The 57,671-nt window shown below is 63.9% G+C and carries 45 protein-coding genes and 1 riboswitch (1 of these 46 only partly in view); of the genes, 33 read left to right on the top strand and 12 right to left on the bottom strand.

The genetic code is table 11. The features are described 5' to 3' along the window. Nucleotides 1–396, top strand: part of the annotated coding region (locus LGH70_RS16600; protein WP_226187817.1) for a hypothetical protein (this coding region is incomplete at its 5' end). Its footprint begins 482 nt before the window's first position; 396 of its 878 annotated nt are in view. A 67-nt stretch (nt 397–463) separates the two neighbouring features. On the opposite strand, the gene LGH70_RS16595 is transcribed toward LGH70_RS16600, so the two are convergent. The 5 genes from LGH70_RS16595 to LGH70_RS16575 all read right to left on the bottom strand — a co-directional run bounded on the left by LGH70_RS16595 (nt 464) and on the right by LGH70_RS16575 (nt 5,750). Continuing rightward, the gene (locus LGH70_RS16595; RefSeq protein WP_226187814.1) at nt 464–1,063 is read right to left on the bottom strand and encodes a TlpA family protein disulfide reductase; all 600 of its coding nucleotides are present in this window, start codon (nt 1,061–1,063) and stop codon (nt 464–466) included. A 122-nt stretch (nt 1,064–1,185) separates the two neighbouring features. Further along, complete coding sequence (locus LGH70_RS16590) at nt 1,186–1,893, bottom strand: 2'-5' RNA ligase family protein (protein WP_226187811.1); 708 nt, start codon at nt 1,891–1,893, stop codon at nt 1,186–1,188. An 8-nt stretch (nt 1,894–1,901) separates the two neighbouring features. Then, on the bottom strand, nt 1,902–3,551 hold the full coding sequence (locus LGH70_RS16585) for a carboxylesterase/lipase family protein (RefSeq protein ID WP_226187809.1): 1,650 nt from the start codon (nt 3,549–3,551) through the stop codon (nt 1,902–1,904). Nucleotides 3,552–3,848: 297 nt separating this feature from the next. Then, entirely contained in the window at nt 3,849–4,880 is a 1,032-nt protein-coding gene (gene adhP / locus LGH70_RS16580; protein WP_226187806.1) for an alcohol dehydrogenase AdhP, read from the bottom strand. Between the two features lie 45 nt (nt 4,881–4,925). Then, nucleotides 4,926–5,750 (bottom strand): universal stress protein, encoded by an 825-nt coding sequence (locus LGH70_RS16575; protein ID WP_226187804.1) that lies wholly within the window; start codon nt 5,748–5,750, stop codon nt 4,926–4,928. Between the two features lie 239 nt (nt 5,751–5,989). Here LGH70_RS16575 and LGH70_RS16570 point away from each other — a divergent pair, with 239 nt between their 5' ends. From LGH70_RS16570 to LGH70_RS16495, 16 genes are all read left to right on the top strand, one after another. Continuing rightward, the gene (locus LGH70_RS16570; RefSeq protein WP_226187801.1) at nt 5,990–7,474 is read left to right on the top strand and encodes an amidohydrolase family protein; all 1,485 of its coding nucleotides are present in this window, start codon (nt 5,990–5,992) and stop codon (nt 7,472–7,474) included. 83 nt (nt 7,475–7,557) lie between these two features. Then, complete coding sequence (locus LGH70_RS16565; RefSeq protein WP_226187799.1) at nt 7,558–9,060, top strand: L,D-transpeptidase scaffold domain-containing protein; 1,503 nt, start codon at nt 7,558–7,560, stop codon at nt 9,058–9,060. A 163-nt stretch (nt 9,061–9,223) separates the two neighbouring features. Then, entirely contained in the window at nt 9,224–9,424 is a 201-nt protein-coding gene (locus tag LGH70_RS16560) for a YgaP family membrane protein (protein ID WP_226187796.1), read from the top strand. 487 nt (nt 9,425–9,911) lie between these two features. After that, nucleotides 9,912–10,394 carry a hypothetical protein gene (locus LGH70_RS16555; protein WP_226187795.1) on the top strand — a complete coding sequence of 161 codons (483 nt, stop codon included), beginning with the start codon at nt 9,912–9,914 and terminating at the stop codon, nt 10,392–10,394. A 280-nt stretch (nt 10,395–10,674) separates the two neighbouring features. After that, on the top strand, nt 10,675–11,622 hold the full coding sequence (locus tag LGH70_RS16550) for a DUF8832 domain-containing protein (RefSeq protein ID WP_226187794.1): 948 nt from the start codon (nt 10,675–10,677) through the stop codon (nt 11,620–11,622). A 49-nt stretch (nt 11,623–11,671) separates the two neighbouring features. Next, nucleotides 11,672–12,400 (top strand): DUF305 domain-containing protein, encoded by a 729-nt coding sequence (locus LGH70_RS16545; RefSeq protein ID WP_226187793.1) that lies wholly within the window; start codon nt 11,672–11,674, stop codon nt 12,398–12,400. Nucleotides 12,401–12,455: 55 nt separating this feature from the next. After that, entirely contained in the window at nt 12,456–13,007 is a 552-nt protein-coding gene (locus tag LGH70_RS16540; protein ID WP_226187792.1) for a heavy metal-binding domain-containing protein, read from the top strand. Between the two features lie 88 nt (nt 13,008–13,095). After that, nucleotides 13,096–14,343, top strand: a complete 1,248-nt coding sequence (locus LGH70_RS16535; protein WP_226187791.1) for a TolC family protein — start codon at nt 13,096–13,098, stop codon at nt 14,341–14,343. Between the two features lies 1 nt (nt 14,344). After that, nucleotides 14,345–14,956 carry a hypothetical protein gene (locus tag LGH70_RS16530; RefSeq protein ID WP_226187790.1) on the top strand — a complete coding sequence of 204 codons (612 nt, stop codon included), beginning with the start codon at nt 14,345–14,347 and terminating at the stop codon, nt 14,954–14,956. After that, nucleotides 14,940–16,085 carry an efflux RND transporter periplasmic adaptor subunit gene (locus LGH70_RS16525; protein ID WP_226187789.1) on the top strand — a complete coding sequence of 382 codons (1,146 nt, stop codon included), beginning with the start codon at nt 14,940–14,942 and terminating at the stop codon, nt 16,083–16,085. Before LGH70_RS16530 ends, LGH70_RS16525 begins: the two co-directional genes overlap by 17 nt. Nucleotides 16,086–16,088: 3 nt before the next feature. After that, nucleotides 16,089–19,310: an efflux RND transporter permease subunit gene (locus tag LGH70_RS16520; RefSeq protein ID WP_226187788.1), complete on the top strand. Its 3,222-nt coding sequence runs from the start codon at nt 16,089–16,091 to the stop codon at nt 19,308–19,310. A gap of 447 nt (nt 19,311–19,757) precedes the next feature. Further along, a complete protein-coding gene (locus tag LGH70_RS16515; RefSeq protein ID WP_226187785.1) occupies nt 19,758–19,970 on the top strand; it encodes a hypothetical protein in 213 nt (70 codons plus the stop codon). Nucleotides 19,971–20,075: 105 nt separating this feature from the next. Further along, nucleotides 20,076–20,942, top strand: a complete 867-nt coding sequence (locus tag LGH70_RS16510) for a universal stress protein (RefSeq protein WP_226187783.1) — start codon at nt 20,076–20,078, stop codon at nt 20,940–20,942. A gap of 212 nt (nt 20,943–21,154) precedes the next feature. Further along, nucleotides 21,155–22,027 carry a universal stress protein gene (locus tag LGH70_RS16505; RefSeq protein WP_226187780.1) on the top strand — a complete coding sequence of 291 codons (873 nt, stop codon included), beginning with the start codon at nt 21,155–21,157 and terminating at the stop codon, nt 22,025–22,027. 182 nt (nt 22,028–22,209) lie between these two features. Continuing rightward, on the top strand, nt 22,210–22,626 hold the full coding sequence (locus tag LGH70_RS16500) for a globin family protein (RefSeq protein ID WP_226187775.1): 417 nt from the start codon (nt 22,210–22,212) through the stop codon (nt 22,624–22,626). A gap of 81 nt (nt 22,627–22,707) precedes the next feature. Continuing rightward, nucleotides 22,708–25,359 carry a cation-translocating P-type ATPase gene (locus tag LGH70_RS16495; protein ID WP_226187773.1) on the top strand — a complete coding sequence of 884 codons (2,652 nt, stop codon included), beginning with the start codon at nt 22,708–22,710 and terminating at the stop codon, nt 25,357–25,359. 370 nt (nt 25,360–25,729) lie between these two features. Here LGH70_RS16495 and LGH70_RS16490 read toward each other — a convergent pair whose 3' ends face one another. After that, on the bottom strand, nt 25,730–27,604 hold the full coding sequence (locus tag LGH70_RS16490; protein WP_226187771.1) for a CHRD domain-containing protein: 1,875 nt from the start codon (nt 27,602–27,604) through the stop codon (nt 25,730–25,732). A gap of 208 nt (nt 27,605–27,812) precedes the next feature. Here LGH70_RS16490 and LGH70_RS16485 point away from each other — a divergent pair, with 208 nt between their 5' ends. The 3 genes from LGH70_RS16485 to LGH70_RS16475 all read left to right on the top strand — a co-directional run bounded on the left by LGH70_RS16485 (nt 27,813) and on the right by LGH70_RS16475 (nt 31,807). Continuing rightward, nucleotides 27,813–28,289: a nucleoside deaminase gene (locus tag LGH70_RS16485; RefSeq protein WP_226187769.1), complete on the top strand. Its 477-nt coding sequence runs from the start codon at nt 27,813–27,815 to the stop codon at nt 28,287–28,289. Nucleotides 28,290–28,367: 78 nt separating this feature from the next. Further along, nucleotides 28,368–28,673 carry a hypothetical protein gene (locus tag LGH70_RS16480; RefSeq protein ID WP_226187766.1) on the top strand — a complete coding sequence of 102 codons (306 nt, stop codon included), beginning with the start codon at nt 28,368–28,370 and terminating at the stop codon, nt 28,671–28,673. Between the two features lie 164 nt (nt 28,674–28,837). Further along, nucleotides 28,838–31,807, top strand: a complete 2,970-nt coding sequence (locus tag LGH70_RS16475; protein WP_226187764.1) for a heparinase II/III domain-containing protein — start codon at nt 28,838–28,840, stop codon at nt 31,805–31,807. A gap of 87 nt (nt 31,808–31,894) precedes the next feature. On the opposite strand, the gene ffh is transcribed toward LGH70_RS16475, so the two are convergent. Continuing rightward, a complete protein-coding gene (gene ffh / locus LGH70_RS16470; protein ID WP_226187762.1) occupies nt 31,895–33,238 on the bottom strand; it encodes a signal recognition particle protein in 1,344 nt (447 codons plus the stop codon). A gap of 285 nt (nt 33,239–33,523) precedes the next feature. Here ffh and LGH70_RS16465 point away from each other — a divergent pair, with 285 nt between their 5' ends. Further along, nucleotides 33,524–34,822 (top strand): glycosyltransferase family 4 protein, encoded by a 1,299-nt coding sequence (locus tag LGH70_RS16465; protein ID WP_226187760.1) that lies wholly within the window; start codon nt 33,524–33,526, stop codon nt 34,820–34,822. A gap of 168 nt (nt 34,823–34,990) precedes the next feature. Here LGH70_RS16465 and LGH70_RS16460 read toward each other — a convergent pair whose 3' ends face one another. Then, nucleotides 34,991–36,820 carry a hypothetical protein gene (locus LGH70_RS16460; RefSeq protein WP_226187758.1) on the bottom strand — a complete coding sequence of 610 codons (1,830 nt, stop codon included), beginning with the start codon at nt 36,818–36,820 and terminating at the stop codon, nt 34,991–34,993. 200 nt (nt 36,821–37,020) lie between these two features. Here LGH70_RS16460 and pseB point away from each other — a divergent pair, with 200 nt between their 5' ends. Next, entirely contained in the window at nt 37,021–38,040 is a 1,020-nt protein-coding gene (pseB, locus tag LGH70_RS16455) for a UDP-N-acetylglucosamine 4,6-dehydratase (inverting) (RefSeq protein ID WP_226187756.1), read from the top strand. A gap of 87 nt (nt 38,041–38,127) precedes the next feature. Here the strand turns inward: pseB and LGH70_RS16450 are convergent, their stop codons facing one another. Then, the gene (locus LGH70_RS16450; RefSeq protein ID WP_226187755.1) at nt 38,128–40,998 is read right to left on the bottom strand and encodes a DUF8693 domain-containing protein; all 2,871 of its coding nucleotides are present in this window, start codon (nt 40,996–40,998) and stop codon (nt 38,128–38,130) included. Nucleotides 40,999–41,322: 324 nt separating this feature from the next. On the opposite strand from LGH70_RS16450, the gene pseC reads away from it, so the two are divergent. The 9 genes from pseC (at nt 41,323) to LGH70_RS16405 (ending at nt 51,760) form a co-directional block, all read left to right on the top strand. Beyond that, nucleotides 41,323–42,474: a UDP-4-amino-4,6-dideoxy-N-acetyl-beta-L-altrosamine transaminase gene (gene pseC, locus LGH70_RS16445; protein ID WP_226187752.1), complete on the top strand. Its 1,152-nt coding sequence runs from the start codon at nt 41,323–41,325 to the stop codon at nt 42,472–42,474. 4 nt (nt 42,475–42,478) lie between these two features. Then, entirely contained in the window at nt 42,479–43,222 is a 744-nt protein-coding gene (locus LGH70_RS16440; RefSeq protein WP_226187749.1) for a cytidylyltransferase domain-containing protein, read from the top strand. Further along, on the top strand, nt 43,222–44,715 hold the full coding sequence (gene pseG / locus LGH70_RS16435) for a UDP-2,4-diacetamido-2,4,6-trideoxy-beta-L-altropyranose hydrolase (protein WP_226187746.1): 1,494 nt from the start codon (nt 43,222–43,224) through the stop codon (nt 44,713–44,715). Before LGH70_RS16440 ends, pseG begins: the two co-directional genes overlap by 1 nt. 8 nt (nt 44,716–44,723) lie before the next feature. Further along, the gene (pseI, locus tag LGH70_RS16430; protein WP_226187743.1) at nt 44,724–45,776 is read left to right on the top strand and encodes a pseudaminic acid synthase; all 1,053 of its coding nucleotides are present in this window, start codon (nt 44,724–44,726) and stop codon (nt 45,774–45,776) included. A 46-nt stretch (nt 45,777–45,822) separates the two neighbouring features. After that, nucleotides 45,823–46,770 (top strand): acyltransferase, encoded by a 948-nt coding sequence (locus tag LGH70_RS16425; protein ID WP_226187739.1) that lies wholly within the window; start codon nt 45,823–45,825, stop codon nt 46,768–46,770. Beyond that, the gene (locus tag LGH70_RS16420; RefSeq protein WP_226187736.1) at nt 46,757–47,461 is read left to right on the top strand and encodes a PIG-L deacetylase family protein; all 705 of its coding nucleotides are present in this window, start codon (nt 46,757–46,759) and stop codon (nt 47,459–47,461) included. The genes LGH70_RS16425 and LGH70_RS16420 overlap by 14 nt, the downstream gene beginning before the upstream one ends. A 100-nt stretch (nt 47,462–47,561) precedes the next feature. Beyond that, nucleotides 47,562–48,779 (top strand): glycosyltransferase family protein, encoded by a 1,218-nt coding sequence (locus tag LGH70_RS16415; protein ID WP_226187731.1) that lies wholly within the window; start codon nt 47,562–47,564, stop codon nt 48,777–48,779. A 51-nt stretch (nt 48,780–48,830) separates the two neighbouring features. Continuing rightward, entirely contained in the window at nt 48,831–50,192 is a 1,362-nt protein-coding gene (locus LGH70_RS16410) for a DUF7033 domain-containing protein (protein ID WP_226187730.1), read from the top strand. 89 nt (nt 50,193–50,281) lie between these two features. Continuing rightward, the gene (locus LGH70_RS16405; protein WP_226187729.1) at nt 50,282–51,760 is read left to right on the top strand and encodes an oligosaccharide flippase family protein; all 1,479 of its coding nucleotides are present in this window, start codon (nt 50,282–50,284) and stop codon (nt 51,758–51,760) included. Between the two features lie 231 nt (nt 51,761–51,991). Here the strand turns inward: LGH70_RS16405 and LGH70_RS16400 are convergent, their stop codons facing one another. Continuing rightward, a complete protein-coding gene (locus tag LGH70_RS16400; RefSeq protein ID WP_226187728.1) occupies nt 51,992–53,440 on the bottom strand; it encodes an amino acid permease in 1,449 nt (482 codons plus the stop codon). 295 nt (nt 53,441–53,735) lie between these two features. Next, a riboswitch (SAM riboswitch) is annotated at nt 53,736–53,828 on the bottom strand. Nucleotides 53,829–53,998: 170 nt separating this feature from the next. Between LGH70_RS16400 and LGH70_RS16395 the strand changes: the two genes are divergently transcribed. After that, nucleotides 53,999–54,766, top strand: a complete 768-nt coding sequence (locus LGH70_RS16395; protein ID WP_226187727.1) for a TIGR02117 family protein — start codon at nt 53,999–54,001, stop codon at nt 54,764–54,766. On the opposite strand, the gene LGH70_RS16390 is transcribed toward LGH70_RS16395, so the two are convergent. Then, entirely contained in the window at nt 54,730–55,458 is a 729-nt protein-coding gene (locus tag LGH70_RS16390; protein WP_226187726.1) for an EcsC family protein, read from the bottom strand. The two genes, LGH70_RS16395 and LGH70_RS16390, sit on opposite strands and share 37 nt — an antisense overlap. Nucleotides 55,459–55,526: 68 nt before the next feature. Then, complete coding sequence (locus tag LGH70_RS16385) at nt 55,527–56,399, bottom strand: hypothetical protein (RefSeq protein ID WP_226187725.1); 873 nt, start codon at nt 56,397–56,399, stop codon at nt 55,527–55,529. Nucleotides 56,400–56,645: 246 nt separating this feature from the next. Here LGH70_RS16385 and LGH70_RS16380 point away from each other — a divergent pair, with 246 nt between their 5' ends. Then, a complete protein-coding gene (locus LGH70_RS16380; RefSeq protein ID WP_226187722.1) occupies nt 56,646–57,650 on the top strand; it encodes a fasciclin domain-containing protein in 1,005 nt (334 codons plus the stop codon). Nucleotides 57,651–57,671 lie beyond the last annotated feature (21 nt).

Raw genomic sequence — 57,671 nt, 5'->3', positions numbered from 1 at the left:
ACGTCGGGGGGCTACGCCAACCTGTCGGGCTTTGAGGTATGGCGCCAGAACCCCGCCGCCCGCACGGCCCTGACGCTGCCCGAGGGCACCGAACCGGACGGACCCCAAACCATCGCTGCCCGTCCAAGCCGCACTGCTCTACCCGTGCAGGCCTACCCGAATCCATCCGCCGACGGCCGCTACGAAGTGCTGCTCCCCACCGAGTTTGGGGGCACCCTGACCTACACGCTGCTGTCGGCGACGGGCGCGCGCTTGGCCCAGGGCACCCGCCAGTGCGCTCCGGCCACGTCCCGCCTCGCATTTGATTTCACTCCGCAGCAAACGCCGGCCGGGCTCTATTACCTGCTGCTCGAAGGCCCCGGCCTGCGCGCCCGCGTGAAGCTGATGCGCGAATAACTCTTGCAGGCTCGTCCGGCCGAAAATCCGGGCGGGCCGCGGGGTGGCTGCTGGCCAGTGCCGGAGGCTAGCGGCGCGGCGCGGCCAGCTTTTCCAGCGCCGCCTTGAACTCGGGCGTGTCGTAGTCGGCCATGCCGTTGTGGCGGGCGGCTACCTGCCCATCGGGACTCAGGATAACGGTGGAAGGAATGGAGTTGGAGTTGAAGGGCGCGGGCAGCGCGGCGGTGGGAAAGTACACCGGAAAGGTGTAGCTGCGCCGCCTGAGCAGGGCCTGGGCTCTGGCCGGATTCTCGTCCAGGGAAATCATGACAAACGCGACTTTGGCCGGGTCCATTTTCTGGTACAGCGCATGAATACCGGGCATTTCGGCCACGCAGGGCGGGCACCAGCTGGCCCACAGGTTCACGAACACCACCTTGCCCTTCAGCTCGCTCAGGCTGAGTGCCTTGCCATCCAGGGTGCGCAGCGCCACGTTGTGCGGATAGGGAAGTCCGCCCGTCGGCACGCTGGGCGCGGGCGCGGGCACCACCGGCGCCTCAGCCCGCCACAGGCCGGTAGCCAGCAGTCCGCGCTGCAGCGTGCCCAGCACTACGGGGCGTAAATCGGTGAGCAGCACGACCGCCAGCAACACCAGCGGCAGCCAGGAAAGAAGGTTCTTACGGTTCACAGTTGACAGCTAAAAGCGGATATCACTAAAAGAGAGACGAGGGATATTGCAAGGCTTCACCCCTGTTTACGAACCACAAATATCGGCAAAAGAAGCACCAACGCCCCCCGAAGCTGGCCCGGCTACCCGGAGGCGGCGCGGTTCAGGACAACCCGTTCGAGCAGCACCGTGTTGGCAGCCCGCTGGTACCAGTCGTTGAATACCAGCTCCACGGTATCCACTTCAAAATCGCCGATAAACTGGTGCTCAGCCCGCCGGATTCGCTCGGCCATACGCACTGGCTGCTGCAGCGTACTCCGGAAGCGCACGACGGTGGAATGCGCCGTTTGCAGCCGGTAGCGCTGGTCGATGGAGTGCCGCAGGCCGGAGCGGCGAAAGTACTCCCGCACCTTGCCGCGCAGCTCTTCCAGGCCCTCATCCAGCGGAAAGCCCTGCACGATGAGGGCGCCCGGCGAGGCCGTGAGGCCCGCGTAGCGAATAGTAAACGGGTGCGCTGACTGCAGAATTTCCCGCACGGCGGCCTGGTAGGCGGCGGGGTCAATCAGGTCTAGGGAAAAGCCGCTGGCACAGGAAATCAGGGACAGAATCGTCAGGTGAATATCCGTTGCGGGGTAGTAATACTGGGCGGGCTCCAGGCCGCGAAAATCGGCCAGTAGCGCCTCAATAGCCGCCGTAACCGACGCGGGCGGGCGGGCCAGCAGCGTCAGGCCGCGCCGGGTATCAGGGGCCGCGCCCGGCCTGAGCCAGGGGTCCAGCGCAGGCGTGCCGCTTGCAAAGTGCCGGAGCGCTTCCGCCCGGAGCGCGTCGTAGTGGGCCAGCAGCGTCATCATTTAGGAGCTTACCGGGCGGGCAGCTGATCCAGGAAAAGGTAGCGGGGGCGGTGGGCTTCGGGCTCGGCTTTGGTGGTCACGCCTACGCGCAGCACCTGCCCGTTGCCGGAGCCGTCGAAAGCGGGCCACGCGGGCAGCTCCGGGCTGTTGGGGTTGCCGGTTTTCACGAAGTTGGCGAAGTAGCTCTGCAGCGTTTCCGACACTTTGTAGTCGGCCGGCATCCAGGCAAACACCTTGTTGGTTGCCAGATTGCCCAGGGCGTATTCAATTTCGGCGGAATGCACCGCGCCCTGAGGTGGCACTTGCGCGGCCGCCGCGCCTTTGATAACGCCGCCCGCCAGGCCCGCCGTGGCATTGCCCATGGCGGCCGTCATGGGTGGGCGCGGGTGGGCGTAGAGGTAGCGGTACACGGGCTGGCCGCCGGTTTGCCGGTGAGCATCGGCACATTTCCAGGTGCTGTAGGCAATAAACCGGTCACCGGCCAGGTCAGTGGCCGACTGCTGGGCCTGGGCATCGGTGGCGGCCGGGTAGAGCTGCAGGGTTTCCTCGGCGCGGCTGCCGTAGAGCGTGTGCACCACCGCCCGGAAGTTTTCTGCCGTGGCGGGCTGCGGGCCCAGCAGAAAGCCGGCGTTCATTTCCTGGGAGTTCCAGCCCACGAGCAGCGGCACCTTGTTTTGCTGGCCGGCGGCAAAGGTTTTGGCCGGTTCCAGCAGAAAGAAATAGCCGTCGATGGTGGGTTGAAACCGCGCCGCGCCGGGCTTGCCGGCTGCTTCCAGCAGCTGCTGGGCCGGCATGGCCCGTAGCGCGGCCAGGGAAGTAGCGCCCACGCTGGCCCCAAAGGCCAGGCCGGCCTGCTCCCCCTGGGCCAGTACCACGGGGCCAAAGCCGGTGTTCAGCATCGAGCCGCTTTCGCCGATGGCGCGGGCAAACAGGTTGCGGGATAAGGGCGACACCATCTGGGCACTCACCGACATGGAGCCGGCCGACTCGCCGGCAATGGTGACCTGCTGCGGGTCGCCGCCGAAAGCGGCAATATTCTGCTGCACCCAGCGCAAAGCCGCCTGCTGGTCCAGGAAGCCGTAGTTGCCGGACGAGCGGTGCCCGGTTTCGTGGGTCAGCTCGGGGTGGGCCAGAAAGCCGAACACGCCCAGCCGGTAGTTGACCGTGACGGCCACAATCCCGCGCCGGGCCATGCTTTCGCCGTCGTAGCGCGGCTCAGAGCCGTCGCCGGCCTGGAACCCGCCGCCGTAGAAATACACCAGCACCGGCAGGCCCGCCGTAGCCGATTGGGCTGGCGTCCAGATGTTGAGGTAGAGGCAATCTTCGCTCACCCCATTCGAGCGAAAATTCATGTCGCCGTAGAGGGGCAGCTGCATGGCCCGGGGCCCGAACTGCTTGGCGGCCCGCACCCCCGCCCATTTTTTCACTGGCTGGGGCTCTTTCCAGCGCAGCGGCCCCACCGGCGGCGCCCCAAACGGCACGCCCTTAAACGTGCGGATGCCGGCCGCCGTGGTGCTACCCTCCAGCACGCCGTCGGCAATGCGTACCTGGCTGGCAGCCGGGCCGGCCGCAGCGCGTGGGCGAGTCTGGGCGGAAGCAGGCGTTGCGGCCTGGGCCAGCAGCCACAGGCTGGTCAGCAGTTTCAGGCTGGCGGCCACCCATGGCCCGGGGCCTTGGGCAGCACTACGATGCGGGGCAAAAGGGGGCCCGGGGAGACAAGAGCAGGATGGCGGCTTCATACAAAACGGTTGGTAGCAGTAAGCAACACAGGGCGTAAGTAACAACTGGTTTTTGGCATGTCCACTATTCCGCGCAATGGCCGGCCCCGAACAAGCGCTTCTCGGGCCGGAAAAAATCAGGCGTAAAAAAAGGGCGCCGAATCGACGCCCTCTTTTCCACAACCGAATCAAATACGTTTTCAACTCTCGTTTCTGCGCCGCAGGCGGCTACTTTTTTTATTGCTCCATATCCAGTATCACCCGGCCCTCGATGCGGCCCGCGGCCAAGTCGGCCAGTACCTGGTTGATGTTTTCCAGCTTTTCGCAGTGGGCATGAACCTTCACTCTGCCGTCGGCGGCGAAGGCCAGGCTTTCCACCAGATCCTGGCGGGTGCCCACAATGGAGCCGCGTACGGTTTTGCGGGTCAGCACCACGTCGAAGATGTTCAGGTCGAAGTCGCCCGGGGGCAGGCCCACCAGGGCCAGAGTGCCGCGGCGGCGCAGCATGCCAACTCCCTGGGCAAAGGCGGCGCGCGAAACGGCCGTCACCAGCACCCCGTGAGCCCCGCCAATCCGCTGCTGAATCTCCTCCACCGGGTTCTGGGTAGCGGCATTCACAACCAGGTCGGCGCCTACTTCCTGAGCCAGGCGCAGCTTATCGTCCTGAATATCAACGGCCGCGACGCGCATCCCCATGGCCTTGGCGTATTGCACGGCCAGGTGGCCCAGGCCCCCAATTCCGGAAATAACCACCCACTGGCCGGGCTTCACCTCGGTTTCCTTCAGGCCCTTGTACACCGTCACGCCGGCGCATAGAATAGGCGCCGCCTGCTGAAACGACAGCGCGTCGGGAATGAGGCCCACGTAGTTGGGGTCGGCCAGCACATACTCGGCGTAGCTGCCTTGCACCGAGTAGCCCGTGTTCTGCTGGCTGGGGCAGAGCGTTTCCCAGCCCGAAAAGCACTGCTCACAGTGCCCGCAGGCGGTATAGAGCCACGGTACGCCCACCCGGTCGCCCACCCTCACCTGCGTGACGCCCTCGCCCACCGCTACCACCGCGCCCACGCCTTCGTGGCCCGGAATCAGGGGCAGGGTGGCCTTCACAGGCCAGTCGCCGTTGAGGGCGTGCAGATCGGTGTGGCACACGCCGCAGGCGGCTACTTTTACCAGAATACGGCCGGGCGTAACGGCCGGCACCGGCACCTGCTCAATCTGCAGGGGCTGACCATAGAACCGCGCGACGGCGGCTTTCATCGTGAGAGGCAACATGGCGAATCGGGGCTAGAGGAGATGAAAAAAAGGCGGGGGCACGTACTACTCGGCGGCGGGCAGCACCAGCACCGGGATACGGCTTTGCAGCAGCACTTGGGCCGTGACGCTGTGGTGAAACAGCTGGCCCCAGAAGCTGCGCGGCCGGGCAATGAGCACCACCAAATCGAAATTCTCGGGCCGGGCGGCCTGCAGAATGCTCTCTACCGGGTCGGGGCTTACCACCGTGCGGGTGTGCACTTCCGTGGGCAGGTCGACGGCCAAGCCGGTTTGCAGCACCGAATCCCAGATGGCCGGGTCAGGCTCCGTGGCCGAGGGCGAGGCGGCCACGTGCAGCACCGTCAGCTCGGCTCCCAGCGCGGCCAGCAGGTGGCGGGCGGCGCCAGCATGCGCACCGAGCGAGAATTCCTCGCCGTCGACGGCCAGCAGCAGGCGGCGGGGCGGCGTGGTGGAGGCCAGCGTGTGGGGCACCACCAGCATGGGATAGGGCGAGGTGCGCAGAATGTCCAACGACGTGGTTTGTACCAGCTCATCGGGCAGGTCGGAGTAGTCGGGGCGGCCCAGCACAATCAGGGCCGGGTGGTGGCGGCCCACGGCATCGGCCACGGCGTACTCGACCCGGCCGTGGCCGACTTCGGCCGCCACGGGCACCGCCAGGTTGCCGGCTACCCGGCTCAGGGCCAGATCAATGGCCTCCTGACTCAGGTTGGAGAGCTGCCCGGTAAACATCTCCGGGTCCAGGGCCGAGTCGCGGCGCACGTGCAGCAGCACTAGGCGAGCCCCGATGGCGCCGGCCAGGTTGCTGGCGTAATCGAGGGCCCGGTTGGCGGCCTGAAAAAAGTCGGTCAGAATAAGCAGCGAAGGAGCCATAGTCGAGCTGATGCAACGGAAAAAGTACAAGGCAAAGCACCGGGTTTTCCGGCCGCCTACCCATGCGAAAGGTTTGCTTTCCGCCTGATTTTAATCATGTGGCCGCCGCCCGGCGCCCAGTAAACTTGCCCTGGTATTCTCCTGGCGCTTCCGTGGGGTGAATGACCCATCGTCAGCGGCAAGCTTCCGGGCTGTTTTCCGCCGCATTTCCGCCCACCCACCTTTGATCTGACAGCTTTATGAAACAGCTTTTTATTTCTCTGCTCCTGACGGGCCTATACCTGTCTGCGCAGCCGGCCGCCTGTCAGCGCACCGACAAGCCGACGACCCCGCTGCCGGCCGCCGGCTCCCTGGTCATTACCAACGTGAACATCGTGGACGTGGTGAGCGAGCGGGTGCTGGAAGGCCGCACGGTGGTGATTCTGGATGGCTGCATCGTGTCGGTGGGCACCCGGGCCCCGGCGGGCCGGGCCGTGCAGCGCGTCGATGGCCGGGGCAAATATCTGATTCCGGGCCTGTGGGACGGGCACACGCACGCCCTGGCCACGGCCGCCGAAGAGCAGGTGGCCTTGCCCCTGTACGTGGCCCACGGCATTACCAGCATCCGGGTGCTGAACACGGGCCGCACCCGCGCCGATCTGCAGGCCACCGTGCGGGCCGTGGAAGCCGGGCAGCGGGTGGGGCCGCGCATTGAGCTAGCCGGCGCATCCTTCGAAGCCCCCGTAGGCGAGGAAGCCGGGCAGTTCCCGACTACGTATGCCCAGGGCCAGGAGTGGGCCGCGGCCCGGCTGCAGCAAGGCTGGCGGGCCCTGCAGTCGTCGCCCCTGCTCTCCCGCGACGCCTACCTGGGCATTGCCGAAGCAGCCCAGACGTGGAACGTGCCCCTGGTCGGCGCCATTCCCGAGTCGGTAACTGCTCTGCAGGCCGTAGCCGCCGGGCAGCGCATCATCGAGCCGGCCGACAAGCTGCTGCTTGGGTGCTCCAGCCGCGAAGAGGAATGGGTGGCCGCGCAAGTTTACTACCAAGCCAAAGCCAAGCCTGATGCCGCCCTGACCGAGCTGGGGCGCACCCGCCAGGCGGCCCTAGGCTCCACCTTCAGGCCCAGCCGCGCCACGCACCTGGCGGAGGCGCTGGCTCAGGAAAAGACGTTTGTCGTGCCCCTGCTCCAGACCAGTCTGCTGGCTGCAGCGGCCGTCCCCTCCCCCGATTCGCCCCTTTGGCGCTACGTGCCGGCCGGTGTGCGGCAGAAATGGCAGCAGGCCCGACCAGCCGTGGCGCGCCCGGCGCAGGCCCAGCGCCTTACGCTGGATTCCCTGCAGAAAGCCCTGGTGGCCGCGCTGCAGCGGCAGGGCGTACCCATCCTGGCCGGCTCGGACGCCGGGTGGTCCTCCTCTTCCCGGTTTCATGGCAGCAGCCTGCTCACGGAGCTTGAGCAGCTGGTAGCCGCCGGCCTCACCCCCGCGCAGGCGCTACGGGCCGCTACCGTCGCGCCGGCCGCAGCCACGGGGCACCGCTTCGAGCAGGGCCAGGTGGAAGTCGACTTCCACGGCGACTTAGTGCTGCTCGACAACAACCCGCTCGACGACATCCGCAACCTGCGCCACGTGCGGGCCGTGGTGCTGCGGGGCCGTTTGTACGACCGCGCCGCCCTGGCCGCCCTGGCTGCCGAAGCCGAGCGGGTGGCGCAGCAAAGCCCGGCCGTCTCGAAGGCCGCGGCGCACTAGTTTCTTGTTTCCTGGGCCGGTTTTCCAAGCATGACCCCAAGGGGCAGCACTTCACTTTTCACTTTTCCCACCTTTCTGCCCCTGTGGTGCCGCTGTCAGCCCTTGTCCGTTTCCTGTGGTATTTTCCCCTGCTGGCCCTGCCACGCTGTACTCCCGATGCGGTAAGCCAAGTGGTAGAGGCCCTGCCGACGCTGCTCAACGCCCCGGCCCCGCCACCCGTCACCGTCGCCCCCCTGATTCGGGCTTTGCTGGACACCAGCGGCAGCGGCTCCGCGCCCACCGCCACGCAGCCCTTGGGCCTGCAGGCCGGGGCTCAGGTGCTAGCCTTCTACGGGCCGGACTATGAGCCGGCCTGGACTTCCCCCGCCGATAGCCTCAATGCCAATGCCCGGGCGGCCCTGCGCCTGCTGGCCCGGGCCGCCGACTACGGCCTGCGCCCTGCGGACTACCACGAACTGCCGCTACGGGCCCTGCGCGACTCGCTGCGCCACCCGCACGAGCCAGCGTGGCACGCCCGGCAGCAGGCCCGGCTGGAGGTGTACCTCACCGATGCCGTGCTGCGCCTGATGAGTGACCTGCGCCGGGGCCGCCTGCGGCCCTACACCGTGTCGGTGGGGGAAAAAGCGGCGGGCCGGGTGTGGCAGCCGGCCGCCGAGCTGCGGGCCGCTCTGGCCGTCGGTACCGTGTCGGCAACCGTGCTGGCCGGACAGCCCGCGCACCGTGAATACCGGCAGCTGCAGCAGGCCCTGGCCCGCTGGCTGACCCGCCCCATAGCCCCCGATTCGGCGCATTTCCACCAGGTGCAGTTCGAGCACGCAGCCCTGAACCTGGAGCGCTGGCGCTGGAACGCCCTGCCGGCCGACTCGGAATACGTGCTCATCAACGTGCCGGCCTACGAGCTGCTGGTCGTCGGGCGCGACTCGGTACTGCGCCGCCACCGCGTAATCGTGGGCAAGCCCGAAACGCCAACGCCTACGCTCAGTAGCCACCTGAGCCATTTCACCCTGGCTCCCGACTGGTACGTGCCCCGCTCCATTGCCACCCGGGAAATGCTACCCCACCTGCAAGCCGACGCGGGCTACCTGCAGCGCAACAACCTGGCCGTGTATACCACCCGGGGCCAGCTGCTGGACCCCGCTACCATTGCATGGCGCACCGTCACGGCCCGCAACTTTGCCTACGTCATCCGGCAGTCGGCGGGCTGCGAGAATGCGCTGGGCAACATCGTATTTCGCTTTGCCAACCCCCACGCCGTGTACCTGCACGATACGCCCATGCGCCAGTTTTTCGCCCGGCCCGACCGCGCCCTGAGCCACGGCTGCATCCGGCTGCAGCACCCGATGCAGCTAGCGGCCTACCTGTTGCGCCGCGAGGGCCGCGCCGTGAATTTGCCCAGCGAAGAAGAGTGTGCCCGCCAGCCCCGCCCCCGCGACGTGCGCCTGCGCCGCGCCCTGCCCCTGCACGTGCGCTACGCCACCTGCGTGGCCGACAACGGCCACCTGCGCTTTCTGCCCGACATCTACCACCAGGACGAAGCCGTGCGGCGCGCCTTGTTTGGACCCGCCCGCCGCCCGCTGCTGCCATGACAAAGGTCAGCTAACAAGCCACTGTTCATCAGGGCTTTGATGAGCGTTATTGCCGTCCTTTGGGCTGGTTCTCTTCTGGTTGCCACTGGCCATGCTGCCACCCTCCTGACTCTTCGCTGAGCTGCCTCATGCTCCCTGCCATCATTTATGTTGCCCCTCACTTATGGAACCGAACCTGTGCTTCACCGACCGGCTGCTGCGCGCAGTACTGGCATTTTACTTGGTTAGCGTGCTCATCGGGCCTGGCCTGACGGGAGCGTGGCTTCTTGGCGGCCTGCCGATTTTGGTGCTGGTCTGGACCAGTGCCGTGGGCTTCTGCCCACTCTACGCCTGGTTGGGCATCAGCTCCCGCCGCCCCGGCTGATATGTGAAGGAGGCGCAGTTGGCTTTGCGGTTGCCGGGGCCTTGATGGGCTTCCGAGGGGGCCGCACCGGCAGCTCTGCGCCGCGGGAGGGCATTGCTCAAATGCTACCGAACCTAGTGGATATGGCTTGCACTAAGGACTGCCACCGTGCGCCATACCAACGCAGGTGGCCACCCAAACGGCTTTAAGTTTTTGCGCAGGCCCTCCGCTGTCTGCTTATCAATTTCCGGGCGCTGAGCCTGTATAGACCGGTACCACTGCCACTATAATTGCGCTTCACACTTGTATAATTTTGCGGCCAGCCGGCTCGTACGCACCGGAGCGTTGGCCCAGAACGCCGCCTATAAGACTAATTAACAAGTCTTTACCCCTGATTAACTTCGTAGCAACAACCTCGCCTCGGAACTCTTCGGCGGGAATAGCAGTAAAGAACCCATCCTGCACTTTCTGCGCAGAAGCGTAGTTTTGCAGTTGCTAAGCGCCTGTCATGTTCCGTAGCCTGTTTCCCTTCCGCCGTTTGCTGGCGACGAGCTTCCTGCTCGTCTTCGTCAACGTGTTCGTGGGCCAGTGCTGGTGCGCAACCCTAAATTCGGCGCTGGCAGCGCCGGTAACCCAAGCGGTGGCAGCGAAGAAACCCAGCCATCCGGGGTGCCACGGCCACGGCAAGACCACAGCCCGGCAGAAGCCAGCCAACGCCAGCCACGACCACGGCCTGGGCGGGTCGCAGCCCGCGGGCAAGCAGGAATGCTGCCAGGATAATTCCGCGGCCATTCTGAAGTCGCTCGTGGTGCCCGCCGAGAAGCAGCTGCTCTCGCACGCCCCCGCTTTGCTGCCCGCCAGCAACGACTTCTTTTTCCGGCCGGCCGCCGGCCAGTGGGACCGTACCCACGCGGTAGTTTTGGTGCTCCGGGAGCACCTGCCGCCCAAAATACCCGACATCCGCATTTTTATTCAGTCCCTGACGGTCTGATTTTTTGACGTGCCCGAGGCTCGCCCCGGCATAGCTGTGCTATGCTCGGGGCGGGCCTTTGCTTTTGCGCGGCGGCCCGGCACTTATGTGCCCCTCCCCTTTTTCTTCCTGGTTTGCTTGCTCCGCACCTCAGCGTGGTGGCTCCGCCGCAGGCCGGGTCCTGGCTTAGCGCCTGTTTTTCGGCTGGCTGACGTGCGACAATGACCACCTCATTCTTCCTGGCCGAAGCCGTGGGCTGTTCGCCCCATGCCGGCCCATGTTCACTCTCCACTTCCCTTCTATGTATCGTTTACCGCTTGCCCTGCTGGCTTTAGCCGGCGTGCTCACCCTGCCCGGCTGCTCATCCGAACCAGAGTCCAGCAGCGCCACCAACACCGTTACCACGCCCACCAACGGCCCGGCCGCAGGCACCGCCGGCCACGGCGGTGGGCACACCTACGCCTGCCCCATGCACCCCGAAGTGACCAGCACCAAGGAAGGCGAAAAGTGCCCCAAGTGCGGCATGAACCTGGAGCACAACGACCAGGTAGCCAACGGCAAAAGCTACGAAATGAAGCTCGTACCCACGCCCACGGAGGTTACCGCCGGGCAGCCCACTACCCTGGCTTTCACGCCCCGCGAAACGGGCAACGAGGCGGCGCCCGTGCCGCTGGCCGTAGTGCACGAGAAGAAGATTCACCTCATCATCGTGTCCAGGGACCTGGGCCAGTTCTACCACGAGCACCCCGAGTACACCGCCGCCGGCGACTACAAGGTGCAGTACACTTTCCCCAAGGGTGGCGAGTACGTGCTGTTTCAGGACTACACCCCCACCGGCGCCGGCCACCAATTGGGCCGCCAGCCCCTCACGGTAAAGGGCCCGGCCTACACGCCGGTCAGGTTTACGAACGACGACATGCAGTGGAGCCAGGACGGCTACCAGGCCACGCTTTCCTTCGATAAGGAGCTGAAAGTCGGGCAGCTGCTGGGCATGCGTATCAACATCACCCAGGGTGGACAGCCCGTGACGGACCTGGCCAACTACCTCGGCGCGCTGGGCCACGTGGTAGTCATCAGCGAGGATACGGAGCAGTACCTGCACGTGCATCCCAACGAGCAAGCCGACAAGGGGCCCAACATCGGCTTCAACACCAACTTCGAAAAGCCCGGCCTCTACCGCGTTTTCCTGCAGTTCAACCACGGCGGCAAGATTCACACCGGCGACTTTACCATCAACGTGAAAGCTTAGCCGAGGGCTTTTGCGCCATTCCAATCCTCACACCTTTCCTCCCAAACCCATGAAAAAGCCTGCTTTCTTCCTCGCCGCCCTTTGCTCGGGCTCCCTGCTCGTGGCCAGCTGCAACAGCGACCAGACGGCCGAATCGACGGCTACTGCTACCGAAACGGCCCCGGCCGGCGCCCCGGCTGCCGATGACATGGCCGGCATGGACCACTCGGCCATGGGCCACGGCGACGCGGCCGCGGCCGGCAGCTCGCCCCAGCTGGTAGCCATGAACGAGATGATGACCCGGATGCACGCCACCAAGCCCAAGGGCAATACCGACCACGACTTTGCCCACCACATGCTGGAACACCACAAGGGCGCGGTGGTCATGGCCGACATTCAGCTGCGCGACGGCAAGGACGCCACCATGCGCCGCATGGCCGAGCAAATCAAGGCCGACCAGCAACGGGAAATAGCGGAGCTGGAAGCCGCGACCACCCGCCTGGATACTGCTCCCACCAACTACAACCCCAACGACCCCGCGGACCCTTTCACCAGCAAGATGAACGCGTCGATGGAGGTGATGATGAAAAACACGCCCCAGCCCGTGGCTAACCCCGACATGAACTTCAACATGCTCATGACAGTGCACCACCAGAGCGCCGTGGATATGGCCCGGGCCGAGCTGGCCCACGGCAAGGATACCAAGCTTAAGGAAATGGCCCAGCAAATGATAACCGCCCAGCAAAAGGAAATCCAGCAGTTCCAGGACTGGCACCGGAAGAATGCCGATAAAATGTAGCCCGGGGCACCGCTCCTGGCTCACCTTACTTTTCACTCTCTCTTCTCCCTTCCCCATGAAGTTGTTGCCCATTCTCGCCGCTGCCCTAGTGCTGGCGGCCCCGGTTTCCCTGCTGGCCCAGCACAGCCACAAGCCCGGCACGGCCGCCCACCCCCACCAAGCCGCCGGCGAAACCCACGCCCATAAGTCGCCCCACGGCGGCATCGTGCGCACGGCCGGCAAGTACCACGTGGAGCTGGTGCCGCAGGCCGGCCAGGTGCTCGTGTACCTGCTCGATGCCAACGAAAACGTGCTGCCCCCGAACCGGGCTACCGGCACGGCCATGCTGCTGAGCACGGCGGGCAAAACCACCACCGTGAAGCTGACTCCCACCGGCGACCATTTCGTGGCTACCGTGCCCGCCGGCACCACCCTGCGCACGGCCATCGTGAGCCTGAAGGCCAACGGCAGCTCGCTCAGCGCCCGGTTTGAAAAGCTTGACGCTGCCCCGAAAGCCAGCAAAACAACGGCCGCCGCTTACGCCTGCCCCATGAACTGCGAAGGCAGCGCCAGCACTAAGCCCGGCAGCTGCCCCAAGTGCGGCATGGACCTCGTGAAAAAGTCGTAGGCGGAACCAACGGCCCGGCCGCTGAATGGCCGGACCGCTGGCTGCGGCCGGCGCGGGCAGTGGCCCGGACTGGTTTTAATCGGATAGTATGAAGTCTTTGACAATGAAAAACGGGACCTGCTGGTTGCTGACGCTGCTGGGGCTACTGCTCGGGTTGGGGCGAGCCGACGCGTGGGCCCAAACCGTGGTGAGCCTGGACAGCGCCGAAGCCCAAACCCTGCGCCGGCACCCGCGGCTGCGGCAGTCGGCCCAGGAGATTGAGGAGCAGCGCGCCCTCAAGCGCGGGGCCTTCGCGCCGGCCAACCCGGACTTTCTGTTTGCGGCGCCCACGGGTGAAATGTGGGCGCCGGGCGTAGTGCAAACCATCGACCTGCCCCACGTCTACCGCCAGCAGGCCCGGGTGGCGCAAGCGGGCATTACCCTGGCCGAGCGCAACCGCGACGTAAGCCGGGCCACCGTGCTGCGCGACACCCGGCTGGCCTACCTGGGCCTGCAGTTTGCCGAGGCCCAGGTGCGGCAACTCACCTACCAGGACAGCCTGTTCCGGGTGCTGCGCCTGGCCACCGAGCGGCTGTTTGCGGCCGGCGAAGTCACCTCACTGCAGCGCATCAGCACCGACGCCGAAGCCCGGCAGATAACCGTGCTGCTGCAGCAGGCAACTGCCGACCGGCAGGCCGCCCAGCGCCGCCTGGGCCTGCTACTGGGCCGCCCCGCCGAGGCCCTGGCCACCAGCACCGACCTGAGCCGCACCGGCACCGAGCTGGCCCAAACGGGCGTGGCCCTGCTGGGTAGCCTGCCGGCCGAGGACAGTACGGCCCTGGTGGCCAGCCCCACGCTGGCGGCCGCCACCCAGAACGTAGCCCTGAGCCAGTCGGGCATCAGTCTGGTGCGGGCCCGGCGCACCCCGGCCTTGACGATAGGCTATCAGAATCAGGCGCTTGAGAACTCCGCTCTAAAGTACCGCTTTCAGTTTGGCGTGTCGGTGCCCATCTGGTTCTGGACCTACCGCTCGCAACTGCAGGCGGCTACGGCCCGCTCCCGGGCGGCCAGCTACCAGCTGCAAACTCAGCGCCTGGAGCTCAGCACCCAGTACCAGCAGGCCCTGGCCGACACCCGCAAGTTCTCGGCCTCCCTGGGCTACTACGAGCAAACCGGCCTGCCCCAGTCGCGGGCTATTATCAGCCAGTCGCAGCGCCTGTTCCGGGCCGGGGAAGCCAGCTACCTGCAACTCATCATGAGCCTGAACCAGGCCTTTGCCATTCAGAACACTTACCTGACGACCATCCGGGACTTCCGCCAGGCACTTATCGAACTCAACTACCTCCGGGGTCAGTAATATGCAACAGCTACTCATTTTGCTCCTGGGCCTGCTCCTGACGGGAGCAGCCCACGCCCACGGCGGCGAAGACCACGGCGACGAAGCCAAAGCGTCGACGCCGGCCGGGGCCACCTCCTTTTCCGTGGCGGCGCTGTCCGAACAGTTCGAAGTGCTGCTGCGCTACGAGCCCCTGGAAGGCGGCCAGCCCGCCGACCTGCGCCTGTTCCTCTCCGACTACGCCACCAACGCGCCCATCAAAGGCGCCAAGCTCACGCTGACCAACCCGGAAGATACCTCCCTGCAATGGGCCGTGACCGAGCAGGAGCCCGGCATCTACCTGGTGGAAGGCGAGTTTCCGGCCAACAAGGCTTACAGTTTTGCCCTCAACATCGTGGCCGGGGAGCGGGCCGATTTGCTACTGCTCGAAGGCATTAAAGTCGGGGAGAAGCTGCCCGTAGCCGCGGCGGCGCCAGCCGACGCGCCCGGGCCGTTTTCGTCCTGGAAAACCATTCTGGCCCTGGTCGGCGCCTTTGGGCTGGGTATCGGCCTGACGGTGCTGCTGTTGCGCCGGCGCCGCCCCGCGCCTCCTGTTTCCACCCCTACTCCCGCAGTTTATGAAAACCACGCATAAGTTTCTGACCGCTACGGCCGCGGCTGGCCTGGTAATGAGCGTACTGCTGCCTCCACCGGCCCGGGTGCAGGCCCATGGAGGCGAAGACCACGGCGACGAGGCCACAGCCAGCACCGGCGTAGCCCTGACCGACGAGGTGCTGCTGCCCAAGGAAAGCCAGTTTCTGTTCGAGGTGCGCACCCAGCTGGCCGCTTATTCCACCACCTACAGCCGGGCCACGCTCTTCGGTACCGTATCGGCGGCGGCCGGGGGCGAGGGCCGCATCGTGGTGCCCCAGACCGGACGCATCGTGAGTCTGGCCGCGCAGGTAGGCCAGGCGGTGCGGGCCGGGCAACCCCTGGCTGTTATTGAGCAAACCCTGGATGCCACCCAGCAAATCGGCCTCAGCACCGAGCGGGCCAATGCTCAGGCCGAGCTGCGCGCCGCCCAGCAGGACTACGCCCGCCTGCAGAGCATTGCCGACATTGCCGCCCGCAAGGACGTGGTGGCCGCCGAGCTGCGTCTGCGTCAGGCCCGCCAGAACGCCGCCATCTACAACGGGCAGGCCCGGCAGCGGCGCGTGAGCATTACTTCGCCGGTCAGCGGCACGGTGGATGTATTCAACCTGGCCGTGGGCCAGCAGGTGAATCAGGGCGACGAGCTGTTTCGGGTCATCAACCCTGGCAAGCTGCGCGTGGAAGCCCAGGTGTTTGCCCAGGATCTGGCCAAGGTCACGCCTGGGGCGGTGTTTCGGGTGGAGGGCCTGCAGGGCCAGCCGGGCATACCGGCCCGGCTGGTGGTATTCAGCAACGTGGTGAACCCCGTGAACCAGGCCCGGCAGCTGGTGCTGGAGCTGGCCGCGCAGCCGGGCAGCGCCTACCGCGCCGGTCAGGCCGTGAACGTGCAGGTGGTAGGCCAATCGGGCGGCGGCAAGCCCCAGCTCGTGGTGCCCACCGCGGCCATCACCGACCTCAACGGCAAGCCCGTGGTGTTTGTGCACACCGAGCCCGAGCGGTTCAAGATCCGCTTTGTGCAGCCTGGCGCCGTGAGCGGGGAGCAGACCGTGCTGGTGCAGGGGCAGGTCAATGAAAACGACCGGGTGGTGACGGCCGGCACCTACCAGCTCAAGTCAATCTACCTCAACCAATAGAGGATGCTCGATACCATCATTCGCTTCGCCCTGCAAAACCGCCTGCTGATGCTGGCCTTCGCCGTGGGCCTGCTCATTGCGGGCTCCTACACGGCCCGGCAGCTGCCCGTCGACGTGCTGCCCGACCTGGACCGGCCCCGCGTCACGGTGTTTCTGGAGGCTCCGGGCATGGCCCCCGAGGAGGTGGAAGCCCTGGTGACGCTGCCCGTGGAAACCGCCCTGAACGGGGCCACCGGCGTGTCGGCGGTGCGCTCCAACTCGGCCATCGGGCTGGGCATGGTGTTCGTGGAGTTCGACTACGGCACCGACATCTTCACGGCCCGCCAGATTGTGAGCGAAAAGCTGCAAACGACCGGCGAGCAGCTGCCCGAGGGCATTACGCCGGTGCTGGGCCCTATTTCCTCGGTGATGGGCCAGATTATGCTGGTGGGCCTCTCGGGCGGCCAGCAGACCAACGCGGCTGACTTGCGCACCCTGGCCAACTACACCGTGCGGCAGCGCCTGCTTAGCATTCCGGGCGTGGCCCAGGTTATTCCCATCGGCGGCGACAACCTGCAGTACCAGGTGCTGCTCGACATGCCCCGCCTGAATGCTACCGGCCTCACGGTGAACCAGGTGGAGGAATCCCTGCGCCGCTCCAACCTGAACACCACCGGCAACTTCTTCGACCGCAACGGCTCGGAGGTGCTCATTCGCAACCTGGGCCGGCTGCGCTCGGTGCAGGACATTGAGAACATCATCGTGGGCTACCGCGAGCAGTCGCCCATTCGGGTGGCCGACGTGGCCAAGGTGGAATTCGGGGCCCGCTTCAAGCGCGGCGACGGCAGCGTGAACGGGCAGCCGGCCGTGATTCTGAGCATCGAAAAGCAGCCGGGCGCCGCTACCGTGGGCTTAACCGAAGCCGTGGAAAAAGCCCTGGTCGAGCTCACGCCTTCCCTGCCCAAAGACGTGCGCGTCAATACGCGCCTGTTCAAGCAGTCTGAGTTTATCGAGTCCTCAATTACCAACGTGGAGGAAGCCCTGCGCGACGGGGCCATCCTGGTGGTTATCGTGCTGTTTGCCTTTCTGCTGAACGTGCGCACCACGTTTATTTCCCTGGTAGCCATTCCGTTGTCGTTGCTGGTAACGGCCCTGGTGTTCCGCCTGGCGGGCATCAGCATCAACACCATGACCCTGGGCGGGCTGGCCATTGCCATCGGCGAGCTGGTCGACGATGCCATTGTGGACGTGGAAAACGTGTACCGGCGCCTGCGCGAAAACAAGCAGAAGCCCCACCCGCAGCCGGTGCTCCGGGTCATCTACGCGGCTTCCTCGGAGGTGCGCAACTCTATCGTGTACGCCACCATCATCGTGGTGCTGGTGTTTCTGCCCCTGTTTGCCCTGGAAGGCATGGAAGGCCGCATTTTCGCGCCCCTGGGCATAGCCTACATTACCAGCATCGTGGCTTCCCTGTTCGTGTCACTCACCGTCACGCCGGTGCTGTGCTACTACCTGCTGCCGCGCATGAAGCAGATGGACCACCCCGAAACCGACGGGCCGCTGGTGCGCTGGCTGAAGAAAAAGGATGCCCGGCTGCTGCACTGGGGCCTGCGGCATCCCCGGCTGATTCTGTCCACCACGGCCCTGCTTTTCGGGCTGGCGGCCGCCTTGGTGCCCTTCTTCGGCACCGAGTTTCTGCCGCCCTTCAACGAAGGCTCGCTCACGGTCAACTTCTCGGCGCCGGCGGGCACCTCGCTGAGTGAGTCTAACAAGCTGGGCACGCTGGGCGAACGGCAGATGCTCAAGATTCCGGAGGTGGCCTATACCGCCCGTCGCACCGGCCGCGCCGAGTTGGACGAGCACGCCGAGTCGGTAAACAACTCGGAAATCGAGGTGGCCTTCAAGACAAAGCAGGAACTGGAAAAAGAGGGCAAAACCATGCGGAGCCGCGACGAAATTCTGGCCGATATGCGCCAGAAGCTCGGTCTCATTACGGGGGTAAACGTGAACATCGGCCAGCCCATTTCCCACCGCCTCGACCACCTGCTTTCGGGCGTGCGGGCCCAGGTGGCCATCAAGGTATTTGGCAACGACCTGCTGGAGCTGCGCCGCTACGCCAACGACATTCGCGGCGTGGCCGCCGCCGTGCCCGGCGTGGTCGACTTGCAGGTGGAAAAGCAGGTACAGATTCCGCAGCTGCTGATCCGGCCCCGCGACGAGGCCCTGCGCGCCTACGGTATGGAGCGCGGCGAGGTGGTACGCGACCTGGAAACCCTGTTTCAGGGTGCCGTGGTGTCGCAGATGCTCGACGGGCAGAAGCGCTTCGACCTGGTGGTGAAGCTGCCCGAAGCCCAGCGCAACGACATTGCCGCCATCAGTCAGACCCGCATTGAAACGCCCACCGGCGCCCTGATTCCGGTGAGTCAGGTGGCCGACATCCGCTATGAGCCCGGTCCCAACACCGTCAACCACGAAAACACCCAGCGCCGCATCACCATCTCCCTGAACGTGGCCGGGCGCGACCTGGGCTCCACGGTCCAGGAAATTCAGGCCCGGGTGAAGCAGCAGGTGCCGCTGCCGCCGGGCTACTATCTGACCTACGGCGGGCAGTTCGAGAGCCAGCAGTCGGCCTCCCAGAAGATTCTCTGGCTGAGCCTGTTTTCCCTGGCGGGCATTTTCCTGGTGTTGTTTTCGCACTTCAAATCCACGCTCATGGTGGGCCAAATTATGCTCAACATTCCGCTGGCCCTCATCGGCTCGGTGGTAGCCGTGCTGCTCACCGGCGGCACCTTCAGCATTGCTTCGCTCGTGGGCTTTATCACGCTCACGGGCATTGCCTCGCGCAACGGCATCATGATGATTTCGCACTACATCCACCTGGTGGAGCACGAGGGTGAGCAGTTCGGCCGGGAGATGATTCTGCGGGGCTCCCTGGAGCGCTTGGTGCCCGTGCTGATGACGGCCCTGGTGGCGGCCCTGGCTTTGGTGCCGCTCACGCTGGCCAAGGACGCGCCGGGCAAGGAAATTCTGTATCCGGTGGCCACCGTAATTCTGGGCGGCCTGCTTTCCTCCACCTTCCTCGACATCATCGTGACGCCGGTGGTGTTCTGGCTGGTGGGCGAAAAAGCCCTGGCCCAGTATTTCGCCGCGCACCAGGAAGCGGGCCTCGACGGCCCCCCGCAGGAGCTGGACGCGCAGCCGCTCACTCCGCCTTCGGATGTACAGCCGGCACTGCCCGTCCGCTAGGCCATTGCTGACCACTTTCCACCGCAGCAGCTCAGGACTTTAGCTCCCTATCACGGGCCGCCTTTTCCTGACAACGCATTACAAATCAGGAGTATAGTATTCATATACCGCGAAAGAAGCGCACTGGGCTGCTGACCAGGGCCGACCAGGCCGGATACTACCGCCTGCGCGGGCCCAACCGGGCAATATGACAAAGATCAGCTACTAGGCTGGTGTTCGTCAGGGTGTTGGCGGGCGCCATTGCCGTCCTTTGAGTTAGTTCTGTTGCTTCTGCCACCGGCCAGGTTTTCTGGTCCCGAACCGTTCGACTGCCATGATAACGCCCTCCTTCCTGCTCTCCGCCCTGCTCATTGCCGCTCTGGCCCTGACCAGCATGTATTTGCGCGGCACCCACCAGCGCGCGGCCCACTAGCCGGTAGCCACGCCCGCACCCTGACCCGCCCAACTATGCGCTTTGCCTTGCTCTCTGCCTACAAGCAAACTTCCCGCCCCAGCCGGCGGGGAGCAATGCGCCCCTTTGCCGGCATTGCCGGCCCGGCCACGCTGCAACTGGCCCGGGAAGCTGATGCCTGCTTAACGGTCGACAACTGGCCCGCGGGTGCCGGACTGCCATTCCGCAGCGGGGAGGCATCACGGCTGGCGGCTGCCACTGCCGCCTGACCTTTTCCGTTGCTTATTCACTCTAGGGCAACGGCCCAGCAGCTGCAGGACGGCCCGATTCCGGTACTGGTGCTGCCCGCCGAAGACTAACCGCTGATTTTTGCCATGCGCCCCTCTGTTCTTGTTCTCAGCAGCCTCTCGGCTACGGCCGAGCACGTTGTGCAAACGGCCGCCCTGCTCACCTCCCCGCTCCAGCCCCACCTCCGGCTGCTGCACCATTGTGCCACCCCGGTGCTGGCCCCGGAGCTGGCCGAAGTATTGATTAATCACGCCACCGACCAGGCGCAGGCCGCCGTGGCGTTGGAAGCCATGGTCCGCCACCTGCCCTATCCCGTCGAAACCACCGTGGTAGCCGCGGTGGAAGACCTGCCGGAAGCCGTAGCTCTGGCCGTGCGCTACGCCAATCCGGTGCTGTTGGCCATGGGCCTAAGTACCGAGCGTACCCTGCTCGACCACCTGCTGCGCAACCAGGCTTTGCCGGTGCTGCGCGGCACGCTCCGGCCCCTGCTGCTGGTGCCCGAGCAGAGCCAGCCGCTGCACACGCTGCCCCGCCGCATAGCCATAGCCGTCGATGCTGAGTCGTTTACGCCCAACGCCGCTACCCGGCGGGCGGCCCGGCTGATCCGGGAATGGCACGCGGCCACCACGGTGGTACACGTGACGCACCCCGGCGAGCGGCAGGCCTTCCCGGGGCAGCGGGCACTAGCCCACGTGCACCTGAGCGAGCTGCTGCCCGACCAGCCCCTGGAGTTGTACGAAGAGTCGGGGGTGGCGGCCGCGGCCGGCATACTCCAGGCCATTACCGACACCCAGGCCGAAGTCCTGATCCTGATTGCCCGGCCGCGCAGCTTCTGGGGCCAGCTGTTTCACCGCAGCGTGACGGCCCAGGTGCTGCGCCAGGCTACCGTGCCGGTGCTGCTGCTGCCGGCTGTCGGCCCCGAGGTGCCCGACTGGATGCCGGGTCTGAGCTGAAAAAGCCTGGTTCCGGCCCTCCTTCACTCCCTTTGCCTTCGAAGCCCAGCGTAGTGGCCTGATCAACCTCCCCCCATGCCCCAATGGAGGCCGCGGGTTAGGCTGGCCGCACAAGTTTTTCAGGGGCAGCGTAACTGGCGACGGAGCGTGTCGGCACCCGGGCCGGGCTTGTTTACTCCCACTGCTTTCATCCACCCATCAGTATTGCCGCCATGTCCCTGACCATCATTGCCTTTGCTGGTTTCTACGAAGGAGCCCGCCACGCCGTCCGCTACGCCGACACCCTGGCCCAGGCCCTGCAGGCCCGCCTGGTGCTGCTGCACGTGAACCGTGCCTCCATGTACGACCCCTACGAGATGCTGGGCGAGGAATTCCGGCAGGATGAGCTGAGCCGGCAAACCGAAACGGCCGCCGCCCTCTACCGGCAGGCCGAGGGGCTCTCCACGCCGGCCACCGTGGAAATTACGACCGATCTGCTGCCCGTCGTGGCCCAGGATTTGGCCAAGCGCCACCACCCGGTGCTGTTTGTGCTGGGCCAGCCCGAGCCCGGCGCGGCGGCCTCTACCAGCGTCGAGGCCAGCTGCGCCGACCTGCTGCGCACGCTGCACTACCCCGTGCTGGTGGTACCGCGCCCCGCGCCCGGACAGGAGCCGCCCCGCCGCTTTCTGATTGCCGCCGACCGGGAACCCTTCACCCTGGGACCAAACGCCCGGCCCTTGCGCCAGCTGCTCGCTACCCTGGGCACCCACATTGCGGTAGCCCACGTGTCGGACAACGTGGTGGACGATGCCGGCTGCGGGGCGGCCCTGCGCGCGGTGCAGGTTAGTGGGCTGGTAGATGGGCTGACTACACCCGAGCTGCGCGGCTACGCGCACCACCACTCCGACGCGGGCCTGCTCGCGGCCGTGCAGGATACCCAGGCCGATATGGTCCTTGTGCTGGCCCGGGAGCGGAGCTACCTCAGTGAGCTGTTTCACCGCAGCGTCACGGGCCGGCTGCTGGCCCAAAGCCCGGTGCCCGTGCTGGTACTGCCCACGACGACGGTAGGCGCGCCCGTAACCCGCAAGGCAGCCGCTACCCGCTAGGGCCAGCACCTGCTTGCGGTGCTGCGGCTGGCAATTCCCCCCCTTGGCCGGCTGCCGGCTGAGTGAAATCAACCTGCCGGGTGATTATTGTCACGGCAGCACTGAGGCGAAGCCCTGACCTTTACCCGAGTGCCCGCTACGGTCCGGGCCGCGTCGGATTCCTGCTCCTAACCTCTTCTGCCATGCCTGCTCACCTTGCTTCCGACCTGTCCTGCACGGCCCAGTGCCGCCGCTTCGCGCGCCTTTTCACGGCCCGCCTGGCCACCGATACACTGCTTGGCCCGCTTTTCAGCCCCGCGCGTGAGGAAGCATCCACCGCCGAATACGCGTGGTGGGAGCTGGCCCTGACCGGCCGCAGCTACCATGGCCGGCCCACTAGCGGCACCCACGACACCCCACTCACGGCCGCCCACCTGGCCCGCTGGTGCCAACTGCTGGACGATACGCTGGCGGCCAACTTCACCGGTCCGCTCACCCAGGCGGCCCGCGCCGCGCTGCGCAACCTGGCCACCATGCGCACCCATTGGCAACTAGTGGGCCAGCGCCGGCCGGTGGCACTCAACCTTATGGACCCGGCCAGCCACCGCCTGGCGGCTTAGCCCCGCATAGGCGGCCCGCTGACCCTGCGGCGCGGGGCCGAAGCGTGCATTCTCCTGATTTCCAAGCCGACGCCTGCCCGTATGCTCGTTGCTCCTGCTCCCTCCCCGCCCCCGACTTCCCTGCCGCTTCCCGTCACCGGTCTTAGCGAAGCCGAAGCCCAGCGCCGCCTGCTGGCAAACGGGCCCAACGCGGTGGCATCGGCCGCGGGCGACAACTGGGGCCGCGTGCTGCTCCGGCAGTTTCGCAGCCTGACGGTGGCCGTGCTGGGCGCCGCGGCGGGGTTTTCGTTTGCTTTCGACGAGCGGGCCGAAGGATTTGCTATTCTGGCCGTTATCCTGCTCAACGCCCTGATTGGCTTCTGGCTGGAATGGAATGCCCAGACCTCCATGGCGGCCCTGCGCCGTCTGGGCGTGAGCGTGGCCCGGGTGCTGCGCGACGGGCAGGTGCGGGCCGTGCCGGCCGATGCCGTGGTGGTGGGCGACGTGCTGCTGGTGGAAGCCGGCGAAGTAGTGGCCGCCGACGCCGAGCTAGTTGAGGCCCAGCAGCTGCAGGTCAATGAGTCGGCGCTGACGGGCGAGTCGATGCCGGCAACCAAGCAGCTGACTCCTACCGCCGACGGGGCACCCCTGGCCGAGCAGAGAAACCGCCTCTTCAAGGGCACCGCCGTAGTGAATGGCACCGGCCGGGCCGTCGTTACGGGCGTGGGCGGCGCCACCCAGCTGGGGGCCATTACCACCCTTGTGCAGCAGGCCAGGCACACCGCCACGCCCCTGGAAGTCAAGCTGGAAAACCTGGCCCGCCAGCTTATCTTCATCACCGTGGGCCTGGCTCTGCTCTTTGTGGTGGTGGGCCTGCTGCAGGGAGTTTCGGTGGTTGACTTGCTCAAAACGGCCATCGTGCTGGCCGTGGCTGCCATTCCCGAGGGCATGTCCATCGTGGCCACGCTGGCCCTGGCCAACGGCATGCTGCGCCTGGCCCGCCATCAGGTGCTGGTCAAGCGCCTGGCCGCCGTCGAAACTCTGGGCAGCACCGATATTATTTTCACCGACAAGACCGGCACGCTCACCCAGAACCGCATGGCCGTGCACACCCTCTGGCTGCCCGATGGCCGGGTAGAGCTGGCCGCCGGCACGCCCTCCTTGGGCCCCGGCCACAGCCTGAACGATGCCGCTACCCAGCACCTGCTGCGCGTGGCTGTGCTCTGCAACAACGCCACCTATTCCCCCACCGACGCGGATGCCGCCCTCGGCGACCCGCTGGAAGTGGCCCTGCTGGCCTTGGCCCACCGCAGCCAGTTCGACGTGGCGGGTACCCTGGCCGTGGGCCGCCTGGCCGAGCAGCCCTTCAACTCCGACACCCGCCTGATGGCTACCCTCCACCGCCACACCGACGGCCAGGGCTGGGTGGCGGTGAAGGGCGCGGCCGAAGAAGTACTGCGCAGCTGCACCAGCGTGCAAACCGCCGACGGCCTGCAGCCCCTCACGGCCCAGGAGCAAACCCGCTGGCTGCAGCGCGTAGACGAGCTGGCCCAGGCCGGCCTGCGCACCCTGGCCCTGGCCTACCGCGTGGTGCCCACGGCCGGGCAGCCCGACTGGGCCCACGAGCTGAGCTGGCTGGGCCTGGTGGCCTTCCTGGACCCGCCGCGCCCGGAGGTCATTCCGGCCCTGGAAACCTGCCACCGGGCCGGTATCCGCGTCATTATGGTGACCGGCGACCACCCCGCCACGGCCCTGACGGTGGCCCGGCAGGTGCACTTGCCATTCGACGCGGAGTACGGCGCCATCACGGGCACCGAGCTGGTTCATCTGCTGGCTCACCCCAATGGCGCGGGGCGCCGACGCCTGCGCCACACGGCCGTTTTTGCCCGCGTGAGCCCGGCCCAGAAGCTCGATTTGGTGAGCCTCTACCAGCAGCAGGGCCACGTGGTAGCCATGACCGGCGACGGGGTAAACGACGCGCCGGCCCTGAAGAAAGCCGATATCGGGGTGGCCATGGGGCTGCGCGGCACCCAGGTGGCCGCCGAGGCCGCGGCGCTGGTCCTGCGCGACGATTCCTTTGCCTCCATCGTGACGGCCGTGGAGCAGGGCCGCATTATTTTCACCAACATCCGGCGCTTCGTGCTCTACCTGGTGTCCTGTAACCTGAGTGAAATCCTGGTGGTGACGGCCGCCGGCCTGGCCGGACACGGCATGGGGCTGCTACCCCTGCAGATTCTGTTCCTGAATCTGCTCACCGACGTATTTCCGGCCCTGGCCCTGGGTTTGGGCAAGGGCAGCCCCAAGGTGATGCACGACCCACCCCGCCACCCGCAGGCCCCCATCATGCGCCCCGGCGACTGGCGCCTAGCCACGGCCTACGCCGTACTGATGAGCCTGGTGCTGCTGGCCAGCTACTACGCGGCCCGGCACTACGGCCTGGCCTCGGCGGCCGTGGGCAACAATATCCTGTTCTACGGGCTGGCCGGTGCCCAGCTGCTGCACGTGTTCAACATGGCCGGCGTGGGCACGCCGCTGCGGCACAACGACGTACTGCGCAACGGCTACGTGTGGCTGGCCCTGGCTTTGTGCATCGGCTTGCTGCTGCTCACCTACTTTGTGACGCCCCTACGGACCTTACTCGGCGTGCAGCCCCTCAATCAGCTGGCACTGGGGCTGATTCTGGCTCCCGCAGTCGCTATGCTGGTACTGGGGCAGCTGCTGGGGCTGGGGCTATCCAAGCGGGCAAAACGCTAGCTACGAAGCAATTACTCTAGCTCAACGCACCGCGGGCAGAGATTTTAATGTCGGCAGTGCAGCCATTGGCCGGACTTTACTACAGGGCAACTATTTCGCCCCGCTACCAGAAAACCGGGCATAAAAAAAGGACGCCGATACGACGTCCCCTTTTCCACAACCAAAACACCTAAAAAACTATTCTTTCAGGATTTATGGTGGCAACTTCTGTGCCAGAAAGTCAATACAAAGACCGAGAGCCCGCAGATTTATTGATTATTTTTCGAGAACCGACAACCTTTTCTAGTCCGGCACCAACACCTCCCTTTAGCGAGCACCATGCTGTCGGGCCGCTAGCGGTTCAGGATGGGTTGGCTTGGCTCTCAGCGGTTCACTCCTGCTTGAGGACGCGGGTAATAACGCGGCTCTCATTTACCTGTAACGTTACTAGATACATACCGCTGCGCAGGCCCGACGCGTCGAGTTGTACTTGGTTGGCCCCGGTCCGGACCGGTACGGCCGTCGTGAGCACCGCGCGGCCCAGCAAGTCGGTGAGTTGCACGCTGCCGGCCCCGGCCGTGCGGGCTTCGAAGCTCAGGGTGAAGGCGGTAGAAAACGGACTGGGGTAGGCGGCGAAGGATTCGGCGGCAACGGCCGGGGCAGCGCTTAGCACGGCCGTCAGGTTTTTGGCCCCCCGGAATACCTGGCCGCGCACCTCGCCGCCGGGAAACTGGGCCGTGTGCAGGTTCACGTACATACTATCGGTGCGAAACTGAATGGAGCGGCGCAGCGTGAACGGCTGGGCCGCGTTGTCGGCCTTCCAGAAGCCATAGGCAGCCGTGGGAGCCGTGGCATTGTCGAAGAAGGGCACCAGATTGAAAACCACCGGCCCGGCCTCGTTGCGCCGGCCGGTGTGGAAGTGCCCACCCGTCGGCACTCCGGTCAGGCCGCGCCACACCATCATGAAGTGGGCGTTGTTCTGGTCCCGGTCGATGGACACCAGACCGGAGCCTAGGCCGGGCGTGTTGGTGGGCGCGGGCCGCTCCTGGGCCCCGTTCAGACTGAAAGTGTAGCCCTCGCGCGCCACGCGGTAGACCTGTCCCCGGATTTCGCCCTCCGGATTGGCCGCCGTATTCAACACCAGATTCACGCCGCCGGTCAGGAAGCGGTTGGCGGCCGTGAGGCTCAGCCCACCAAAGGTCACCGAAAAAGCATTAGTAGTCAGCGTTGCCAGATTCACCCGATTCAAGCGCGTGGCAGTGGCATTCGACTGGCCCGCCTCGGCCAGGTACACATCCAGGCTGGTCGGAGCGTCGCTCAAGCCAGTAAACGACAACGTCAGGCGCAGCGTGTCCAGGCCGGCATTCAGGTCGCCCAGGGCCACGGCTTTGGCCGTGGTGGGCAGGGCGGGCACCATCTGGGCGCCGTCGAGGCGTGCGTCGTGGCCCACAAGCCGGGCCCGGCTGGCCAGCTGCCCCCTGATTTCCCCGCCCGGATTAGCCGCCGTGTGCACGTTAATATAGATGTTGCCCGCTTCCAGGGCCGTTACGAAGGCCGGTGTGACACCCACCTCGCCCTCAATGACCTTGCCGGCGAGGTAGGGCCCCAAGTCCAGGATAACGGGGCCCGCCACGCCGGGAGCCCCGTTGTGGAAGTGAGTGGCCGTAACCGGCCCGCTGAGCCCGTCGAACACGGTCCGGAACTTCAGCCGGGTTTTGTCCTGGCTCAGCACGTAGCTGCCCACGCCCAGCGCCGGCGTCGTGACGGGCGGCACTTCCTGGGCCCCGGTGAGCGTGGCGCCGTACAGAAACTCAGTTTCCACCTCAATCTGCCCCCGGATTTCCCCGCCGGGGTTGGCAGCCGTGTGCACGTTGATGTAGTAGTCGCCGCGCAGGTAGCGCCGCAGCTTCAGGTTGTCGAGGTCAGGACCGGTGAGGAAGCCCTGCAGGCGGTTGCCCTGCACAAAGCGCAGCAGATCGGTGACGATGGGGCCGGCCACGCCCCGGCGGCCCAGGTGGGTATGGGCCCCGGTAATGGGTCCGCTCAGGTTGTTGAAGGTGGCGTTCAGAAACAGCGTGTCGCGGGTGGGGTTCAGAGTGAAGCTGGCCACGCCCTGCCCCGGGGTAGTCACGACGGGCACTTCCTGGGCGCCCTCCAGTTTGGCCGATAAGAGCAGGTGGGCGCGCAGGTGGTCGGCCTGAACCCGCCCGGTGAGGCCAAGCAGCAACACTAGCACGGCTAAAAGCTGGGTAGATTTTGGGTACATGGTGAAGGGGATTAGGTGAGGTAAAACAAAGCACTTCCTCTCTCGCACTCGGCAGCTAGCCGCCGATGGTTGCCTGCAACCATTTACTAATTAAGCACTTATTCCCTAACCGAGCTGTACTTCCCGCTTAACTGCTATTCTGCCAAGTTTGGTAAACGGCCCGGGCTTGCCGTATCTTGCGGGCTTTTCCCTCCTATTCTCCTCTCCTATGGAAGCTCCCCGCGACGAATTCATGCGCGAAGCCATTCGCCTCTCAATTGAAAAAATGCAAGCCGGCCACGGTGGTCCTTTCGGGGCCGTAGTGGTGAAGGATGGCCGCATTATCGCCCACGGCTTCAACCAGGTTACCAGCACCAACGACCCCACCTGCCACGCCGAAGTGGATGCCATCCGTAAGGCCTGCCGCGAGCTGGGCACCTTCCAGCTCGACGACTGCGACCTGTACACCAGCTGTGAGCCCTGCCCCATGTGCCTGGGCGCCATCTACTGGGCCCGACCGCGCCGCGTGTTCTACGGCAATACCAAGCAGGATGCGGCCGCCATCGGCTTCGACGACCAGTTTATCTACGACGAAATCGAAAAGCCCCTGTCCGACCGCCAGATTCCGATGACCCAGCTGCTGCCCGACGAGGCCCTGGCCGGTTTTCGGGCCTGGGAAAGCAAAGAAGGCAAAACCGAGTACTAAGCAGGGCCCACCGCGCTTGTTCGCACTTACTTCTCTGACAAAAGGCCTCCTCGGGGGCCTTTTGCTATCTTCAGGGCTATGAAACACTTCCTTCTGAAAACGGCCTGCGCCCTGCTGCTGGCCGCGTGTAGCGCCGACCCCGCCGCCGAGCAACGGGCCATTGCGGCCGTGGAGCAATACGTGAAAACCCAGGTTGACGCTCCCATTACGCCGGTTCACTCCGAAGCCTTTGCCGGCCACCAGGAAGATGCCGACGGCCGCAACCGCAAGGGCTACACGGTCGAGTACACCTTCGAAATGGAGCCCACGCCCGGCAAGAAGGAAAAGGTAACGGCCGTGTACTTCGCCGATACGGCCGGCAACGTCATGCCTTCCACCAAGTAGTTTGCCTGGAACATCTTCTGTTACCAGCGCATGCAACACGGATATTTCTTATTTTTTACCTAAACAGTACGAAACTATTCACGGCGCTAAAGTATTATCCAACCAGTAGCCTGCTGCCCCTGCGGGCCGTTTTAGTTGGTATAATTACAATTTATCCGCCGCCTTTGAAACACCTTGCCGCTACTCTATTCTTCGTATTTCTTGTAGTTCAAACCGTCGTCGCGCAAACCGGCAGCTGGCACCCGCCGGGCGCCGACGCGTCGTTTCCGCGCACCTTGCTGAAGGCTTCGGCCGTTGCGCAGGTGCAGCAGGCTCTGCTCCGGCCCGAGCGGCAGGCCCTCTACGCCAGCCTCTACCAAAGCGCCACGGCCCCGCCCACTTCTGACAATACCTCTGCCGATGGACGCCGGGCCCGCGCTACGCTGGCTAAAAACGCGGCCTTCGTGCTCCTGCTGGACCGCCAGCCTGGCAACGCGCCGCTATCGGCGGCGGAAAAGGCGGCCTTGCTGGCCAGTGCTCAGGCTCTGCTCGAAAGCATCAACACCAGCGTGGAGGTGTACGCCACGCTCAGCAATCCGTCTTCGTACAACGAGTGGCAGTGGCGCTCCAAAGAGCTGATTGACTACCTGATAGCCTACGATTTGCTGCGCGGCGCCGGGCAGACTGATGCTGACCTGGCTGCGGGCAAGCGGCGGCTGCAGGAGTTTGTCGGCAACCTTGATTCGCAGTCGGTAAAGCCCTTCCGGCCGGTGTCGTTCGTCAGCTTCGAGTTTTATAAGCAGGTCAAGAACAACCACGCGCTGATGACGGCGGCCGCGCTGGGCATGGCTGCAGTGGTGCTCAACGACGTGGGCAGCGCCACCCACGTAAGCCGCCGGCCCACGGCCTGGATCAACCACGGGCTGTTCAACATCGACAACGTGCTCTGGCAGGATGCGCAGCGGCAGTCGGACCCGAACGCCGTGGCGGGCTACGCCGAAGGGCCGTACTACTTCAAGTACGCATTTCTGAACTGCCTGCCGTTTTTCCGGGCCATGGGCAATTTCCTGCCCGACAACACGCTGACCTACAGCTTCGGCGGCGTTTCCCGCCCCATTCGCAACCCGTATTACGACCCGCGCTACGACCAGCTCTACGACTGGATTACGGCCATTCTGCTGCCCGATGGCCGCCTGCCCGCCCTGGAAGATTCCTACGTGGATATGGGCATGCCCGAGCTGGCTCTCACCGGCAAAAGCCGCTACGTGAAGCCGCTGCACCTGGGCAATCTGTCGACCAGGCAGCTCAACTCGCTGAACACCCAGCTGCGCGACGCCACCGTGGATATGCGCGCGGCGTATCTGGCTGCCAACCTTGCCCCCACGGCCCCCACCAACCCGACGCTGACGGCCCTGCCCCAGAGTGGCAACCTGGTTTTCCGCTCCGGCAACGACTCCCTGGCCAGCTACCTGCACGTGTACGGCAAGAGCGGCGCGGCCCAAACCAACTCTGGCGGCCACAGCCAGGCCGATGCCAGCAGCTTCCAGCTGCACGCCAATGGGCAGCTGCTGGCCCTGGACCCCGGCTACCTCAGCTACGGCCGCCGCGACTCCCTGGGCAAGGCCACGAACCACAACCTGATTCTGGTCGACAACGCTGGTCCGGCCATCGGGGCTCCCAGCGCCCCCAACGACGCACCGGCCACCATCCGCAATACCTTCCAGACCGGCAAGCTGGCCTACGGCGAAGTGCAGACAACTTACCAAACCGCCACCATCACCCGCAAAACGCTATTTATCCGCAACAGCTACTACCTCCTGGCCGATTTTGTCCGGTCCAATGCGGTGCATACCTACACCTGGCAGCTGCACGGCTACGGCCTGGAAAACGGCCCGGCGGCTACCGGCTCGTTCACCGATAAGCTGGCAGCTGGAGAAGGCATCTGGCAGAAAAATGGGGCCGGGCTACTGGCCCACGTCACGGCTACCGGCGGGGCCAGCGGCTACGGCAAAGCCACCAACCGCCACGAGCTGACCTACAACCAGTCGGAAAAGCACACCACGCTGCTCGTGCAGAAAAGCGGTGCAGCCCAGACGCAGTTTCTGGCGGCCCTGGCCCCGTTCACGACCACGCCACTCAGCGTCGCCACCACCAGCACGGCCACCACGGCCGCTCTGGCTGCCAGCTCCGACTACCAGGACGTAGTCTTTGCCCAGGCCGATACGGTACTGACCTCCGACGCCAGCAACCTGCTGCCGCTAGCCGTGCAGGCCGATGGGCTGGTCAATTTCTACTCGACGGATGCGGCCGGCAGCTTTGCCCAGCTGTTTCTGGAGCAAGGCACGGTACTCTACTACGGCAACATGGCCCATATCCGCTCAGCCAAACGCGCCACGCTCAGCTGGCAGCGGGCCGAGGCGGGACGCTACGTGGGCTACGCCAGCCGGGCCACCACGCTGACTGTTCCGCTGAGCACCGCGCCCACGGCCGTCACCGGCCCCGGCGTGGCAGGCTTTAGCTTCGACGCCGTGACGCGGCAGCTCAGCATCACGCTCACCCAGGCTTCGGAGTTCCAGGTGCTGCTGCCGGCTGCCAACGGGGCAGTCCTGCCGGTCGAGCTGCTGACGTTTGCGGCGGTACGCCAGGCTTCCTCCGTACTGCTCACCTGGAAAACGGCTTCGGAGCATAACAACCGCGGCTTTGCCATCGAGCGGCGCACGGAAGGCGAAAGTCAGTTCCAGCAAGTGGGCTTTGTGGCCGGCCAAGGTACCGCCACGGCGCCGCAGCAGTACCGGTTTCAGGACGCGGGTGCGCCGCTTGCGCAGGTGTATTACCGCCTCAGGCAGCTGGATCAGGACGGCAAAGTCACGTATTCACCCGTGGCCGTGCTGGCGCCGGCCACAGTAGCTCCCACGCTCAGCATAGCCCCGGTGCCGGCCCAGGATGTTGTGCATATTTCCCTGGCGGGCCTCGCCGAACAGCCCGTGCAGCTGACGCTAATCGACCAGCACGGCCGCACGGTGCTGCGGCAGGTGGTGCGCCGTGAGGGGCAGCTCACTGTTCGTCACCTCGCGCCGGGGCTATACTTTCTGCGGGCCCTGGACGCCACCGGCAAACCAGTTGGCAGTAGTCAGAAAGTGTTGATTGCCCGGTAGTCAGTACCCGAAGGCCTGATGCTTCTGAAAAGCAAAAGCCCCGAGCCATTGGAAATGAGCCGGGGCTTTTCTCTGTCCTCAAACGGGCTATTTGCCGCGCATGCCCATCATTTTGGCCATTTGCTGCATGCCGCCTTTGGTAGTGCTCATCTTGTTCATGGTGCGCATCACCTTGCGCATGTCCTCAAACTGCTTCATCAGGTTATTTACCTGCTGAATATCGGTGCCGCTGCCCTTGGCCAAGCGGCGGCGGCGCGAGCCGTTGAGCAGCTCGGGCTGGGCGCGCTCCTGCTTGGTCATGCTCTTGATGATGGCCTCGATAGGCTTGAAGGCGTCGTCGTCGATGTCCACGTCCTTGATGGCCTTGCTCATGCCGGGAATCATGCCCACCAGGTCCTTCAGGTTGCCCATCTTCTTGATCTGCTCCAGCTGGGAGAGGAAGTCGTCGAAGTTGAACTGGTTTTTGCGGATCTTCTGGTTGATGCGCTTGGCCTCGTCCTCATCGAACTGCTGCTGGGCGCGCTCCACGAGCGAGATTACGTCGCCCATGCCCAGAATCCGCTGCGCCATCCGGTCGGGATAGAACATGTCGAGGGCTTCCATCTTTTCACCCGTGGAGATGAACTTGATGGGTTTCTCCACCACGGCCCGAATGGAAAGGGCCGCGCCGCCGCGGGCGTCACCGTCGAGCTTGGTGAGCACCACGCCGTCGAAGTTCAGCCGGTCGTTGAAGGTCTTGGCCGTGTTTACCGCGTCCTGACCCGTCATGGCATCCACCACAAACAGGGTTTCGGAGGGGTTGATGGCGCGCTTCACCTGCTCGATTTCGCGCATCATCTGCTCATCCACGGCCAGGCGGCCGGCGGTGTCGATGATGACTACTTTCTTGTTGTTTTTCTTGGCGTAGGCAATGGCGTTCTGCGAAATCTCGACCGGATTCTTGTTTTCCGGCTCCGAGTACACTTCTACGCCCACCTGCTCGCCCAGCACCTTGAGCTGGTCGATGGCAGCGGGGCGGTAAATGTCGCAGGCCACGAGCAGCACCGTGCGGTTTTGCTTCTTGATAAAGGTAGCCAGCTTGCCGGCGAAGGTCGTTTTGCCCGAACCCTGCAAACCCGAAAGCAGAATCACGGCCGGGTCGCCCTTGAGCACCACATCTTCCTTCGTGCCGCCCATAAGCTGGGTGAGCTCGTCGTACACGATTTTGGTCATGAGCTGGCCCGGCGACACGGTGGTCAGCACGTCGCGGCCCATGGCCTCGTCCTTAATCTTGTCGGTGACTTCCTTGGCCACCTTGTAGTTTACGTCGGCATCGACCAGGGCGCGGCGGATTTCCTTGATGGTGGCCGCGACGTTGATTTCGGTGATGCTACCCTGGCCTTTAAGGGTTTTAAAGGCTTTGTCGAGCTTGGTACTTAAATTATCGAACATCGGTAGATGTGCTGCTTAGTTGCGTGGGTAATGAGGCCCCGGCAAAGCTACGAAGCTCGGCCGGTCGGCGGATGGCAAGCTGAAAGAGGCGGTTTGAACCGGCCATAAACCACGATAATTCTGTGGCTTACAGCCAGTTACAGCTGCAACTCTTTTCCACCTTAACAAACAAGGTACGCGAAACGTCGACGCTTCGCTCCCCAAAATTAGCCAGAAAACCCCAAAAGCCGACAGGTGCTTACCTTCGCGCTCCGAAACCGCTCAAATCAGCTTTCTTTCTACTCTATGCGCCTGCTCGTCATTACGTATTACTGGCCGCCTTCCGGGGGCGCCGGCGTGCAGCGGACGTTGAAGTTTGTGAAGCACCTGCCCGGCTTCGGCGTGGAGTGCACCGTGGTTACCGTCGACCCGGAGAAGGGCGCCTATCCGGTGCTGGACGAGTCGTTGGCGGCCGAAATTCCGGCCGGGGTGCGCGTTATCCGCACCGGCACGTCCGAGCCCTTTGGTTCCTACAAGAAGCTCACCGGCCGCCAGCAGATTCCCTACGGGGGCTTCGCCAACGAAAGCAAGACCAGCCTGCAGCAGCAGTTTTTCAAGTTTGTGCGCGGCAATCTGTTTATTCCCGACCCGCGCCGGGGCTGGAATTCCCACGTGCTGCGGGCCGTGGCCGAGTTGCTGGCCCAGGGCGAAACCTTCGACGCGGTGCTCACCAGCTCGCCGCCCCACTCCACCCAGCTGATTGGCCTGACGCTGAAGAAACGCTATGGCCTGCGCTGGCTGGCCGACATGCGCGACCCCTGGACCGATATTTACTACACCAAGGAGCTAAACAAAACCCGCTTTGCCCGCTGGCTCGATGCGCGCTACGAGCGCCAGGTGCTGGAGCAGGCCGACGCGGTGCTGATAACCAGCCCCGACACCAAGCGCCTGTTTCTGGGCAAGTCGCCCCAGCTGACCGACGGCAAGTTTCACGTCATCCCGAACGGCTACGACGAGAGTGACTTCCGCGCGCCTTCTACCCCACCCCACGACGCGCTGCTGATAACCCACACCGGCACGATTTCGGAAACCTACCACATCGAGAAGTTCCTTAGGGCCTGCGCCGAGTGCGCCCGGCGCCACCCCGCGGTGCCGCTGCGGCTGCGCTTTGTGGGCCAGGTGTCGGCGGGCGTGCAGGCGCAGATTGCTGCGGCGGGCCTTACCGAGCGGACCGAGCTCGTGCCGTTTGTACCGCACGACGAGTCGGTGCGCTACCTGCTGCGGGCCTCGGTGCTGCTCATGGCCATTCCCGACGTGGACCACAATTTCGGGATTCTGCCCGGCAAGGTGTTCGAGTATCTGGCCGCCAACAAGCCCATTATCTGCGTTGGCCCGGTGGGTTCGGATGCGGATAATCTGCTGCAGGAATGCAGCGCGGGCCACGCCTACGCCTACGACGCCTACGAAACCATGCTTGGCTACCTGGAAGAGCTGGCCGCGCAGTGGCAGCAAAACCCCAACCTGGATTTGCCGGCCCTGAACCACGCCCGCTATTCGCGTCGTGCCCTCACCAAACGGCTGGTGGAGCTCATTGGCAGATCCTAGAACGCCATTCCGAGCCCCGCGGGGCATGGTTGCGGGGAAGAGAGCATCTTGAGAAAGAACGGTCATGCTGAGCGAAGTCGAAGCATGACCGTTCTTTCTCAACAACATCAGCTCGCGAGATGCTTCGACTTTTCTCAGCATGGCGGGCTTTCAGCAGGCCTTTCTGAGCTACTTGCGCAGCTTCCCCAACAGTCCTTTGAGCTTAGCTAGCACCCGGCTAGCTACCTCGGCCCGCAAATCAACCCAGGCGGAGCGGGCCAGCTGTCGGCCCTGCCACTGCCCGATGGCCTCGGCGGTGCGCTGGGCCAGGGTGCGGTAGTGCGGGCGCTGGTAGTGGCGCAGGTTGTTGGTCACGTCGGCCGGGGTTTGCACGAAGTCGCGCACGTCGATGACGAAGCAGTTGTCGGTCGTAGCCACAAAGTCGGCCAGGGCCTGGTTCATGGCCTGGTGGCGCGGCAGCCCGCCGGTTTCGCCCGACCCGGGCACGTCGATTTCGGCCCCGTTGAGCAAGAAGATGGGAATTTCGGGCGGTATCTGCGCCCGCAGCCAAGCCAGGTTCTGCTGAAAGCGGGTCGGGGAAATCTGGCCCTCGAAGCTGAACTCCCGCTGGAACCGACGCAGAAAATCTTCGTCCATTCCCCGAAACCGGCGCTGGGCGTATTTCGCGGCCTGGGCGGCGGGCTCCACGGCCGTCAGATTCTGGTAGCCGCCAAACGGCACCTCAATACCCGTGGCTTTTTCGCGGTACAGCTCCTGGGTGTAGTCCATCAGGGGGCTGTACACCAGCACGTCGTAGTCGTTGGTCCAGAGCTTGGTATCGAAAGCCTCCCGACCCAGAAAAGGCAGTTCCGTAGCCAGGCGCTGCTTTTCCGGAGCGGGCAGCTCCCGGCCCTGGCGCAGCAGCGCGGTGTGCTCCACGTGGACCGGAATCTGGTTTTCGTTGTTGAAGTTGAACTCCTCCTCCACCGTCAGGTCGTAGGCCTGCAAAAAAGGCGTGAGCTGGCCCAGGTCGCAGCCGCCCTTAAGCAACACGCGCAGTCGGTTGGCCGCAGGTTTGGCCGCCGTTTCGGCTGGGTCCGCAGCCGCAGTTTCCTCGGTTTCGATGGTTATCCAGTCGGGCTTGTCGTGCCCATTTAGCTTGGTAGCAACGTCGCCCTGCACTTCCAACGTAGGAAAGCCCAGCCAGGCGTAGGTGAACTGCTCGACGCCCAGATGCAGGATGCGGCAGGAAAACACGAGCTGCGCCAGCCGGTTTTCAGCCACCTGCACGCAGTACACGCCCACCAGGCCATAGTCGCCGAACCGGTCCTGCACCCGCACCGTGCCCCAGCGCTGCTGTGGGTTCTGCAAATCGGCCCGCAGGCTTTCCTGGCTGACGCGCTGCTTGGTGAAATTGAGCTGGTTGGAGCGGTTGATGAGCTCCTCCAGCCGGTCGAGGTCGGGCAGCACTTCGGCGCCCTCCCGGAACTGAATCCGCACCTGGGAGTCGCGCAGGAATGCCAGATTGTCCTGGTAGCCGGAGCGGGCCTGCTGCTGGCGCTCCAGCAACTTATACTGCTCCAGGCGGCTGAACGTGGGGTCGGGCTTGCCGCTGGCGCGCAGCACCGGGGCCAGCTGGGCCAGGTCGGCGGGGTCGGCTACCTGCAGCTGGGGGTTGTAGAACTGCGCCTCGGCCCGGTTGATGGGGTTGTCGTCGAGAAACAGGGCATTGGGTGCCCGCAGCTGCATCTTTTCCAGCAGGTCCTTGATAATCGGGCCCTTGGGCTGCCAGCTGATCTGGGGAAAAACGAACAGGTCGCGGATACCCAACTCCACCAGTTGGGCTTCGGCCGGGGCAAAGTCGTTTTTGGAGACAATGGTGTGCACAATACCCCGGGCGGCGGTGTCGCGCACCAATTGCAGGTTGTCCGCCAGTGCCTCCACGGCTCCTTCCGAGAGGGTGCCCCGCCAGAACGTGTCGTCCAGGTCCCAGATAACGACTTTGATGGGCTCGGGCATAGGTAATTCGCAGTTATTCGTTTTTCGGCTTGAGTCGATTTCAGCCCGGTTTACAGCTAGCCGACACTGGTTTGGCAGCAGCACTACGACCGAAATCAACCTCTAAACACCAACAAGCCACAAAAGTACGGAAGCTAGGCGGGGAATGCCTACTTTTGCCCTCCTTTCGCCCGCCGGGCGGCAACGGATTTCCTCTACTTATGAGCCTCGACTTAAATCATAAATCCATCCTGGTAACGGGTGGCACCGGTTCTTTCGGCAAACAATTCGTCCAGACCGTCTTCGAGAAGTTTCCGCAGGTGAAGCGCCTGGTGGTGTACTCGCGTGACGAGCTGAAGCAGTACGAAATGTCGCAGGTGTTTCCGCACACCAAGTACCCGGCCATCCGCTACTTCATTGGCGACGTGCGCGACGGGGAGCGGCTCAAGCGCGCCTGCGAAGGCATCGACGTGATTGTGCACGCCGCGGCCCTCAAGCAGGTACCCGCCGCCGAGTATAACCCGATGGAGTGCATCAAAACCAACATCTTCGGGGCCGAAAACGTCATCAACGCCGCCCTCGACTGCGGCGTGCAGCACGTGGTGGCCCTGAGCACCGACAAAGCCGCGGCCCCCATCAACCTGTACGGGGCCACCAAGCTGTGCTCCGATAAGCTCTTCGTGGCGGCCAACAATATGAAAGGCTCGCGCGATTTGCGCTTTTCGGTGGTGCGCTACGGCAACGTAATCGGCTCCCGGGGTTCGGTAGTACCGTTTTTCCTGCAGCGCCGCACCACGGGCGTGCTGCCCATCACCCACCCCGACATGACGCGCTTCAACATCTCGCTGGAGCAGGGCGTGGATTTGGTGCTGTATGCGCTGGAGCACGCCTGGGGCGGCGAAATCTTCGTGCCCAAGATTCCCTCCTATAAAATCACGGAAGTAGCCGAGGCCATCGGCCCCGAGTGCAAGCACGAAATTGTGGGCATCCGGCCGGGCGAGAAGCTGCACGAGGCCATGATTACGGAAACCGACGCGCTGAGCACCGTGGAACTGGCCAAGTACTACGTGATTCTGCCCTTCACCCCGCGCTGGGACGTGGAGGAGTTCATCAAGCACTTCGACGGCAAGCGGGTGCCCGACGGCTTCCACTACGACTCGGCCAACAACCAGGAGTGGCTGACCGCCGAGCAGATCCGGGAAGAAATCCGCCGGCACGTGGATGCCGACTTTGAGGTGTAATCTTACCGTTGGCCGCTTCTCACAAGTTCATAAAAAAGGCTCCGCAGTACTGCGGAGCCTTTTTTATGAACTTGTGAGAAGCGGCGCTTATTCCACCACCAGCTTCTTGCTGGCCACGCCGGCCGGGCCGCTGAGGCGCACAGTGTAGATGCCTTTGGCCAGCCCGGTGAGGGGCAGCAGCACGGGCGCCTGGGGCTGGTTGGCCCGCAGAGTCTGCGCGTGTACCGTCTGCCCCAGGCTGTTTACCACCGTTATGCTGGCCCCGGCCTGGTGTAGAGCTGCGGGCAGCGTGAGGGCTGCCTGCGCACGGGCCGGGTTCGGGTACAGCGCGACCTGCGCGCTGAGCTGCCCCGACGTGCTGGCCAGCACCTGACCAGCGCCGAACACCAGCTCGAACCGGGAATCGAGCGACCCGGCCGTGCTGCTGAACGTGTAGGCGGGCTGCTCCCGCAGATTTACCAGGGCTCCGGTTTGCGTATCGCGCAGGTACACCGGCGTGCCGGCCGGCAGGTTGAGCACCTGCATGGCTTGTAAGGAGTAGCTGCCGCCGCGCGGGGTATACACACTCAGCGGCACGGTCAGGACGGCAGTGCCCAGGGTGTTGGGCAGGCCGCAGATAGACAGTGGCTCGGCGCCGGCCCGCACGGCCAGCGCCGCTACTTCGCCGGTCGTGATTTTGTAGGCGTCGAAGGCGGCATCGAAGCCCGCCGTGGCACCCTGCTCAAAGTACACATAAGCGGCGTCGTGCCGCGGGCCGCTTACCAGATCGAGCTGTACCAGGGGGCGGGTTTCGGCGGTAGCTCCGCGGTTGAAATCAGGGCTCAGGTAGGAAGTCAGGCGAGCCGCATTGGTGAAATTCAGGCTGCCGCTGGTGCCGGGGCTGGCAACGCGCACGAAGAAGCCCTGGCCGGAGCCAATGTAGCGGGCCGTGCCCACGCCATTCACGTAGCTCTCGTAGCTGCCATCGTACTGCCCCGACGACTTAAACACGTACACCGAGTTGAGCAGATTGGTAGCACCCGGAAAAGTCAGGTTCCAGTCGATGGGGGCCGGGTAGGGATTACCCAGTAGCTGCCAGCCGCCCGCGGCGTCGGCAGTGCGCGTCAGGCCGCTGCGGGTGATGGGGCCGTTGTTGAGCGTGCCGTCAAACTCCACCAGGCGGCTTGCCTCGATATTAACCGTGTAGCCCACCCCGGGCTGCATGGCCTCCGAAGCCCGGCCCGGCGAGTACCAGCCGGCATCGAAGCCCTGGTTGCCGGCCGTGGCCGCCGTCACGAGGCGCTGCTGGTCGTAGCCAAAGACGGTGGGAAAAGGCGTGACGGTGCCCGGAAACTCGGCCGTGTTATAGGCCGTGTTGAAGACGGGCGAGAAGCCCGAGGTCTGCAAGCTGGCGAAGGTGGCATTGCTCACCGGGGCCGAGTAGTGGCGGTAGCCCAGGCCACCATTGAGGCCCGGCGCAATGTAGCGCTGCACCACGGCCCGACCCACCACGGCAAAGCTGCCATTGTTGACCACCATGGCCGTGCCGCTCGCCGAGGAGGCAAGCACTACCGCGGCCAGCGGCGTATTCAGGTTGGCATTCAAGGTAAGTATGCCCGAAACCACTACCGCCACATTCAGCTGCGTGGTTGCGCCCGTAGCAAGCGTCAGGTTTCGGATGCTGAGAATCCGCTGCCCCCCAATGGCGTGCGGCCCGGCCCCGACCATTTGCACTTCCCCGCTACCGGTGAAGGTTCCGCTGTTCAGCAGGCTACCGCCCACCGAAAAAGTACCGTTTACGACCATCGACGCGCCGCTTTCAACGGTGAAGCTGCGCACGGCAGCTGAGGCGCTGAGTACGGGCATGCGCACCGCGGAGGACTTAATAATCACGTCATCGGTGCTCCCTGCCACGTAGCCGGCACTCCAGTTCGCCGGGTCGGTATAGACGGTGCTGACGGCCCCGGTCCACTCGTTTGCCACGAAGGCGTTGGGGAAGTTGGGCAGGCCATTTTGCCCAGCCCGCGTACCTAACGACACGGTATTTTCCCGGAACGCACAGGCAGAGCCGAAGGCATTAGGCTGCTCAATAGAGTTTAAATAGGTTTTGTTGAGGGCGGAAAGATAAATCTTGCCATTAGGAGCCCCCTGTATAGCAACTGACAGACCCGAAACCGACCCGATTAGCTGGCGCGAAGTCTGGATGGCTGCCGCCGAGCCGGCCAGCAAATTGAATTGGTAGATGCTGCTGTCGAAGCCACCATCCGAGTACATCGTGGTATACAGGCGGGAGTTATCGGGCGAAAACTCTATTCCGTAGTAATAGGTGCTCAACCCTGACAAGCCGAGGTAGTTTGACACCGTGCCGGTGGCTTTATCAAAGTCATATAACTCAAAGCCGTTGTCACGCTGCGCCAGTGCCAGTTTCGAGCCATTGGGCGAAATGCGCATGTAGCCTACGGCATTAGCCGCCCCGAAAAAGCTGCCGCCGCCCTGGTGAACCGGACCAACGGTGCTGGCCAGGGGCGTCGCGCTAATGCCCGCGGAGGAAAGCAAAAAGCTATAGAAGCTGTTCGACTGCCAGCCGTGCACCACAATCCAGTAATCATGGCCGTTGGCGTGCAAAGCGGCCGTGAGCTTTTCCGTTACTTTCCCGGTCAAGGTCGGCGTCGGCAGCCGAACCGCTTTGGTGGCCGTCACATCGCCCAGCCCGTTGCGCAACGACATATCAATAATAGAGTAGCGGAGCCCACCCGCCAAGTTGTTGTCGATGGCATCCACGGTAAACAGGTAGTACAGAGTAGCACTACCCGGCGCCCGCAACAACAGCGCTCCTTGTGAAGACGAGTTGTGGCCTCCTAATGCTCCGCCGTTGGGCATTACCTGATGGGTAGCATCCCAGACCTGTTCCCCGTTGCTGTACATGAGCAGCTGCCCCGCACCATTCGAAATTGAGGCGGCCCCTTCGTACGAGGTCATGGCACTGCTGGCAACCGCCGCTGGGCTACCACCGGCAAAGCTGACGCCGGCTTGATTGCCGAAATACCAGTTGCTACTTTCCTTTTGGGCCTGAGCCGGCGACAGGCAGAAAAGAGCACAAAACATGAATACCAGGCACTGTAGTGCCCCTTTGTAGATGTGTTTCATTCAAGGATAATAGGAGGCGCGAAATAAATACCGGCTTACACAAAACTGTTTGGCGCAGCCGACGAAATAGGCCCGACGAAGGTATTACTTTCCGGTTTATTCTTGCCAGTTGCCCGCGTTTTCAGACCTTTGCGTGCTTTGCCTTTCCCCGCTCCTATGCTCCCCATTCCCTACGGCCGTCAGCACATCACCGAAGCCGACTTGCAGGCCGTCACCGAAACGCTGCTTTCCGACTTTCTGACCCAGGGCCCGAAAGTGGCAGAGTTTGAGCAGAAGTTTGCCGCCTACATCGGGGCCTCGTACGCCGTGGCCGTGGCCAACGGTACGGCCGCCCTGCACCTGTGCGCCCTGGCCCTGGGCGTGGCCCCCGGCCAACGCGTGATTACCACGCCCATCACCTTCGCCGCCTCGGCCAACTGCGTGCTCTACTGCGGCGGTGAGGTGCACTTCGCCGACATTGACCCCGCTACTGGCCTGATTGACCTGGCCCAGGTGCGCGCCCTGCTCGAAGCCCACCCCAGAGGTTACTTCCAGGGCCTGATTCCGGTGGATTTTGCCGGCCTGGCCGTAGATCTGGAGCTGGCCCGCGAACTGGCCGACGAGTTTGGCCTCTGGCTCATTGAGGACTCCTGCCACGCGCCGGGCGGCTTTTTTACCGACTCCCAGGGCCGGGAGCAGCGCTGCGGCAACGGCCAGTTTGCCGATCTGGCCATCTTCTCCTTCCACCCCGTCAAGCACATTGCCACCGGCGAAGGCGGCATGATAACCACCAACCGCGCTGACCTTTACGAGAAGCTCCTGATGCTGCGCACTCACGGCATCACGAAGGACCCGGCCAAAATGCACCGCAACGACGGGGGCTGGTACATGGAAATGCAGCAGCTCGGCTACAACTACCGCATGCCCGATATGCTCACCGCTCTGGGTATCAGCCAGCTGCAGCGGGCCGACGAGGGCCTCGCGCGCCGCCGGGAACTGGCCGCCCAATACGACGCGGCCTTTGCCGCCTTGCCCCAGGTGCAGGCCCTGGCCGGGGCGCCGGGCCACGCCTACCACCTCTACGTAGTACAGGTAGCCGACCGCAAAGGGCTCTATGACTTCCTGCGCGAAAAGCAGGTGTTTGCCCAGGTACATTACATTCCGGTGCATACCATGCCCTATTACCAGGAGCTAGGCTGGCAACCCGGCGACTTTCCGCGGGCCGAACACTACTACGCGCACTGCCTGAGTATCCCCTTGTTTCCGTCCCTGACCGACGAGCAGCAGCAGTACGTTATCCGCTGCATCCGGGAATTTGTTGAGCGCTAAGCACATGGCTGATTTTCCCTCCGTGCCCCGGGTCGGCATCATTTCCCAGGCCCGCATGACCAGCACCCGCCTGCCGGGCAAGGTGCTGATGCCCATTGGTGGCCAGCCCATGCTGCAGTACCACGTGAGCCGGCTGCGGGAAGCCGAGCTGCCAATCTACCTGGCTATTACCACAAATACGACCGATAATCCGCTGGCTGATTTTGCCGCCGACCAGTCCTTGCCGCTGGTGCGGGGCAGTGAAGACGACGTGCTGAGCCGCTACTGGAGCTGCGCCGAGCAGTACGAGCTGAACCTTATCGTGCGCGTTACCTCCGACTGCCCGTTGCTCGATGGTACGCTGATTCGGCGGGGTGTGGAGGAGTACATCCGGCAGGGCGATGCGCGCCTGTACCTCTCGAACGTGCTGGAGCGCACCTACCCGCGGGGGCTGGATTTCGAGATTTTCTCCCGGGAGCTGCTCGCCGAAGCCTTCCAGCAGGCCACCCAGCCCAGCGACCGGGAGCATGTGACGCCCTTTATTCACCAGAACCGCTCGGGGCGGGTGCGCTTCCGGCACTTCACCCGCCCCGCCAACCGCAGCGCCTACCGCCTAACAGTGGACACGGCCGATGATTTTGAGCTGCTAAAAGTACTGATTGAGCAGCACCACGCCCACCAGCTTCCCACCGATGCGCTTCTGGACTTGCTGGATGCCCACCCCGAGCTGGTGGCGCTGAACGCGCACATTGAGCAAAAGAAAGTCTGATGCCGGATTCCGCTCCACGGATTGTTTTTCGGGCCGACGGCAACTCCACGATGGGCCTGGGCCACGTGGTGCGCTGCCTGGCGCTGGCCGCCATGCTGCAGCCCGACTTCACCTGCGTCTTCGCCATACGGGCCCCCGAGCCCCAGGTACAGGCCCAGCTGGAGGCTGTTTGCCAGGAGCTGTGGAGCATTCCGGCTTTTCCCGACCACCAGCAGGAAGCCGCCTGGCTTTCAACCCAACTACGGCCCGCCGATATCCTGGTGCTGGATGGCTACCACTTCGGCCCCGGCTACGACCACGCCTTCTGGGTGCGCCAGCAGCCGGTCGTCTGGCTCGATGATCTGGCCACGGACTACCTGTGGGCGGATATGGTCATCAACCACGCCGGCGGCATTGGCCCAGAAGCCTACGCCAACAAGACGGTGCCCGGCGCCGAGTTGTGTTTGGGCCCGGCGTATGCGCTGCTGCGGGCTCCATTCCAGCATGCCGCCCGGCTACCCATAACCCAACCCGATACCAGCCGCCTCTTTCTGAACCTGGGCGGGGCCGACCCGGACAATCACACGCTGGCGCTGCTCACGCAGCTGCGGCAGCGGTTCCCGACTAAGGCTATGGATGTGGTGACGGGCGCGGCTTATCCCCACCAGACCGCCCTGCAACAGCACACCCAGGACATGAGCGCAGTAACCTTGCACCACAACCTGACGGCCGACCAGCTGGCGGACATACTCGGGCGCTGCGGCCTGCTGGTGTGCCCGCCCAGCGGCATAGCCTATGAATGCTGCGCGGTGGGCGGCCTGCTGTTTCTACACGCCATAGCCGATAATCAGCGCCAACTGCTCTCCTATCTGACCGCAAACAACTTAGCGCGTCCTTATACCGATCTGCTCGAAGCCGACGAAGCGCAACTGCCCACCCTGGCCCGGGAGGCCGTGCAGCGCCAGCGCCAGGTATTTGACGGGGCCGCGGCACCGCGCTTCCGACAAGTGTTTGGGGCCCTGCACACGGCGGCTCAGCTCACGGTGCGCCGGGCCCAGCCCGCCGATGCCGAGCAGTATTTTACCTGGGCCAACGACGCCGACGTTCGCCGCAATGCCATTCACCCCGAGCCCATCGATTGGAGCACCCACCTGGGCTGGTTTTCGCGCCGCCTGACGGATGCTGACTCCTTTCTGTATATTTTTGAGCGGGCGAATGAGCCCGTGGGCCAGGTGCGCGTCGAGTTTACGGGCTTCGAAGGCACTATCGACTACTCGGTGGACGCGGCGTTTCGGGGCCTGGGTATGGGAGTAGCGGTGCTGCGCCGGGCTCTGCGCCAACTACGCCACGACAAGCCGGGCAGCTGGGCGGTGCTGGGGCAGGTGAAGACGGGCAACCTTCCCTCCTGCCGCGTGTTTCAACGCCTAGGCTTTGCCCAACTGGCAGCCACCGAGCTGCACCACGAAACCTATGAAGTATTTCGGCTGGAAGTTGCTTCCGCCGCTGTTTCCTGAACCTATCCATGCAGAATATCATCCTGGGCAACCACCAGATTGGCGCGGGTCAGCCGCCGTTTATCATTGCTGAGATGTCGGGCAACCACGGCCAGAGCCTGGAAAAAGCCCTGGCTATTGTGGATGCCGCCGCCGACGCGGGCTGCCAGGGCCTGAAAATCCAGACCAGCACGCCCGACATGCTCACGCTCGACAGCCGGGAGCCCGACTTCATCGTGCGCGGGGCGAATGACGACTGGGAAGGCCAATCGTTGTACGAGCTCTACACCACCAACCACACGCCCTTCGAGTGGCACGCGCCCATTTTTGCCCGCGCCGCCGAGCGGGGCATGGTGGGGTTCAGCTCCCCGTTTTCCGTCGAGGCCGTCGACTTTCTGGAAACCCTGAAATGCCCGGCCTACAAGATTGCCTCGTTCGAAAACAACTGGCCCGACCTCATCCGGCGGGCGGCTCGCACCGGCAAGCCCGTCATCATCTCCACCGGCATGGCCGATTTGGCCGACTTGGAGCGCATGGTGCGCATCGTGCGCGAGGAAGAAGGCAACGACCAGCTCGTGCTGCTCAAGTGCACCAGCACCTACCCGGCCCAGCCCCACAACACCAACCTGCACACTATTCCGCACCTGCGGGCCATGTTCGGCTGCCAGGTGGGCCTTTCCGACCACACCATGGGCACCGGCGTCAGCGTGGCTGCCACGGTGCTGGGTGCGACGGTCATTGAAAAGCACCTCACCATCCGGCGCGCCGACGGCGGCCCCGATTCCTCGTTTTCGATGGAGCCCGACGAGATGCAGCGACTGGTGCTGGAGTGCCGCCAGGCCCAGCAGGCTCTCGGCACTGTATTTTATGGCCCCACGGAAGCGGAGAAAAAGTCATTGGGCTTCCGCCGCTCCATTTATGTGGTGGAAGATCTGCAGGCCGGCGACGTGCTGACGCCCGAGAATATCCGCGTGATTCGGCCCGGCCACGGGCTGGCCCCGCACTACCTGCCCGAAGTGCTGGGCCGCCCGGTGCGCCAGGCCGTCCGGCGCGGCACGGCCCTTACCTGGGCCGTGCTGTAATCCGGCTTTTTCTCACCGGCCCCACTGATTTACTACCTTCACGGCTATGGAAATCCGGAAATTCGACCACGGCAGCTACATCATTGCCGATCACCTCTCGATTGGCAGCAACTTCCGCATTGGCCCCAACACCACCATCCGGGCCGCTTCCTGCGTTATCGGCGACAACGTGACACTGGGCGCCAACAACACGTTTCTGGTGGGTCAGGAGTTGACTATCGGCAACCTGACCATCTTTGGCAACGCCAACAGCCTGACGGCCCGCACTATTCACGTGGGCGAGTACGTGTACTGGGACTCGAACGTAGTGGTGGGACACGGCGGCAAGTTCAGTGAGGACGCCCACCTGCGGGTGGGGTCCTACTCCATGATTTGCGCCCGGATTACGCTCAACGTCAACCACGCCATTCACATCGGCGAGTACGTGGGCATTGGCGAAGACGTGGCCGTGTGGACCCACGGTTCCTACCTGCCCATTCTGGAAGGCTTCCCCGCCGACTTTGGCCCCGTGCACATCGGCGACAAAGTGTGGCTGCCGGCTAAGTCGACGGTGCTGCCTAACCGCCGCATCGGCAACAACGTGGTGATTGGCACTAACTCGCTTATCAACAAGGATTTGCCCGACGGCTGCCTGGCCGGCGGCATTCCGGTGAAGATACTGCGGGAAAACATGTACCCCAGCCACGATGCGGCCCGCAACGAGCAGCTGGTACAGCGCATCGTGCAGGACTACGAGCAGCTGGCAGCCTACAAGCAGCTGAATGTGCGGGTTTCCTACGAGCCGGCCACGGCCGAGCTGCGCTGCAACGACGTGGTGTTTCACCTCGACACGATGAAAACCCAGGGCGCGTTTACGGCCGTGGAAGAGGATTTCCGGGACTTCCTGCGCCGCCGGGGCATCAAGTTTTACACCGGCCAGCCGTTTTCGTCTGTTCTGCCCGACGAGTACCGCCGCCTGCTGGCTTTTTCCCCCGATGCTGATGGAGTGGATTAACAAGAAGATTCTGGTGGTTGTAGCCCACCCCGACGATGAGCTGCTGGGCCTGGGCGCCACTATTCACCGCCTCGTACACCGGCAGGGCTGCACGGCCCGGGCCGTGATTCTGGGGGAGGGCATCACCTCCCGCAGTGCCGTGCGCGACCCGGAAAAGTGGGCCGCCGAGCTGAGCGTGCACCGCGGCAACATCCGGCGGGCCGCCGAGGCCATCGGCTACGCCTCCACTGGCATCTACGACTTTGCCGATAACCGCTTCGACTCCGTGGACCTGCTGGACATAGTGAAAGTGGTAGAACAGGAAAAGGAGGAATTCCAGCCCGATATCATCTTCACCCACCACGGCGGCGACACGAATATTGACCACCGCCGCACCTTCGAGGCTGTTATTACCGGCACCCGGCCCCTGCCCGGCGAGCCGATGCGCACTATTATAGCCTGCGAAACGCCTTCCTCGACCGAATGGCAGGCGGCCAACTACCCCAACCCTTTCCTGCCTAACTTCTTTCTGGCCGTGACAGAGGAAGATGTGGCAGCCAAAATTGCGGGCATGGAAGCCTACGAGTTTGAGAAGCGGGCCTACCCCCATCCCCGCTCCCCCGAAGCCCTGCGCATTCAGGCCCAGCGCTGGGGCGTAGTTATCGGGCAGCCGTTTGCTGAGGCTTTTATGCTGATTCGCCACATTGGATAAGCGGGTGGGCAACTTAGCAACAGACAAGCCCACCGCACGCTTGCGGGATATTCTCTACGTCCGGTTCACCGACCATTTTGCTTCGTTTCCAGCCCACTTGTTGGCTAAGATTTCCCCGGCCAGCCCGCTGCGGCGCCTGGCCAAAGTGCTGGGCTACGCGGCCCTGCGGCTGGTGGGCAACGTGTTCCGGCCCATCCGCAACCCCGAGCAGCTGCAAGGCGCAGTGTGGTTGTACGTGGTCAGCCAGAACAACTACGAGGCCCTGCACTTTATCCGGGAGGCGCTGCCGAGTAGCGTGCTGGTGGCCGGGCAGAGCAAACAAATCGGGCGGTATAATCAGCAGGTCAACCGGCTTTCGTTGCGGCGCAAGCTGCTCTACTACTGGCAGTATCCGGCGGTGCTGTGGGCGCTACACAAAACGGAGGGCCAGCGCGCCTGGCGGTTTTTCGACCTGGTTTTCAACGCCATTGGCTACTATGAAGTGTACGTGCGGGCCCTGCGCCACTACCAGCCCCGCGCCATTGTGTTTGCCAACGACCACAACGACGACGCCCGGGCGCTGCTGCTGGCGGCCCGGGCCTGCGGGGTACCTACGGCCTACGTGCAGCACGCTAGCGTGAGCACCAACTTTCCACCCCTGGGCTTCGATCTGAGCTTGCTGGAAGGCCAGGACGCGCTGGATAAATACCGGCAGTGCGGCCCCGTGCACGGCCGGGTCGAGCTGGTGGGCATGCCCAAGGCCGACACGTTTCTGGCGCAAAAAAACCGGAGCCCGGAGGTGCGGCGCGTGGGCTTGGCCATCAACACGCTGGATGAAACCGAGGCGGTAACGGCCGCGCTGCATTACCTGCTGCGCGAGTTTCCGGCCCTTACCTTCACGCTGCGCCCCCACCCCGGCGACGGGCGCGACTTTGGTTTTCTAACCCGGCAATACCCGGAGCTGCAATTTTCCGACGCCCGGCAGCAAAATGTCTTCGAGTTTCTGGGGCAGCAGGATGCTTTGATTGCGGCCGACACCAGCACCCACCTCGAAGCCGTGCTGCTGAACGTAGCCAGTCTGTACTTCCGCTTCGGCACCCACGGCGTGGCCGACGACTACTACGGCTACGTGGCCCACGGCCTGAGTGAGCGCGCCTATTCGCTGCCCGAACTGGGCGAATTACTGCGGCGCTACCAGGAGCACAAGCCCACCGACCTGTACCGGCGCGCGGCCTACTACAACGCCACGCTGGGCACGCCCGAGGAAGGCCACAGCCAGCAGCGCGCCGTACGCCTTTTAGCCGAATGGCTCGATTCCAGGCCGCTTCCGGCGCGCTGACGGCAGGAAATACCGCCCGGCCCGAACGCCTTTCATTACTTTGCGGCCACTATGCTGCCTGCTCTGCCTGCTATTCCGCCCGTTTCTCCCAAAATCCGCCTGGCCTACGTGCTACGGCACTTTCAGCTGGCCTTTCCGGCGGCCCCAACTCATCTTATTGGCTACGCTGGTAATCAGCTGCCGGTAGCCGTAGCGGAGGGGGCCGGGCAGTTCTTCGAGCTGCGCCAGCCCTATCCACCCGCCCCCAATTACCGCGACTACCAAGGCCGGTCTATTCCTTTTTTCTTTGATGCCGCTCCGGAACAGCCCCTGCTGGAGCTGCTGCCAAATAACCGCGTCTTGATTCACGCCGACATTATTGCGGCGGCTTTCTATCTGCTCAGCGGCTGGCAGGAGTTTTTTTCCGACGAGCGGGACCAGCACGGCCGCTTCCCCTACTCGGCCAGCGTGCAGCACCGCTACGGCTTCGTGGCCGTGCCCGTGGTGAACTACTACTTCGACGTGCTCAAGACGGCCGTAGAGCACGTCAGCGGGCAAGTGCTGGTGCCCCGGCGCTGGGCCACCGAAGCGCCTTTTGCCGCCTTCATCACCCACGACATCGACAACCTGCGCAGTGCCTGGAAAGCGCCGGCCAAAGCCGCCTTACAGCGCCGCGACTGGCTCGGCTTCGGGCGGCAGATCTGGCAACACGTAACAAAACCTGATGCTTGGAACAACCTGGAGTTGGTACACAAAACGGTGGCCAGCTACGGGGCTAAAAGCACGTTTTTCTTTCTACCCGAACACCGCAGCGCCGCCAACGGCACGCCCAATGCGGATTATGCAGTGGAAAAAGCTTGGTCCCGGATTGCCCCGGCCATCGGCGACGCGGAAGTGGGGCTGCACGGGAGCATCGGGCGGGCCACCCACGGCGGCAATCTGAAGCGGGAGGAGCACCGGCTGCAGCGCTGCACCGGCCACGACGTGAAGGGCAGCCGGTTTCACTACCTGAGCTGGGAGCCCCGCATGACGCCCATCCTGCTCGATTCCCTGCTGTTTCGCTACGACACCACCCTGGGCTTTGCCGAGCACTTTGGCTTTCGCAACTCCTATTGCCTGCCGTTTCACTTATTTGATTTCGAGCAGGGCCGCCCGTACCGCTTCCTCGAAATCCCGCTCAATGTGATGGACGCCACGCTCTACCACCCCCACTACCTGCGGCTGGCCCCCGGCGAAATCCTGCCGGCTCTGCAACCCATGTTCGAAGAAATCGAGCGGTTCGGGGGCGTTTGCACGGTGCTGTGGCACAACGAGAACTTCGACCCGGCCAACGAGCACAACGGCCCGCAGCAGTTCCACGCCATCATGCAGTACCTTCGCGGCCGCCAGGTGGCTTTCGTCAATGGCCTCGACATCTGTGAAATGGTGAGTTAGTGACTTGGTGAGTTTAATGTTCTGCCAGCGCGGCTTCAACTCACAGAATGACCAACTCACTAACTCACTAACTCACTAACTCACCTCTCTTGGGCATCGTTCAGCGGCAGGGACTGCGCAATACGGTTATTTCCTATTTCGGGCTGGCCCTGGGCTTCGTCAATACAGCCTTCGTGCTGCCCACGCTGCTGGCGCCCGCCCAGCTGGGCCTGACCACGCTGCTGGTGTCCATTGCCACGGTGTACGCACAGTTTTCGGCCTTTGGGTTTGCCAGCGTGGGCATCCGCTTCTTCCCATATTTCCGCAACCGCGAGGCCGGACATCATGGTTTCCTGCCGTTTCTGCTGGGCCTGCCCATGCTCGGCTTCGCCCTGATTACGGCCTTTTACTTGTTGGCAAAGCCCCTGATTCTGGCCCGCTATGAACCGGCCGACGTGGCCCTGCTGCAGCCCTTCTACGCCTGGGGCAGCCTGTTGGCGCTGTTTACGCTGCTGTATTCGCTGCAGGATGCCTACCTGAAGGGCCTCTACCACACGGCTTTTTCCTCGTTTCTGCAGGATATCGTGCTGCGCGTGCTTATTGCCAGTCTGGCCCTGCTGTATGGCAAAGGCTTTCTGCAGTTTCATGAGTTCGTGCTGGGCTACATCGGGCTCTACGGCGTTATTTCGCTGCTGCTCACCGGCTATCTGGCCTACATCGGCGAGCTGCACCTGCGGCCCACACGGGCGGCGCTGCGGGTGCGGCCCGTCAGTGAAATCGTGCGCTTCGGCGGGTTTGCGCTGCTTTCCAGCCTGTCGGGCAGCATCCTGGGCTTTATCGATTCGTGGATGGTAAGTGCCCAGATCGGGCTGGCAGCGGCCGGTATCTACGGCATTGCCTACAACATCAGCACGGCCCTGACCATCCCGGCCCGCTCGCTCAACAAGATTGCCTTCCCGCTGCTGGCCCAGTACTGGAAAGATCAGGACCTGGGCAAGATGGCCGACTTCTACCGCGACACTACCCGCCTCAACACCATTCTGGGCTGCTATCTGGCCCTGGGCATCAGCCTCAACCTCGACTTCATCTACTCACTTATCAGGAATCCGGTGTATGCCACCGGCACCACGGCCGTGCTGCTGCTGCTGGCCGGGCGCCTCTACGACGGCATCACCGGCGTCAATGGCCTGATCGTCGTTACCTCGCCGCGCTACCGCTTCGATTTGATTTTCAACCTGTCGCTGGCCGGCGTTACTATTGTGCTCAACCGCCTGCTGATTCCGGTATTCGGCATTACGGGCTCGGCCCTGGCCACGCTCTTTGCCATTGTAGCCATCAACACGGCCCGGACCTGGTTTGTGTGGTACAGCTACCGGCTGCAGCCCTTCACTTGGCGAATTCCCCTGATTATGGTGGTGGCGGCCGGCGCCGGCGGGCTGGTGTGGCTGCTGCCCGCCCTGCCCTCCAAGCTGCTGACCATGCTACTGCGCGGCACTCTGCTCACGGCCCTCTACGGCGGCGCCCTGCTCGGGCTGGGGCTGGTGCCCGAAGCCCGGCCCCTACTGCAAAAGGTGCTCAGGCGCCCGTAACAGCAGTTCCCCCTTTGCCCGCTGTAGAGACGCATATTTGCGTCTCGGTCGTTGTACAATCAGGCACGCGTCGTAACAACGTCAGCACCGATTGAGACGCAAATATGTGTCTCTACAGCGGGTGCCAGCAAAATGTCCGTATCTGTGAAGGGCCATTAAACCCGCCTGCACAACCACCGTTCAGCGCTGAAGAAGAACCGCCAAGGGCTTTTTAAATGGGGGCGCGGCCGACTACGCGGCCTCCTGGGCCTGCCGCAGCTTGCTGTGCTTCTTGCCGTAGCCATAGTAGATAGCCAGGCCGATGGCCAGCCACACGAACAGGCGAATCCAGGTGTCGAGGGGCAGGGACACCATCATCAGCACGCAGGTCAGGATGCCCAGAATGGGAACTACGGGCACCCACGGGGTGCGGAAGCCGCGCGGAGCGTCAGGTTCTTTCTTGCGCATAATCAGCACGCCCAGGCACACCATCACGAAGGCCAGCAGCGTCCCGATGCTGGTCATTTCACCCACCACATCAATCGGCACGAAGCCGGCAAACACGCTGATGAATAGCCCCAGCAGCAGATTGGACTGCAGCGGCGTGCGGAACCGGGGGTGAATTTCGGAGAAGACCTTGGGCAGAAGCCCGTCCTTGGACATGGAGAAGAACACCCGGCTCTGCCCCATCAGATCGACCAGGATAACGGAGGTGTAGCCGATGAGAATAGCCACGATAATGGCCGAGCTAAGCCAGGCATAGGGCGTTTTTTCAATGGCAATGGCCACCGGCGCGGCGCTGCCCTTGAACTCGGTGTAATTGGCCAGGCCGGTCATGACGTGGCCGAAAAGCATGAACAGCACCGTGCACACGAGCAGGGAGCCGATGATGCCGATGGGCATGTTTTTCTGCGGATTCTTGGTTTCCTGGGCCATGGTCGCCACGATGTCGAAGCCGATGAAGACGAAGAACACCACGCCCGCCCCGCGCAGAATGCCGCTCAGGCCAAACTCGCCGAACGTGCCGGTGTTCTGCGGAATATAGGGTTGGTAATTCGCGGGGTCGATGTACTGCCAGCCCAGGGCAATGAACACCAGCACCACCAGCACCTTGAGACTTACCACCAGGGCATTAAACCAGGCCGAACCTTGGGTGCCGCGCACGATGATGGCCGTAATAGCCAACACGATGAGCATGGCCGGCACGTTTACGAAGCCCGACACCACCGAGCCATCGGCCATAGTGGCCTTCTCGAAGGGCGACATGACCAGCTGGGCCGGAATGTGCAGGTCGTACTTGCTCAGGAAGCGCACCAGATATTGCGACCAGCTGATGGCCACCGTAGCCGCGCCCACCGAGTACTCCAGAATCAAATCCCAGCCGATAATCCAGGCAAACAGTTCGCCCATGGTGGCGTAGGAGTAGGTGTAGGCCGAGCCGGCCACGGGCACCATGGAGGCAAACTCGGCGTAGCACAAGGCCGAGAAGGCGCAGCCCACGGCCGCTACCAGAAACGACAGCGTCACGGCCGGGCCGGCGTTGTTGGCGGCGGCAATGCCGGTGAGCGAGAACAGGCCCGCCCCGATAATAACCCCGATGCCGATGGCAATCAGGCTGAAGCCGTTCAGGCTTCGTTTCAGGGTGCCGGCCCCCGTTTCGGCTGCTTCCAATCGAAGCAGCTCCAGTGATTTTTTAAGCATAAAAAGTAGTAGCGCGAAGTCGTGCTTCGCGAATCGGATAAGCGACGCCCGCGCCGCCTACACCGGGTTGCCCGCGCACAACGAGGCGCACCGTCAGCCCGGCCGAAGCAGCCGCGGGAATCAGAAAAGAGAAATGAAGGAAAAGGGAGGGGCCGGCCTCAGGCCAGCCGGGGGCTTAGTGCCCGGCGCTTCAACAACAGCAACAACACCCGGCCGCGCGGCGCAGGGGCGCGGCGGCTTTGGCAACGGCAACAATGGCAACGGGAAGTTTGGGGAAGCAATCCACGGCAACTTGTTTTTATATGAGCAGGAATTGGCACCGTTCCGGCAGTTGCGGATGGTTGCCGACGCTTCTTCGAGCCTGTCTCTCAGCGCCTCTGTATAAAAACAATCCTTTGGGCAATAAAGAATTGATGGCGCAAAGGTAGGGCGGGCCGCACCGGATTTGCAAGCCCGGTGCCAACAGCGGCCGATGAGAATACCCGCTTTAGCTCAACCAATTGCCCGGAAAAGCAGTAGGTGCCACCACGTTCCTCCCCTTTTGGCAGTTCCTTCCCTATGCACCCAGCGGTAAAAAAGACGCTCAAGATTACCGGCTACACGGCCGCTTCCCTCGTCGGTATTGTGGGCCTGTACGCGGCTTCGTCCTTTGCCTTGTCGCGCATCGCGGTGAATGCCCACGATGCCGACCCGGCCGAAGACGTGGAAATCTACATTCTCTCCAACGGCGTGCATACCGACATCGTGGTGCCGGTGCGCAGCCGCTTTATCGACTGGAGCCAGCTGGTGCCGTTCGACAACACACCGGCCAAGGACGCCTCCGCACCCTACGTGGGCTTCGGCTGGGGCGACAAAGGCTTCTACCTCGATACGCCCACCTGGGCCGAGCTCAAGCCTAGCACGGCCTTCAAGGCCATGTTCTATTTGAGCACCTCGGCCATGCACGTCACCTTTCACCAGTCGATGCGCGAGTCGGAGAGCTGCGTCAAAATCCGCATCAGCCAAGCCGAGTATGCCCGCCTGATTGACTTTATCCGAAACAGCTTCGACTACGACGCCCAGGGCCAGCCCATGCACATTGCGGGTCACAGCTACGGCCAGTACGACGCTTTCTACGAGGCCAAGCGCACCTACAGCTTCCTGTATACCTGCAACACGTGGGCCAACAGCGGGCTGAAGCACTGCGGGCAGCGCGCCTGCTTCTGGACGGCCATGGACTCGGGCATCTTCTACCAGTACCGGCGCAAAGGGCCCAGCGTGGTGCGCAACGCCGCCCGGGCCGTGCACAGCTACGCTTCCGTAGCCAGGCCCAAGCGCAGCCGGTAGCAGTTCATGGCCGTGTCGCCGAGTTGCTCAAGCAGGCGGTAATTAGCTACGGCGCCCACCGCCGCCCCAATGACGGGCACCAGCTGGGCCAGCTTGGCCAGGTCGATGTAGTCGCGGTACTCCTGCTGAAACGTGCGCCAGTCGAAGGCCTGCGGGTCGGTGGGCAGCGTCTGCCGGTAGGCGTCCCAGTCGGCCAGGCGCTTGTATACCTCATTGCGGGAGTGCTGGCTGGAAAAGGCCAGCTGAAACACGTGCAGCAGGTAAAGCCGCTCGGTGTAGTCGTGCGCATCGAAGCCGTAGAGGGCTGCAATTTCGAAGAGCAGCTTGAGCTTGATGCCGAGCAGCAGCGGAAAATCGGCCAGGCCCAGCAACAGGCCGCCCGCGCCCGTGACGGCGCCTTCGGCCGTGGCCGTGTTGCGGTAATACTTCACCTGTCGGCGCACGGCTTCCTCCCGCGCTTCGAGCGTGGCCTCCTGCAGCGGACTGCGCGAGGTGTAGCGCGAGCCCAGCAGCACACCCTGCACCATCTGTTTGATGGCGGCCGTAATGGCGCGGTGCACCTTTTCGGGCAGCAGGTTATTGAGCCGCACCTGCACGTGGCGGGCAAAGCGGTTCAGATACGACGGAGTGCGCTGCATTTTCTGCTGCCACGCGCGTAGCTCCTGGGCGGCTTGCTGCTCGTAGGGCGTCATGCCCCAAGGTAGGCAGTAGCCCGAACTTTTAGCTTTGCCGCCGCTGTACGGGGCGCTACCCTGCCCTGCTAGTAGTTGTAGGAAACGCCGGCCGATATACCCGACGACTTGCCCAGGTTGCGCCCCGATACGTATTGGCTGCCGCCCAACACCACCCCAAAGCCCTTGGCAATGGGCCGGAACAGGCTGATGCCGATGCGGGAATAGTTGACGCGCGTGGCGGGGAAAAACAAGTCGAAGCCCGGCTGCAGAATATCGGTGCCCGCCCTGCTGGACCGCTGAAACGAGGCCCAGGCTTCGGCGTAGAGCTTCAGGCCGGCGTAGCCCACCTTGGCATCGGCAATAAAGGCATTGGGCACGCGCTGGGTGCGCAGGCTGTAGCCCGCCTGTCCCGTAAAGAACACGCCCGAAGGAGTTTTCAGGTGGGCAATGCCCAGGGTGTTGTATTTGGTGGCCCGGTTGCCGATGGCAATGATGTACTCCAGGCCCTTGTTCGACTCGTAGCTGCTGGCCGGCGTGCTCACCCCGACTACCCCCAGCAAGTCCAGCACGTTGTTGCCGACCGGCGTGGAGAAGACCTTGAACTTGAGCAGGCCCGAAATGTCCTGAAAGCCGCTGCGCGAATTAGTGAACCCCTGCCCGTTGCCCTGCCCCTCGGAGCGGATGTAGGGCAGGCTGACCACGGCTTCAATATTGTCGCTGATACCGTAGTTGGCATACACGCTCACCGACGACACCTTGATTTGCTTGAAAATCGGCACTTCGCTCACCTTCTCCGGCACCAAGTACACGCTCTTATAGCTCTCGGCCGTGCCGGTGAAGGAAACGGAGCCGTGGCCTTTGCCCACCATAAACCCACTGACCAGGCTTTGTGCCCGCGCCTGAGTGCCCAAAAACAAGCCTGCCACGAGTAGCAGGGAAAACGAGTAAGAGTGTTGCATAGGGGCTGAAAAATAGCGGGCTTGGAATGGTGCGCGGTAGCAGAACCTTCGGTGAAGCTGAACGGTTTGGCGGCCGGGCGCGGCACACCTACGACGCACCCGCCGGGGGCGGATTTCCCGATTTGAAAAAAAGTTTACCGGAATTCCCGAAAAGAGAAAACCGCTTTGCCGATGAGCTCGTTTGTATGCCGCCTTCGGCCGTTTTGCTCCTCTGTTCTTTGTCTCGCTACACACCGTTCTTTGCCCATGCACCACTCTCTACGCTCTGTTTTTGCCGGCCTCGCCCTTAGTGCTCTGGTGTTTACCGGCTGCTCCAAAGACACGGAAGCCGACCCTTCCATTGCCGGTATTGCCGTAGCCAACGCCGACTTCAGCGTGCTGGAAGACGCGGCCATCCGCGGCGGGGTAGTAGAAGTGCTGTCGAATAAAAACCCCAATGACCCGGCCGGCAACTACACTGTTTTTGCCCCCAACAACTTCGCCTTTGCCCGCCTGGGCCTCACGCAGGCCACCGACCTGAACGCCCTGCAAACCAGCTTCTTGACCAGCACGCTACTCTACCACGTAGCCGGCGGCACGCTGGCGGGCAGCGCCCTGCAGGCCGGCACCAGCTCGGCCTCGGCCCTGGGCCCGGCCCGGCGCATCGTGAGCCGCAACGGCCTGCGCTACGTGAACGGCTCCCGCATCGTGGCCACCGACGTGAAAGCCTCCAACGGCACGGTGCACGTCATCGACAAAGTGCTGCTGGCCACCGGCGCCGATGTGGTGCAGTCGGCCGTGGCCCTGAGCACGTCTAAGGTGTTTGTGAAGCCCGACCTGCAGTACCTGGTGTACGCCGTGGTGTACTGCGAGCTGGGGGCGGCTCTGTCGGAAGGCAGCCCCCAGCTCACCGTGTTTGCCCCCACCGACCAGGCGTTTAAAGATTTGTACCAGCAGTTTGGCATTCAGCTCAATACGCCCGCCGACCTGGAGAAGCTGCCCAACGCCAAGGCAACGCTTACGGCAGTGCTGCTCAACCACGTAGTGGCCAGCAACCAGGGCGGGCAGCTGCGGCAGTTTACTTCCGAGCTGCCCGAAAGCGCCTCCCTGCCCACGCTGGGCGGTGGCCGCCTCTCCTTTGGCCCGTTTACCGACGGCGTCCTCACGGTGCAGGGCGCCGGCAACGGCCCGGCAACGGCCGGCATGGTCATTCCCGATATTCAGTGCACCAATGGCGTGGTGCATGTTATCGACCGTATTTTACTTCCATAGGTCAGAAACTGACTTAAATAC

The sequence above is a fragment of the Hymenobacter nitidus genome, assembly GCF_020447315.1.
GTDB lineage: Bacteria > Bacteroidota > Bacteroidia > Cytophagales > Hymenobacteraceae > Hymenobacter > Hymenobacter nitidus.
The sequence above is the reverse complement of the archived record's forward strand: the minus strand, read 5'-3'. Positions and strand labels throughout refer to the sequence as shown.

Coding starts and splice junctions, on each gene's coding strand:
- pseI (WP_226187743.1), top strand. CDS start 44,724: ATGCAGAATATCATCCTGGGCAACCACCAGATTGGCGCGGGTCAGCCG.
- LGH70_RS16400 (WP_226187728.1), bottom strand. CDS start 53,440: ATGCTTAAAAAATCACTGGAGCTGCTTCGATTGGAAGCAGCCGAAACG.
- LGH70_RS16570 (WP_226187801.1), top strand. CDS start 5,990: ATGAAACAGCTTTTTATTTCTCTGCTCCTGACGGGCCTATACCTGTCT.
- LGH70_RS16485 (WP_226187769.1), top strand. CDS start 27,813: ATGGAAGCTCCCCGCGACGAATTCATGCGCGAAGCCATTCGCCTCTCA.
- pseB (WP_226187756.1), top strand. CDS start 37,021: ATGAGCCTCGACTTAAATCATAAATCCATCCTGGTAACGGGTGGCACC.
- LGH70_RS16440 (WP_226187749.1), top strand. CDS start 42,479: ATGGCTGATTTTCCCTCCGTGCCCCGGGTCGGCATCATTTCCCAGGCC.
- LGH70_RS16540 (WP_226187792.1), top strand. CDS start 12,456: ATGAAGTTGTTGCCCATTCTCGCCGCTGCCCTAGTGCTGGCGGCCCCG.
- LGH70_RS16490 (WP_226187771.1), bottom strand. CDS start 27,604: ATGTACCCAAAATCTACCCAGCTTTTAGCCGTGCTAGTGTTGCTGCTT.
- ffh (WP_226187762.1), bottom strand. CDS start 33,238: ATGTTCGATAATTTAAGTACCAAGCTCGACAAAGCCTTTAAAACCCTT.
- LGH70_RS16535 (WP_226187791.1), top strand. CDS start 13,096: ATGAAGTCTTTGACAATGAAAAACGGGACCTGCTGGTTGCTGACGCTG.
- LGH70_RS16500 (WP_226187775.1), top strand. CDS start 22,210: ATGCCTGCTCACCTTGCTTCCGACCTGTCCTGCACGGCCCAGTGCCGC.
- LGH70_RS16550 (WP_226187794.1), top strand. CDS start 10,675: ATGTATCGTTTACCGCTTGCCCTGCTGGCTTTAGCCGGCGTGCTCACC.
- LGH70_RS16555 (WP_226187795.1), top strand. CDS start 9,912: ATGTTCCGTAGCCTGTTTCCCTTCCGCCGTTTGCTGGCGACGAGCTTC.
- LGH70_RS16515 (WP_226187785.1), top strand. CDS start 19,758: ATGCGCTTTGCCTTGCTCTCTGCCTACAAGCAAACTTCCCGCCCCAGC.
- LGH70_RS16575 (WP_226187804.1), bottom strand. CDS start 5,750: ATGGCTCCTTCGCTGCTTATTCTGACCGACTTTTTTCAGGCCGCCAAC.
- LGH70_RS16525 (WP_226187789.1), top strand. CDS start 14,940: ATGAAAACCACGCATAAGTTTCTGACCGCTACGGCCGCGGCTGGCCTG.
- LGH70_RS16480 (WP_226187766.1), top strand. CDS start 28,368: ATGAAACACTTCCTTCTGAAAACGGCCTGCGCCCTGCTGCTGGCCGCG.
- LGH70_RS16395 (WP_226187727.1), top strand. CDS start 53,999: ATGCACCCAGCGGTAAAAAAGACGCTCAAGATTACCGGCTACACGGCC.
- LGH70_RS16410 (WP_226187730.1), top strand. CDS start 48,831: ATGCTGCCTGCTCTGCCTGCTATTCCGCCCGTTTCTCCCAAAATCCGC.
- LGH70_RS16560 (WP_226187796.1), top strand. CDS start 9,224: ATGGAACCGAACCTGTGCTTCACCGACCGGCTGCTGCGCGCAGTACTG.
- LGH70_RS16510 (WP_226187783.1), top strand. CDS start 20,076: ATGCGCCCCTCTGTTCTTGTTCTCAGCAGCCTCTCGGCTACGGCCGAG.
- LGH70_RS16465 (WP_226187760.1), top strand. CDS start 33,524: ATGCGCCTGCTCGTCATTACGTATTACTGGCCGCCTTCCGGGGGCGCC.
- LGH70_RS16530 (WP_226187790.1), top strand. CDS start 14,345: ATGCAACAGCTACTCATTTTGCTCCTGGGCCTGCTCCTGACGGGAGCA.
- pseC (WP_226187752.1), top strand. CDS start 41,323: ATGCTCCCCATTCCCTACGGCCGTCAGCACATCACCGAAGCCGACTTG.
- LGH70_RS16590 (WP_226187811.1), bottom strand. CDS start 1,893: ATGATGACGCTGCTGGCCCACTACGACGCGCTCCGGGCGGAAGCGCTC.
- pseG (WP_226187746.1), top strand. CDS start 43,222: ATGCCGGATTCCGCTCCACGGATTGTTTTTCGGGCCGACGGCAACTCC.
- LGH70_RS16450 (WP_226187755.1), bottom strand. CDS start 40,998: ATGACCTCGTACGAAGGGGCCGCCTCAATTTCGAATGGTGCGGGGCAG.
- LGH70_RS16505 (WP_226187780.1), top strand. CDS start 21,155: ATGTCCCTGACCATCATTGCCTTTGCTGGTTTCTACGAAGGAGCCCGC.
- LGH70_RS16495 (WP_226187773.1), top strand. CDS start 22,708: ATGCTCGTTGCTCCTGCTCCCTCCCCGCCCCCGACTTCCCTGCCGCTT.
- LGH70_RS16545 (WP_226187793.1), top strand. CDS start 11,672: ATGAAAAAGCCTGCTTTCTTCCTCGCCGCCCTTTGCTCGGGCTCCCTG.
- LGH70_RS16390 (WP_226187726.1), bottom strand. CDS start 55,458: ATGACGCCCTACGAGCAGCAAGCCGCCCAGGAGCTACGCGCGTGGCAG.
- LGH70_RS16425 (WP_226187739.1), top strand. CDS start 45,823: ATGGAAATCCGGAAATTCGACCACGGCAGCTACATCATTGCCGATCAC.
- adhP (WP_226187806.1), bottom strand. CDS start 4,880: ATGTTGCCTCTCACGATGAAAGCCGCCGTCGCGCGGTTCTATGGTCAG.
- LGH70_RS16380 (WP_226187722.1), top strand. CDS start 56,646: ATGCACCACTCTCTACGCTCTGTTTTTGCCGGCCTCGCCCTTAGTGCT.
- LGH70_RS16520 (WP_226187788.1), top strand. CDS start 16,089: ATGCTCGATACCATCATTCGCTTCGCCCTGCAAAACCGCCTGCTGATG.
- LGH70_RS16420 (WP_226187736.1), top strand. CDS start 46,757: ATGGAGTGGATTAACAAGAAGATTCTGGTGGTTGTAGCCCACCCCGAC.
- LGH70_RS16385 (WP_226187725.1), bottom strand. CDS start 56,399: ATGCAACACTCTTACTCGTTTTCCCTGCTACTCGTGGCAGGCTTGTTT.
- LGH70_RS16460 (WP_226187758.1), bottom strand. CDS start 36,820: ATGCCCGAGCCCATCAAAGTCGTTATCTGGGACCTGGACGACACGTTC.